This window comes from Arenimonas sp., from assembly GCF_044348765.1.
Lineage (GTDB): Bacteria > Pseudomonadota > Gammaproteobacteria > Xanthomonadales > Xanthomonadaceae > Arenimonas.
Genome location: NZ_JBIKSE010000005.1, coordinates 1 through 57,671, shown reverse-complemented (window position 1 = coordinate 57,671; position 57,671 = coordinate 1). Strand labels below are relative to the sequence as shown.

Sequence of the window (57,671 nt, the reverse complement as noted above, 5' to 3'; positions counted from 1 at the left end):
TGCGCCTGCTGCTACTGACCCTGCTGCTCGGCGCCTTCCTGAAACTGCCACCACGCACGCTCTGGCCGCGTCTGCTGGCCGTGGCCCTGTTCAATGGCGTTCTGCACTTCGCGCTCAGTTTCTGGTCGCTCAAGCTCTCGCACAATATCGCCTCGCCGGCAATCGTCATGCAAAGCTATGTGCCGATGGTCGCTCTACTCGCCTGGTGGCTGCTCGGCGAGAAGTTCCACTGGCGCACCGGCAGCGCCATCGCGGTCAGCTTTCTGGGTGTGCTGGTGCTCGGCTTCGATCCGGCCATCCTGTCCAATCCGCTGCCGCTGGGGCTGATGCTGGTGTCGGCGCTATTCATCGCGCTCGGTACCATCGCCATGCGTGGCCTGCAGATGGATCTGATCCAGCAGCAGGGTTGGACCGCCGCCATCGGTTTGATTCCGATCTGGCTGATGAGTGTTTTGGTGGAAGGCAATCCGATCGTACATATCCAAAACGCCGGCATGCAGGCTTGGATCGGCGTGCTGTATGCGGCGTTGATTGCGTCGCTGGTCGGGCACGGTCTGTTCTTCGTGCTGATCAAACGTCACCCGGTGGCGATGATCACGCCCTATCTGCTGACCGCACCGCTGCTGGCCGCCGTTCTTGGCGTGCTACTGCTCGACGACCACGTCAGTATCCGGGTCTGGATTGGCGGCGCCATGGTGCTGTCGGGAGTCCTCGGCGTGGCCCTGCGCAACCTGCAGAAAGCCAAACCGGAACCGCCGGTGGCGGCAGATCTGGTTTGACTGCATAAAGTAAGGGCCCTTGCGGGCCCTTTCGATTACAGATGCGCGACCCAGTTGTCCTGCTCTTTGGGGCGCAGCAGCCAGCGGCACAGCGCCGGCAGGAAAATAATCGCGGCGATCATGTTGACCACGAACATGAAGGTCAGCATCACGCCCATGTCGGCCTGGAACTTCAGATCGGAGAAGATCCACATGGCCACACCCACCGCCAGCGTCAGCGCGGTGTAGAAAATGGCGATGCCGGTGGTCTTCAGTGCGATGAAATAGCTTTCCGAGAGCGTCTTGCCTTGGTTCATGGCCTCACGCATGCGCGCGAAGATGTAGATGCCGTAGTCGACGCCGATGCCGACGCCGAGCGCAACCACGGTCAACGTATTCACTTTCATGCCGATGCCAAGCTCGACCATCAGGCTGTGGCCGAGTTCGGTCACCAGCATCAGCGGCAGCGTCACGCACAGGGCCGAACGCCAGCTCTTGAAGCTGATCCAGCACATCACGAACACCGCACCGTAAAGAAGCCATAGAATCAGATGCTCTTTCTCGCGAACGGTGTCATTGGTCGCGGCCTGCACGCCCAGCGGGCCGGTGGCCAGACGGAAATTGACCTGATCGGTGGTGTATTCCTCGCCGTTTTCCTGGGCCTTGGCCACGGCGGCATCGCGCTTCTTGGCGAAGCCTTCCTCGTAAGCCTTGTTCTCGATGCGGAACTTCTTGGTTTCGGAGACCAAGCGATCGATGGTGGTCGACTTGTGGTCTTTGGTGAACACGGTCACCGGAATCGCCGAGCAGTCGGCATTGAGCAGACCGGAATCGGTTTCGAAGCTCTGCGTCGACTGGCGCAGGGTGTCCGGATCACGCGGCAGCACTTTCCAACGCGGCGAACCGTCATTCCAGCCGGCATTGACCTGTTTGGCCGCCATCGGCAGGGTGATGACCTGTTCGACGCCTTCAACGTTGGCCATGTGCCAAGCGAAACGGTCGATGGTTTCCATCGCCTTGTAGCTGGTGGTACAGGCCGACGGGCCGGCTTCCACGATGATGTTCATGGTATCCACACCAAGCGCGAAGCGCGAACTGATCAGGCGTGCATCCTGGTTGTAACGGGCTTCTGGGCGCAGTTCGGCCACGCCCTGCTGGGCATCGCCGATCATGACCTTGTTACCCTGCCACCAGGCAGCGGCCCAGACCACGGCGCCGATAGCGAGGACAATCGCCGCAGCTTTCGGGCGCGACAGCTTGGACAGTGCCGCCCAGATCTTGTCGAATTGAGTCAGCTGGCGCAGGCGGAACTCGCGTTTCTTGTCAAGATTGCGCAATTTGGTGTAGCTGAGCAAGATGGGCAGCAGCACCAGATCGGTCAGGATGGTCAGCGCCACGCCGACGGTGGCGGTGATGGCCAGCTCTCGGATCATCTGGATCGGAATCACCATGATGGCGCCGAAGCCGATGCAGCCGGCCAGCAGCGCCACGGTGCCCGGAATCAGCAGCGCCTTGAAGCTGCGGTGCGCCGCGGTCAGCGGATCGGCAGCATGCGCCGCACGCGCGCGCAATTCCTCGACGGTGCCTTCTTCCAGACCGCCGAAGAAAATCTCGCCACGGAAGCGATTGATCATCTGCTCGCCGTGGCTGACCGCGATGGCGAAAATCAAGAACGGCGTCAGCATGTTCATCGGGTCGATGCCGAAACCCATCAACTTGAGCGCACCCAGCATCCAGACCACCGACACCAGAGCAGCCAGAACAGTCAGCGAGGCCAGCTTGGCGGAACTGGAATACAGGAACAGCAGAATCCAGGTGAACGCGATGGTGATCAGGAAGAATTTGATGACGCTCATCGCGCCGTCGGAGATGTCGCCGACCATTTTGGCGAAGCCGATGATGTGCACACTGGTGTTATCGTTTTCGTACTTGGTTCGGATTGCTTCCAGCTGCTTGGCGACTTTCTGGTAATCAAGTTTGTTGACATCGCTTTCCGGAATCAGGTCGGCCCAGACCATCGCGCCGGAATAGTCCTTGGCGACCAGACGGCCGGTGATGCCGGCCTTGACGATGTTGCCCTTGATCGTGTCGAATTGTTCCGGAGTAGCTTCGAAGCCTTCCAGGTTCGGGGTGAAGTCCTGCGGAATGACGTTGCCACCGGACAGCCCGTCTTCGACCACTTCGATGAAGCGCACGTTCGGGGTGAACAGCGAACGCGCCTTGGCATCATCGGTGGCGTCGAGATTGATGACATCGTTGGTGACGTTTTCCAGGGTGGCCATGTACTCCTTGGAGAACATGTTGCCGTCCTTAGCCATGACTGCGATCAGAACGCGGTTGGCACCGCCGAAATCGGCCTGATAATCGGTGAAGGTGCGCATGTATTCATGCTGTAGCGGCACCTGCTTGTTGAAGCCGGCATCCACCTTCAGCTGGCTGCCGAAGAAAGCCATGACCACGGTAATCAGCACGAATGCAGCCAGTACCAGCGCACGGTTACCGAAAATGATGCGTTCGGCGAGTTGATCGAATTTACTCATGACTGCAGCCTCACTGAACGTTGGTGTTGACGGCGCCCAGATCGGACGTCAGCAGATAACCGCCATCGGTGGCGACGGCCGCAGACAGCGCTGGCGTCTGGCCGGAGCCGAGCTGGATGTTTTTGGCACTGAAATTTTCCTCGCCGACACGGCGCGCCAGCAGGGTGCCGTTACTGCCGACCAGAACGACCGTGCCATCGGCACCGACCGTCCCGCCGATCAGACTGATTTCGGTACTGCTTTCGATTTTGCGCCAGCTGCCGCCGCCGTTATCGCTTTGATAGACGTTGCCGCGCAGGCCGAAGGCCAGTACGCGCTCACCACCGAGACTGAGCAGACCGAACATCGAACCGGCATAAGGCAGGCGCACTTTGCTCCAGCTGGCACCGCCATCGGCGGAACGGAAACCGGCACCACGCTCACCCATCACCAACAGCACGCCGGATTCGGTGCGGGTGATGGCATTCAGATGCGGATCGGACTCGGCGCCGAGTTCCAATGCGCTGTCATCGAAGGTGCCGCTATCACTGGCGGTCATGTCGACCACAGCGGCGGGCGCACTGCCGCCAACCGACATTGCGGTCCAGGTGGTGCCTGCATCCTCGGTTTTCAGCAACAGGCTGTAAGCACCGACGGCATAGCCCTCGGTTGGACTGATGAACAGAGTGTCGAGCACCGGCGAGCCGTTGGTCAGTTCCTGACTATCGGCCGACCACGGCTGCACGCGTTGGTGCTGCCAGCTTCGGCCAGAGTCTGCGGAGTACAGAATGACGCCGTCATGTCCGGCGGCCCACACCGATGCGCCCTGCGCGGAAACGGTAGTGAGCGTGGATCGAGTCGGCACGGCGGCCTGTTTCCAATTCTTACCATCGGCAGAAAGCAGTACATGACCGCGTTCACCGACGGCGACGAAGCCAGCATCCGTGCGCGCGATGTCGAGCAGCAGGCTACTGATGGCTTTCGGAAGAATTTCGGAATTACTGACCGACGGATCGTCTTTGGCGATATCCAGCGACATTGCGATGAACGGCGCCGTCAATAATACGGTGGCGCCAACGAGGCGCCAAGATGTTTTCGGCCAATTAGCCATGGAGATCTCCCGGATGGGAATGGGCACAAAGAAAGCCGCGCCCGAAGGCGCGGCTTGGTTGAATCAACGCACGCCTTCGTTGCGCAGATTCTGCGGGGTGTAATCGCCCGCAGCACTCTTGAAGCCGAAGTTGAATGGCTTGTCTTCGTTATCAAGCAGACCAGCGATGTAACGACCGGACTTCAGGTCGTGATGGGTCTCGACCGTGGCCCAGAACACCGGCACTTCGTAGTAGTTGATGCTGTCAGCCTGCGAGAAGCGCCACAGTTTGCCTTGGCCATCATAATGGTCAGCCAGCAGGATCTGCCAGCTGTCTTCGTCCACATAGAAGGTACGGCGCGAGTTGATATGGCGTTGACCGGCTTTCAGCGTGGCATCAACCACCCAGACGCGGTGCAATTCATAACGTAGATAATCCGGATTCAGATGATTCGGGCGGATCAGATCCTTGACCTTGGTGCTGCCGCTGTGTGCCTTGTAGGAGTTATACGGTACGTACATTTCCTGCTTGCCAACCAGTTTCCAGTTGAAACGGTCCATCGCGCCGTTGAACATATCGGTCATATCATTGGTGCGCAGGCCGTCAGTGGCCGTGCCCGGGTTGTCGTAGGCGACGTTAGGGGCCAGGCGGACGCGACGCTGCCCAGGGTTGTATACCCAGGCTTTACGCGGCGAAGCCACCGAGTTCAGGCTTTCGTGCACCAGCAACACCTGGCCGGCCAGACGCGCCGGACCCAGCACTTCCTGTTTGAAATACAACAGGATGCTGTTGATGTTTTCAGTGGTGTTGCCCGGCTTGTAATACAGACCCAGACCATCTTCACGCAGACGGGTCAGGGTGAATGCACCGGAAGCCGAAGGGGCGGCCTGGTTGGCGAAGCGCGAGAATGACTCACCTTTGTATTTCAGCTTGTGATTCCAGATCACCTCGTAGCCGTTCTGCGGAATCGGGAACGGGATACCCTCGGCACAGTTCTTGACGCCTTCGCCACCGGCCACCAATTCGCATTGGGTAGCATTGCGTTTGGTGAAATCATAGGTGCGCTGCGGCGCGGAAGCCGAACGACGTGTCGGATAGACGTTCATCTTGAACGTTTTATACTTCGCGAACATCGCTTCCTGGCCCGGCGATAGTTTACCGGCGTACTGTTTGTAGTTGGCCGGGGTGATGCTGAACTCGACCTTGTCGCCCGCGAACGGATCCGGATGGAACATGCCGGCCTTGTAACCTGACGGCGGCTTAGTAATGCCGCCGGTCCAGGCCGGAATGGCGCCGCCGTTGCCGGCTTTTTCGCCACCCATTGGGGTCAGCGAACCGCCGAGCTGCTCAGCCTTGTCGGCACCGACTTTGGCGTTAGCCGCCGAGGTCAGGGCGAGACCGGCGCCGATCATTACGGCCAGCGCCAATTTGGTTTTATGTGTTGCAGTCATTCAGAATCCCTCCCAGGAGTGTTAGAACGAATATTTTACGGAGAACGAGTAGAAGTCACGATCGTAGATCTGGTTCAGCTGACCGGCGCCGTTGAAGCCGGTATAACTCAGATCAAACACCCACTGCTGCAGATAGTTGGCTTCCACGCCAACCGTGATGGATTTGCGACCTTCCAGGAAGTTGCCGCCAGGACCGGGGGTGATGCCCTTGACGTCATGGTTGAATGCGAGTCGCGGTGACAGGGTGATCGGCGTACCGAACACGCTGTTGTAATCGGCACGCGCCGCCAGGCGGTAACCCCACGAGAAGTTGGTCGGGAATCCATCGACCAGGGTCAGCGGATTGCGCAGGCAGCCGGGCTGCAACACGCTGCCCGGGAGACCGGCCATGACATCGCCGACATCGCAGCCGCCGGCGGTGTCGGTACCTTCACCTTCATAACGCAGGACCGACTTTTCAGGCAGATTCACTTGCGTACCACCCAGTTCACCGACCAGAGCAATCTGTTCGGCACCGAGCACCGAGCTGAAGGCCTTGGTAAAGGTCATTTGCAGCTGGGTCACTTCATGTTCGCGCCAGCCCTTGACATAGGCACCCGGGGCCACCGAGGTGCAGCCGGGCAGCAACTGGCTGCAGAAGAAGGCGGCTTTCGGCGCGCCACTGGCGGTCAGGGCCTGATTGATCGGGCTCAAGCCGGCAAACAGCACTTCCACGTCATCCACCTGCAAGGGCATGTTCGGACGGTAGCTGACCTCACCCTGCCAAGCCACACCGCCCGGAAGCGTGGTGTTGAAGCTGACGCCGAACAGATGAATGTCTTCCGGATATTCGACGATCAGCGCGGCTGAGTTGGCGGCCGGCGCCGGCAGAATCACATTGGCGGCGCGACCCGATAGCAGCGGCAGGCGGCTATGGTAGTTCATCGCGTAGAAACCGAACTCGGTCTGATTCAGAGCTTCAGCGTACCAACGCAGGGCCAAACCGAACTGACCCGAGTCACGGGCCTCGTTGTCTGCCAGGCGGGCACCGGCGGCACCACAGGCAGCCGCCAGCAAGGAAGTTGCGGTCGACGCGCCGTAAATGGCGGACAGTTCAGCGAAGCGGTCGGATTGGCCGACATTGGTCTGGCCCGCGGCCGGCTTGCCCAGAATACAGGTGCTGGCAAAGTTTTCCGGGTTGTTCACAGGCTGGGTCACGGTGCCGAAACCCAGCATGATATAGGTACCGCCCGGCGAGGCGAAGTCATTGGTGCTGAAGTAGGTGCCGGACGGATCGATTTCGGTCGGCTTCCAGTCGAACTGGTAATAGGCTTCCATCGACACTGATTCGCTGAACTTGGCCGAGGCGAATAACATGTTGGTCGGCAGGAAGGCTTCCTTCACCTCGGCGCCGGCCACGCGCAGACGCGAGACATCGACCGGATTGACCACGTTGATACCATTCTGGATGAAGGTGCTTTCACCCCAGCTAATCACTTGGTTACCGAAGCGGACCGTGCCGGACACTTCATCATTGGCACCGAGCGCATAGTTCTTCCAGATGAAGGCGTCATACAGGCGGAAGTCGCTGGCGACCTTTTCCTTGGCGGCCTGGGTGAAGTCGTCACGGTCGCTGTTTTCGAAATCGTAGAAGTAGCTGGCACGGGTGAAGAAACCCCAATCGCGGTAGGTCAGTTCCAGTTCGGAAGTGATCTTGAAGGCGTTCGAGAAGGCATCTCCTTTTTCGTACTTGATGTTGCCGTCGTCACGGTTTCCGGAGAAGCGACCCGGTGCGGCGATTTGCGCGGCGGAGCCCGGGAATGCGCCCAGCCCGGCCAGCGGGCCCGGCAGGGTCTGACCCTGCAGGGCAATCAATGGATTAATGGTGGCTTTACCAATCAGGCCTTCGGCCGGATCTTCAGTGCGGATGGAAATACCGTAAGAAACGGTGGTGTCCAGGCTGCCCTTCAGTTCGCCTTTCTCGAATTCAAAAGCCTGTGCCATCGGCGCGGCGAACAGGCCGAGGGCGACGGCCGCGGCGAGCGGCGAGCGTTGCACGAAACGTTGGATTTTCTTCATGGGTGTATTTCCAGTTGTTGTTGAATGTGGAGTCCGTATCTTTCGCAGCATCCGCGTTTCATTAAGCTATTTGGAAACGGCACGGCTGCTGCAAAACCATCCCGACGGCAAGCACTCCTCAGGCCTTTTTGGGCAATTAGAGTGTTTTGTCTAATGCAGTATTAAATATTCGTTAGAAAAGCGCAATACCCCCTCGTATGGAGGTCCCGCCGGCCCGAATCAGGTCGATGGATGCCCCCGCAAAACCCGGCGCAGGATGGCATAACCGACTAGGGCCGACAGCAAGGAACCGCTCAGGATGCCCAAACGATGGCTCAACTGGTAGTCCAGATGCTCCGGTCCAAAGGACAGCGAGCCGACAAACAGGCTCATGGTAAAGCCGATGCCGCACAGGGCAGCCATGCCGAATAGGGCCGGCCAGCCAATGGCGGGATCCAGTTTGGCGATGTTCAGGCGGACACAGGCCCAAATGAAGCCGAAAACCCCGATTTGCTTGCCAAAGAACAGGCCCGCGGCGATCCCCAAGGGGACTGGGGCCAGCAGGTCATTCAGACCCAGGCCGGCCAAGGGCACCCCGGCATTGGCAAAGGCAAAAATCGGCAGGATAGCAAAGGCCACCCAGGGGTGCAGGGCATGCATGAGGTCCTCGGAGGAGCCGTCCTTGCTGCCTTTGCCCAGGGGAATCATGAGCCCGAGAATGACCCCGGCGATGGTGGCGTGCACCCCGGAATTGAGCACGGCCAACCAAAGCAGGAGGCCGATGACCAGATAAAGGCCTGAGTTGACGACCTTGAAGCGGTTCATGGTCGCCAGAACGCCGATCAAGGCCAGCGCCGTCACCAGCCCGACCACCGATAGATGATCGGTATAGAACACCGCAATAATCATGATGGCGCCCAGATCATCGGCCACGGCGATAGCCAACAACAGCATTTTCAGCGCCATCGGCACCCGCGATCCCAGCAAAGACAGGATGCCGAGCGCGAACGCGATGTCGGTGGCGGCTGGAATGGCGACACCATGCAGCGCCGCCGGATCGCCGGCATTCAGGCCGGCATAGATCAGCATCGGCACGGCCATGCCGCCGATAGCCCCGATCACCGGTAGGGTAATGTTGGCTCGGTCGGAAAACTGACCTTCGACCAGTTCGCGCTTGAGCTCCATGCCGACCACCAGGAAAAAAACCACCATCAGGCCGTCATTGATCCAGTGCGAGACCGACTTATCCAGAGCGAGATGTCCGAAGCCGATTCGGAAGTGGGTCTGTAACCACGTCTGGTAGTCACCCGCCAGCGCCGAATTGGCCACCACCATCGCCACCACGGTGGCCAATACCAGCACAATGCCACCGGCGGCCTCCATTTTCATGAAGGCATTCAGGGCGGCCAGCGCGCGTCGGTGCATCGCCAGGGATTCCGGGGTTTCCGGTCGGGGACTGCGGGACGCATCGTGCATAGGAACTTCCTTATGGGGCAAGACGATTATAATCGCTAAAAATCACGGACGCCGCGATGACCCCGATTACCCGTTTTTTCCGCTGGTTTGGTCCTTTGGCGGCTCTGTTTGCCTATGGTCTGGCTACCGCGTCCGAAATGCCGTTCGCCTTCGCCGCCACACTGGCATTGACCGTGCTGTGTGCGGCGTGGTGGATGAGCGAGGCGGTCGATCCGGCATTCACCGCCCTGCTGCCTCTGGGGCTGTTGCCGGTGCTCGGCATTCTGGATGCCAAGCAAGTGGCGCAAAGCGTGGGCAATGAGCTCATCCTGCTTCTGATGGGCGGCTTCATGCTATCGCGGGCACTGGAACGTTCCGGCGCGCACCGGCGACTGGCCTATGCGCTGGTACGTTCGGTCGGCGGGCATTCCGGGCGCGGCCTGGTTTTCGGTTTTGTGCTGGCCACCGGCCTGATCAGCATGTGGATTTCCAATACCGCCACCACCTTGATCATGCTGCCGGTCGCCTACGCGGTGATCGAGCACTACAAGGATCCGCGTCTGGCCACACCCCTGGTGTTGGCCATCGCCTATGCCGCTAGCATCGGCGGCCTGGGTACGCCGATCGGATCGCCGCCCAATCTGGTGTTCATGCAGCAATACCAGCAAGCGACCGGCACCGCCTACAATTTCAGCGATTGGATGCAGGTCGGTGTGCCAATTCTGTTGATTCTGCTTCCGGTACTGGCGTTCGGCCTGTCACGTAAGCTGAAAAACAGCCCGGCGGCGGTGTTGCCGGAAATGGGGAGCTGGAGCACGGCCGAAAAACGGGTGTTGGGCATTTTCGGATTGACCGCATTGGCCTGGATCACCCGCGCGGCACCCTTCGGCGGCTGGAGCGCATGGCTGAACCTGCCCGGCGCCAATGATGCCAGCGTGGCGCTGCTGGCCGTGGCGCTGATGGCCATGGTACCTTCCGGCAACACCAAAAAAGAGCCCTTGCTGACCTGGGACGCTGCGGTTCGTATCCCCTGGGGTGCACTCCTACTGTTCGCCGGCGGCATTGCCCTGGCTACGGCGTTCCAGGAAAGTGGCATCAGCGATGCCATCAGCCGCTCGCTGGCATCGTACGGGCATCTGCCGGTGTTCGCGATGATGGTGATCATCATCGCCTGCGTGGTCTTGCTTTCCGAGATCGCCAGCAACACCGCGACCGCCGTACTGCTGATGCCGATTCTGGCCGCCGCCGCCAAAGGACTGAACATCGAACCCGCTCTGCTCATGCTACCGGCCGCGATGGCGGCCAGCATCGGCTTCATGTTGCCGGTGGCCACAGCGCCCAACGCCATCGCCTACGGCTCGGGCTTCGTGCGCAGCAAGGACATGCTGCGCGAAGGGCTCTGGCTGGATATCGTCAGCGTATTGGTGGTGTGTGCAGTGTGTTGGGTGGTGCTGATATGAGAAAAGGCGCCGAAACACCTTTTCGATTCCACTGGTAACCGCTTACTTCTTCCTGGGCATGTACAGATCAGTGATGCTGCCGTCGAAGACTTCCGCCGCCATCGCCACCGTTTCGCTGAGCGTCGGATGCGGATGGATGGTGTGGCCGATATCGGCCGCTTCACAGCCCATCTCAATCGCCAGCGCGATTTCGGCAATCAGATCACCGGCATGGGCGCCGACGATGCCGCCGCCGATGACACGGTGCGTGGCCGGATCGAACAGCAGCTTGGTGAAGCCTTCGGTCCGGCCAATGCCAATGGCGCGGCCCGAGGCCGCCCAAGGAAACTTGCCGACTTCATAGGCGATGCTCTTGGCTTTGGCCTCGGTTTCGGTCAATCCGACCCAGGCGATTTCCGGATCGGTATAGGCCACCGATGGGATGACCCGTGCCACCCATTCACGTTTGTGTCCGGCCGCGACTTCCGCCGCCACTTTGGCTTCATGCGTGGCTTTGTGCGCCAGCATCGGCTGACCGACCAGATCGCCGATGGCGAAGATGTGCGGCACATTGGTGCGCATCTGCTTGTCGACCGAGATGAAACCGCGCTCGCTCACCTGTACGCCGGCATTTTCCGCTTTCAGCTTGCCGCCGTTCGGGCTGCGGCCGACCGAAACCAATACGCGCTCGTAGTCCTTGTTTTCGGGAATAGCTGCACCCTCGAATTCGGCACTCAGCGCTTTCTTGCTGGCGATCACCTTCAACACTTTGCAGGAGGTATGAATCGCCACGCCGCGCTTTTTCAGCAAGGTCTGCAGCGGCTTGACCAGGTCCGGATCGGCACCCGGCATCAACTGTTCCATGAATTCAACCACGGTCACCGCACTACCCAGCGCGGAATACACGCAGGCCATTTCCAGACCGATGATGCCGCCGCCGACCACCAGCAGACGCTTGGGCACATCGGCTAGCATCAGCGCATCGGTCGAGTCCATGACCCGCGGATCTTCCCAGGGGAAGGCCGGCAGTTTCACCGGCTGCGAGCCGGCGGCAATGATGCATTGTGCGAAGTCGATAGTTTCGGTACCGCTGGCGGTTTTAACCGAAAGCCGGTTGGCGGAAGCAAACTCGGCAACACCGGTAACGGTGCGCACCTTGCGCTGCTTGGCCATGCCGGCAATGCCCAAGCTGAGCGTGCCGACGGTTTTTTCTTTGTGCGCGCGCAACTTATCCAGATCGATTTTTGCAGCGCCGAAGTCCAGGCCGATCTCGGCCACATGCTTGACCTCTTCGATGACATTGGCGGCATGCAGCAGCGCTTTCGAAGGGATGCACCCGACATTCAGGCAGACCCCGCCGAGCTGCACATAGCGCTCGACCAGAATCACGTCCATGCCCAGATCCGCGGCACGGAAAGCGGCCGTATAACCGCCCGGGCCGGAACCGACGACCACCAGCTGACAGCTGTGATCGGTATCGCCTTTCGGGGCCGGTGCGGCCTTGGCTCCGGGCACGGCGGGTGCTGGCGCGGCTTCTGGCGCGGGCGCAGCAGGCGTTGCCGTTGGCGCAGACACTGCGGCAGACTCACCCGCTGCTTCGAGCAGGGCAATGACATCGCCCTCGCTGAGGGTATCGCCGAGTTTTACTTTCCATTGCTTCAGCACACCGCCGGCACTGGCCGGCACTTCCATGGTGGCTTTGTCGGATTCCAGCGTGAGCAGGCCCTGATTGGTGGCGACGTTGTCGCCCTCTTTCACCAGGAACTCAATGACGACAGCACTGCCGCCGATATCGGGGACTTTCAGTTCAATGGCAGCCATGGCGTCAGACCAGCAGACGGCGCAGATCGGCGAGGACCTGCGCCATGTAGGCGGTGAAACGGGCAGCGGCCGCACCATCAATGACGCGATGGTCATAGGACAGCGACAGCGGCAGCATCAATTTCGGCGCGAATTCCGCGCCGTTCCAGACCGGCTTGGTCTGCGATTTCGACACGCCGAGGATGGCCACTTCCGGGGCATTGATGATCGGCGTGAAGGCGGTGCCGCCGATGCCGCCGAGCGAGGAAATGGTGAAGCAGCCACCCTGCATATCGGCGCCGGTGAGTTTCTTCTCGCGGGCCTTGACGCTGATGGCGGCCAGTTCGTGCGAGAGCTCAATCAATCCCTTTTTATCACAATCTCGGATGACCGGAACCACCAGGCCATCGGGCGTATCGACCGCGATGCCGATATGGAAATACTGCTTGAGCACCAGGTTGTCGCCATCGAGCGAGGCATTGAAGTTCGGAAATTTCTTCAGCCCTGCGACGGCGGCCTTGATCAGGAACACCAGCGGGGTCACTTTCACGTCTTTGTGTTCTTCACCGAGCTTCTTGCGGAAAACGTCCATCTCGGTGATATCGGCTTCATCGAATTGGGTGACGTGCGGAATCATCGCCCAGTTGCGCGCCAAGTTGGCGCCCGAGAGTTTCTTGATGCGCGACAGCGGTTCGCTGCTGACCGGACCGAACTTGCTGAAATCAACCTGCGGCCACGGAATCAGATTCAGACCGCTGCCGCCACCCGCTGAGGGCACGCCGCCGGCCAAGGTCGCTTTCACGAACTGTTGCACATCCTCTTTGCTGATGCGACCGCCGCGCTCACTGCCTTTGACCTGTGATAGATCGACGCCAAGCTCGCGGGCGAATACGCGTACGGCCGGACTGGCATAAGGCACTTTGCCCGGAACCAGTTCACTGTTATCGGGCGCATGCACAGCTGCCAATGGGGCAGGCGCCGAGGTCGTTGCGGGCGTTGATGCGGGGATCGGGGCTTGTGGCGCAGCTGCTGGCGCGGCTACGGACGCGGGCGCAAGTACCGGAGCGGCCACGGCAGCAGGTGCCGGTGCAGCGGCAGATGCCGAAACTTTAATGCGAGCAACCAGATCGCCAGCCGAGAGTTCATCACCGAGCTTGGCGATGATTTCGATGATTTCACCGGAAACCGGCGACGGCACTTCCATGGTGGCTTTATCGGATTCGAGGGTCAGCAGGCCCTGGTCCTTTTTCACGGTCTCGCCGACGTTCACCAGCAGCTCGATGACCGGTACCCCGGAATCGCTGCCGAGGTCGGGGACGCGCGCTTCGATCAATTCAGACATAACTCACCCAAAGGGAATATCCGAGCTATTGTCGCCCGAACCGGAGCCCTTGCCAATGGCTGTGGCGGTCAAAAAAATCCCGCCGGAGCGGGAGGGAGAGGAAATAAGGGATAACCGGCGTATCCGGATACTTATTTGGTGCTGAGAAAGTCAATCGGCTTGCCATTGGGCAGACGGACTTCCAGGGCATTGTCGAGGGCATCCATGCGCTGAATACGTTTGCACATGCCTTCGGCCAGCGGCTCGAGGGCCTTGCCATGCGCATCAGTTCTCTCTCAGGTAGATGATTGCAGTGTAGGGCACCGCAGGCCATCTGCCATGTGCCGAAAGTCAGCATGACTTTCGTCATGAACCCGGCCGGGCTTTGCATTAGAATGGAGTGACCTGAAGGCGGACCCCATGCGCGAATTCATCCGGAACCATACCCTGCTCTGTTTGATGCTGCTGGCCGGCATCTGGGCGCTGTCCTTCCAAGGTAGTCGCGGCTTGATGGAACCCGATGAAGGCCGTTATACCAACGTCGCTCTGCAGATACTACAGCACGATGACTGGATCTCCCTTTACCGCAATCAGGACAGCCTGCACTTCACCAAGCCGCCGCTCACCTACTGGACGGTGGCCGCATCGGTCAGCCTGTTCAGTCACAACGAGTGGGCTGTCCGGCTGCCGATGGCCCTGGCGTTTCTGCTGCTGGTTTTTCTGGGCTACCGTCTGGGCCGCCTGTTTGTGCCAACACGGCCCTGGCTGCCGGCAGTGTTCATTCCGGCATCGCCGCTGTTACTGCTGGCCGCCAGCTGGGTGAATACCGACACTGTGCTGGCCGCGATGACCACGCTGGCCATGACCTGCTATGCCCAGTACCGTTTCGGCGGCGGTAACCATCGCTGGCTGGATGCGATGTGGTGGGCTTTCGCTCTGGCATTCATGACCAAAGGGCCGCCTGGTCTGCTGCCTTTGCTCGCCATCGTGGCCTTCGCCCTCTGGCACCGCGACGGCCGCGTGCTGTGGCGTCCACTCGGCATCATCGGCTTCGCACTCATCGGATTGACTTGGTATGCCGCGGTTATCTACCGCCATCCGGGGCTGCTCGATTATTTCCTTGGCCATGAAGTGGTCGCCCGCATCGCCACCGATACCCACAACCGCAATAGCGAATGGTACGGCCCGTTCACGCAGTTCCTGCCGACGCTATTGCTTGGCACCCTGCCCGCGCTGATTGCCCTTGCGGTTTTCCGCAAAAAAACACCGGCACCGACACGGTCCCAAGAACAAACTCGCTTTCTCTGGCTGTGGTTCGCCTTACCGCTATTGGTGTTCAGCCTGGCGCAGTCGCGGCTGCCCTTGTATGTGCTGGGCCTGACCATGCCGGCCTTGTTGCTGCTGAGCCGCAGGCTGGAAAATGCGCCCTTCGGTCGTGGTGCCGCCATCGCCATGGCGGTTTGGCTTGCTGCGATTCTGGCTATCAAGGGTTTGTTACCGGTTGCCCTGGACGATCACGACAAAGACTCCCGTGCTTTTGCCCAAGACATCCGGCCGATGCTTCCGGGTAAACCGGAACAGATCATCTTCGTAGAAGACATGTCGCGCAACGGCCTGAATCTTTATTTCGATGCCGATATCAAAAAGGTGTCGTTTACTGCGCGCGTGAAACCGATTTCCGATTCTTCCTACGATTCCAGTCTGGCCGAAGAGTTGGCGCTTCCCCCGGACCGCCGCGTGTTCATCCTAAAGCGCGAAATCGAAGAGCGCTTTGTGGGCGAAGTGGCCCAGGCCGGAATCACCCCGGAAAAGCGTGGCGAATGGATTGAGGGCAAGAAGCCCAGCCCGCGCGACCGCATGCTGTATGTGTTGCCCGGGGAGTTTGATCAACCGGAATAAAAAACGGCCCGTGAAGGGCCGTTTTTCATGGGCATAGAGGAACGCCTTACTGGGCTGGTGCGGCTGTGCGCGCAGCTACCGGATAGCGGGTGTAGATCTGCGTTACCGCATACTGGATGGCGGCTCCCGGATTTTCCATGGCTTTCTTGCTTAGGGTGCCTTCCAGCACGCCTTCCCAGATCAGCTCCTTGCGCTTGCTGTCGACGACGTCAACGCTGACGGTACCGACTTTATAATTGCGGGTTTCGACATCAGAGCCGTAGACCGGAATGCCCAAACCGTAACCGAAGCCACCGCGGTAACCGTAGTAGCCCATGGTCATGGTCGGGCTGCTGTAGGTTTCGCTGCGGTTTTCAATATTGGAGTAGAAATTGACCTGCAGGTCAGGATTGTTGGCATCGTAAACATAGCCACGTGCAGCCATTTCATTCTGGACCGCACTTTTGAAATGTCCGGTGATCATGGTGGAATAACCGGCCTTATCGGTCGCCAGCGGCGTGACCCAACCATAGGTTTTGTAGGAGGTGAAATCTACATTCGGACGCGACTGACTGCTGATGCTGGGCTGGCTGGCGCAGCCGGCCAAGCTTAGGGCGGATCCGAACAGCACGGCGTTGAGGACTAGGGACTTCATAAACACCTCGATCAATTCTGGGAAGTTTCCGCACGGATGCGGCACATCCGGCATCCTTATTTTATCGGATAGTACCTAAAATTACCACGGTCCTCGACCGTTCCAGAATCCGCTTCTAGGGCCGCTCTGATTCCGGCAGACCGGCTTCATGACGAGCCAAATAAATCCCGCTGGCAACGATGATGGCGGCACCGATGAACACCCGCGACTCCGGCACCACCTGCCAAATCAACACATCCAAACCCAAGGCCCAGGCCAAAGCCGAATACTCAAAAGGGGTGACCGTAGCTGCCGGCGCAATGCGAAAGGCTTCGGTGATAGTAATCTGGCCGAAAAAGCCAGTCACCGCCAGTGCCACCAACGGAAACAGATGATGGCGCTGCACCGGCAGCCACTCCGGCAGGGCCAGCAATCCGGCCACAACGGCAATCCCCGCCATCGACCACCAAACCATGCTTTCGGCGCTGTCGGTTCGGCTGAGTAGGCGCACACTGATGGCCGAGACCGCGTAGCACAGCGCCGCGGCCAGTATGGCCAGTCCGGCCAGACTGACTAAGCCCTCACCGGTCGGCTTGAGCACCACCAGTACGCCGAGCAGGCCGACAGCGATGGCGATCCAACTGGCGCGCGCGACCTTTTCGCCGAGCAGCGGGATGGACAATGCCGCAATAGCGAATGGCGAAATGTAAAATATGGCGTAAGCCTCGGTCAGAGGAAGGCGCTTGATGGCGTAGATGAACAGCGTCAGCATCAGTACCCCGAGACCGATGCGCAACAAATGCAGGGGCCAGCGTACCCGCCAAAGCGATTTCCAAGCCCGGCGCCAATGGACATAGACCAATATCAAGGGCAGCGAGCTCATGGCACGCAGCGCCGTCACCTGCATCGGCGCAAAGTCGGCGGCCAGCCCCTTCATCACCGCATCCATCAGACTGAAGAACAGGCAGGCCAGCAGCATCATCAGGATGCCTCGGCGTTTATTATCATTTTGGCTAACGTGGGACATGCTCCATGATTGCACATCATCGGCCGCCGAGGCACACTAGCGTCATTCATTTCAGGAGAATTTATGCCCTCGTTCGACATCGTTTCGGAAGTGGACGGCCACGAGCTGACCAATGCCATCGACATCGCCAACCGCGAGCTGAAGAACCGTTTCGACTTCAAGAACGTCGATGCTTCCTTCACGCTCGAGAAATTCGTGGTGACCCTGCAGGCACCCAGTGACTTTCAGGTCCAGCAGATGCTCGATATCCTGAAGGCGCGCCTGATCGCACGCGGCATCGACGCCCGCTGTATGGACATCGGCGAGCCGGAAGTAAATCTGGCCATAGCCAAGCAGAAAGTCACACTGAAATCCGGCATCGAGCAGAAAACTAGCAAGAAAATCGCGGCTGCCCTGAAAGAAGCCAAGCTCAAGGTCGATTCGCAGATCAACGGCGAAAAACTGAAAGTGATGGGCAAGAAACGGGATGACCTGCAGGAGGCCATCGCCCTGCTGAAATCCAAGGATTTCGAACTGCCGCTGCAGTTCGAGAATTTCCGCGACTGACCGCTGGCGCGCTGTGAGTGACGTCTATTACATGCTAGTGGTTGCAGGAACGCTGCAGTCTGCGGTTCCGGTGATTTCCCTGATCGCCTATCTGCCACAATGGAAGAAACTGATCGACACTAAGTCCAGTCGCGATTTGTCACTGCGGTCCTGGTCGATCTGGATCGTATCTTCCTCGATTTCGCTATTTTATGCGGTGGCGCTTTATCGTTACACCGGCAAGGGCGTTCCACTGGTATTCGCTTCCGCCGCCGGGCTGTTGTTCGTGCTGATTACCGTTTATCTGACCGCCCGCTACCGCAGCAGAAGCGAGCCACCCTCGATTTGAGCCCAAAAAAAAGCGGCCCGAAGGCCGCTTTTCTGCATAGCAAGAAATTACGGAATCAGCACGCTGTCAATCACGTGAATCACGCCGTTACTGGCTTTGATGTCGGTTGCGGTGACGGTGGCGTCGTTGACCTTGACGCCCTGATGGCCGGCAGTGATTTTGACGGCTTTGCCATTCACGGTATCGGCGCTTTTCAGTTTGACCACATCGGCTGCGGTGACTTTTCCGGCAACCACGTGGTAGGTCAGGATGGCGGTCAGCTTGGCCTTATTTTCAGGTTTCAACAAGCTTTCCACGGTGCCTGCGGGTAGCTTGGCGAAGGCCGCGTTGGTCGGCGCGAACACGGTGAACGGACCGGCGGAGTTGAGCGTGTCGACGAGGCCGGCGGCCTTCACGGCAGCAACCAGAGTGGAGAAGTCGGGATTGCCGGCGGCAACGGCAACGATGGTGCCGGCTTCTTTCTTTTCATGATTATGCGCCAGTGTGGCGGAGCTCGCGCCGGCAAGCGCGATGGCGAAAATGGCATACTTGAATATGTTCATGGGGTTTCCTTTAGCGGTTCATGGGAGATGTGCATCGGCACAGCACCACTATGCCGATAGATGCGTGCAGACCATGTCAGATTTATGTGAGCATATTGTGTTGAAAATGTGCTCGTGGCGTGAATGCGCCGGCATCCTTTGATTACCTTACCGATGGTTGTGCATTACTATAAGAGATTCCCAGCCGAAGATTATTCCATGACCGGGCTTCTTTTCGAAACCATTCAATGCCCGTATTGCGGGGAGTCAATCGACATCGCCATCGACTGCTCAGTCGGACATCAGCAGTACATCGAGGACTGCAGTGCATGCTGTCGGCCGATCACGATTACAGCCACGGCATCCGAAAGCGGCATCGATGCACTATCCGTGCACAGCGAGGATGAGTGAATGCGAAATTCGCAGAGCAGCGCCGCCCTAAAAAAAGGACACACATGCGAACCTTCGTATTAAGAGCGCGGGCGGCCTCCACGGATAGCCAAAAACTGTTGGCATCCGTCGGCAAAGAGGCGCATCCCGAAATCCTCGCACACATACTGATGAACTCGATCTTCGTGGCCCAGTCACATCGCACAGATGTGGAGATCTATCTGGTATTAGAAAGTACCCAGGATTTCTCCCGTACGATTCACTTTGAGGTCAATGCGATGCACGAGATCGGCGGCTTCGATGAGCGTGCGCTGCTGGGCAAGCTTGCAAAGGCGCTAGATGCTTCCAGAGGCATGGGTAAGGAAGAAGCGCGGCCGGTGGAATCGGGTGTGACCGTTCGTACCGTGAGCTTCGAGCGGCTGGTGCAGGAGCTGGCTGACGACCACCAGCTATTCATGATGGACAGGAAAGGCACCCCGATTCGCCAGCAATCGTTCGAGGGCAATCCGTGCTTCCTGCTGACCGACCATATTCCGATGCCGAAGAAGTCCTTTCACAGCCTCGAGCGACTGGGTGCGAAGAAGATTGCACTCGGTCCGAAAATGCTGTTTGCATCGCAATGCGTCGTGTTGATCCACCACGAGCTGGACCAACGCTAAGCAGGGCCGCTACCGCCATGGATGGCAGGCGCGAGTGAATAAACGGCGCATTCCGGTTTCTTTGCAGAAGGGTGAAGCCCAAGCATAAGTCTCGTCCAAGGCCGTGGACAATGGCCGGAAGTCATGCCGGTCAGGCGAACAACTTCGCTTCCGCTTCGTCACGCGGCACGATACGCCAGTGACCGGGCTCAAGTCCATCCAGATCGAGCTGGCCGGTGCGACTACGATGCAGACTGAGCACACGATTGCCGGTGGCTGCGAACATGCGCCGCACCTGATGGTAGCGTCCCTCAATCAAAGTCAGGCGAGCATGACGGGCGTCAATGATATCCATAACTGCAGGCGCCAAAGGCGTAGTTTCGCTCTCCAACAGCAGAGTGCCGGCAGCGAATAGGGAGACTTCATCGCCGCGCAGATCTTCGGCCAACTGCACCTCATAGACTTTCGGCAATTCAGCTTTCGGTGAAATGATGCGGTGCAGCAGCTGGCCATCATCGGTCAGCATCAACAGTCCGGAGGTGTCGCGATCGAGCCGGCCGACGGTACTCAATACCGGATTTCGGTAGCGGAAGCGTTCCGGCAACAAATCGTAAACCACACGGCCGGGATCCTTGGTCGAACAGGTGTAACCAACCGGTTTGTTGAGCAGAATCAGAACGCCCTGAGCAGGATCGATAGGCTCGTCATCGACCAGCAGATCGTGGTGCCTGTAGTCGTCATCCAGTGCCACGGTACTGCCGTCACGTCGGGTCAGCCAGCCGTTGCGGATCAGCCGGGTCACGTCCTTGCGTGACCCATAACCGAGGTTGGCCAGCAGTTTGACCAACTTCATGCGCGATATCCGGAAAACTCAGTCACCCTTGCGCTCGGACGCGCTCCGGTCTCGGGCTCCGCGGAACTCGGAATCCAACGACCAGTTCGGCCACTCGTTCGAGTCGGCCAGCTCGCGGCCGAGCATGTAAAGTACCTGCATGTCGCGTTTGAGCGACTCAAAGGTCCAAGACGGATCGAACTCATCGGCCGGCTGATGGTACTTCCTGGCGGTATACTCGGCACGCGCCGCCTGGCCTGCGGCCAGGCCGCCGACGATCCAGTCACTACCGGAACCGAACGAAATCGCCGGCACACCGCGCTTGGCTAGCGGGAAATGGTCGGAGCGGAAGAAGTAACCGGCCTCCGGCTTGCTGTCCGGCACGTAGATCAGATTCCAGCGCTTGCCGGTATCAATCAGGCGGTCAAGCAGCTCCAGCTTGGCATTGCCGGAAATAGTGAAATCACGGGTCAACGGGCCCGGACTGAAGCCGTCCATGTTGATTGCGCCCGCGGTAGTGGCCAGTGGATACAGCGGGTTGCTGGCATAGAACTCGGAACCCAGCAGACCTTTCTCCTCAGCGGTGACGGCCAAGAGCACCACCGAACGCGCCGGCTTGGGCGCCTTGCCGTATGCGGATGCGATTTCCAGCATGGCTGCCAGACCAAGCGCATTGTCGTTGGCGCCGTTGTAGATGGTGTCGCCTTTGGCGTCCGCTGCTCCGATGCCCAGATGATCCCAATGCGCGGTATACAGCACCGTCTCATCCGGACGCACGGCGCCCTCAATGCGGGCCACTACGTTCTGAGACACCACGGTCTGGGCAGCCACGGCATAATCAGCGGTGAAAGTGACCCCTTTGAGCGTGACCGGCTTGAAGGCCGGGGTCTGCGCCTGCTTCTTGAGGGTATCGAAGTTCAGACCAGCCTGCTTGAACCAGGTCACGGCGGTATCACGCTGGATCCAGGATTCGAGCGGAGCATGCGATTTCTGGGGTTCCTGACGCACGATATCGAACATCACGTTGGTGTTGGAATTCTTCACGGTCGGCCATCCGTAGGAGGCCGGCGCGGTTTCATGCACGATCATGGTACCGATGGCACCTTGACGTGCCATTTCCTCGAACTTGTAGGTCCAGCGGCCGTAGTAGGTCATGGCCTTGCCGCCGAAGGCGCCTTGGCCGCTTTCGAAGTCCGGATCGTTGATGAGTACCACGGCGATCTTTCCTTTCAGATCGACGCCTTTGAAGTCGTCCCAGTTGCGTTCCGGGGCTTTCACGCCATAACCAACGAATACCAGCGGTGCATCCTTTATAACCACCGAGGTCTGTCCATTCATGGCTGCTCGGATGGCGATCTCATTGCCTTGTTGCAGGGACCTGACTTTACCGCCGAGCGATACCGAGGCCACTACGGGGCCTTTGATTTCGAAGCGACCGAGCGGCACAGCCTGGGTCCAGAGGCGATTGCCGTTCTTGCTATCACCACCCGGTTGTAAACCTGCGGCTTTGAACTGTTCGATGAGATAGGCGATGGTTTTTTCTTCGCCGGCGGTATTCGGTCCACGCCCTTCGAAGGCATCCGAAGACAGGGTCTTCACATGTTGGGCAAGACGCTGTGCATCAAAGTATGGAGCATCGGCTGCGTTAGCAGTACCGGCGGCGAGTAGTGCAATCAGGACTACGGGTTGTTTCATGGAAACCTCACGGTTGGGCCGGCGTCACATGCCGATGGGGTTAGCTTTCTCAGGATCGATATTATAGGTTTTGATGGCGCGTGCCACATCCTTGGCATTCATCTTGCCCTCGGCCGCCAGTGCCGCAATGGCGGCATGGGCGATGTAGTAGCGATCGACTTCGAAGAAACGGCGCAGATTGCCGCGCGTATCCGAGCGGCCGAAACCGTCGGTGCCGAGCACGGTGTAATGCATCGGTACGAAGGCGCGGATCTGGTCGGCGAAAGCACGCACGTAGTCGGTAGCGGCAATGGCCGGACCACTACGGCCGCTAAGGCAACGCTCAACATGGCCGGTACGTTTTTCGCTTTCCGGATGCAGGCGGTTCCAGCGTTCGGCATCGAATCCGTCACGACGCAGCTCGTTGAAGCTCGGGCAGGACCAGATATCGGCGGTGACACCGAAATCCTTGTCGAGCAGTTCCGCGGCGGCAATGGCTTCCCGCAGAATAGTGCCTGAACCGAGCAGCTGAACCCGCAATTCGCCCTTCTTGGTTTTTCCGGCATCCTTGAACAGGTACATGCCCTTGAGGATGCCCTCGCGGCTACCTTCCGGCATTTCCGGCATCGGGTAGTTCTCGTTCATCAGGGTGATGTAGTAGTACTCATCGCGCTGCTCTGCAAGCATACGTTGCATGCCTTCCTGCACGATGACGGTCACTTCGTAGCCGAAGCTCGGATCATAGGATTTGCAGTTCGGCACGGCACCGGCCAGCAGGTGTGAATGGCCATCTTCGTGTTGCAGACCTTCGCCATTGAGCGTGGTACGGCCGGCGGTGGCACCGAGCAGGAAGCCACGGGCACGCATATCGGCGGCCTGCCAGGCCGAATCGCCGATGCGCTGGAAGCCGAACATCGAATAGAAGATGTAGAACGGCAGCATCGGCTGATTATTGGTGGAATAACTGGTAGCGGCAGCCAGCCAGCTGGAGAATGCACCGGCTTCGGTGATGCCCTCTTCCAGGACCTGGCCAGCGGTATCCTCCCGGTAATACATCAGCTGGTCGGCATCGACCGGTTTGTATTTCTGGCCGAACGGCGCATAGATACCGATCTGGCGGAACAGGCCTTCCATCCCGAAGGTGCGCGCCTCATCGGCCACGATTGGCACCACGCGTGGACCTACTTCCTTGTCACGCAGGATGATGTTGAGGGTCTGCACGAAGGCCATGGTGGTGGAGATCTCGCGGTCGCCGGAGGATTTCAGCAGACGTTCAAAAGTGTCGAGCGTCGGCACCGGCAGGGTGAGGTCGGACTTCTGACGGCGCTGTGGTAGATAGCCGCCCATGGCCTGGCGACGCGCCTTCATGTACTGCACTTCCGGCGAGTCCTCGCCCGGATGGTAGAAGCCGAGGTTCTCGATCTGCGCGTCGCTGACCGGAATATTGAAACGGTCACGGAAGGATTTGACCGATTCGGTATCCAGCTTTTTGGTCTGGTGAGTAGGGTTCAGCGACTCACCAGCCGAACCCATACCGTAACCCTTGACGGTTTTGGCCAGAATTACAGTCGGCTGGCCTTTGTGCGCGGTGGCAGCAGCATAGGCGGCATGCACTTTATGCGGATCGTGGCCGCCGCGGTTTAGTCGCGCGATGTCCTTGTCGCTGAGCTTGGAGACCATCTCGGCGGTTTCGGATGTTTTACCAAAGAAGTGTTCGCGCGTGTAGGCACCACCGAAAGCCTTGCAGTTCTGATACTCGCCGTCGACGGTATCCATCATGATCTTTCTCAGCTGCCCGCTGTTGTCGCGCGCCAATAGCGGATCCCAGTAGCTGCCCCAGACCACTTTCAGTACGTTCCAGCCGGCACCCCGGAAGCTGCCTTCGAGCTCCTGGATGATTTTGCCATTACCGCGAACCGGCCCGTCGAGACGTTGGAGATTACAGTTGATGACAAAGCACAGATTGTCGAGACCCTCTCGGCCGGCCAGTGCGATGGCTCCCAGGCTTTCGGGCTCATCGCATTCGCCATCGCCCATGAAACACCAGATCTTGCGGTCAGTCTTGGGCATCAGGCCGCGGCCTTCGAGATATTTCCAGAAACGCGCCTGGTAGATCGCGCTGATCGGACCCAGGCCCATCGATACCGTCGGCGTCTGCCAGAAGTCCGGCATCAACCAGGGATGCGGATACGAGGACACGCCGCGGCCGTCGACCTCCATGCGGAAATGATCGAGCTGGTCTTCGCTGATGCGACCCTCCAGGAAGGCACGGGCGTAGATGCCCGGCGAGGAATGGCCCTGGATGTAAAGCAGATCGCCCGGGTGGTTTTCGCTCGGCGCACGCCAGAAATAGTTGAAGCCGACATCATACAGGGTGGCACTGGAAGCGAAGCTGGCAATATGTCCGCCAAGCTCGCCCGGCTTGCGGTTGGCGCGTACCACCATCGTCATTGCGTTCCAGCGGATGATCGAGCGGATGCGCCACTCCATGGCCAGATCACCATCCATCGCCGGCTCGCTTTCGGCCGGGATGGTGTTGATGTATTCGGTCGTTGGATGAAATGGAAGATTGCCACCGGCGCGGCGGGTCAGTTCGACCATCCGTTCAAGCAGATGATGCGCACGCTCGGCACCGTCATGGTCGAGCACGGCCTTCATCGACTCCAGCCACTCCCGCGTCTCCTTCGGATCGTGGTCGTTATTCAGCACATCATTCATCCAGCTCATAGCATTTTCCAGGTTCTCTACGTTGTATTGTCTTCAAGCAGCCGATCAGGCCCCGCGTTGCTCACGGATCTGCGCTTCGACGGCAGCAATGGCGGTCATATTGACGACGCGCCGCACGGTCGCGGACGGGGTCAGCACATGCACCGGTTTGGCCATGCCCATCAGAATCGGACCGATGCCGATGCCGTCGGTCATCACTCGCGTCAGGTTATAGGCGGTATTGGCGGCATCCATATCCGGCATCACCAACAAGTTGGCGGCACCAGTCAGCCGCGAATCCGGAAACAGCCGGTCGCGGATATCCGGCCGCAACGCGGCATCCACGTGCATCTCGCCCTCGACTTCCAGACGTGGTGAGCGCGCCAGAATCAACTGCAGGGCTTCACGCATTTTCTTCGCGCTGGCCGCTTCCGATGATCCGAAATTGGAATGGCAGACCAGCGCTACTTTCGGATTGATACCGAACAGACGAAGTCGGAAAGCCGCCTGTATTGCCGCTTCGGCGATCTGCTCGGCACTGGGAGAATGCTGGACATGGGTGTCGGTGAAGAACAGCGGGCCTTTGTCGCTGATTACCACCGACATCGCAGAGACCGCGTTGACCGCCGGATTGATGCCGATGACGTCAATGACATGCTTGAGCTTTCCGGAAAACTTGCCAACGATGCCGCACAGCATGGCATCGGCTTCGCCGCGCTTGACCATCAGGGCCGCAACAACAGTACTACGCGAGCGCACGATGGCTTTCGCCGCAGGCGGACTGACACCCTTGCGCGCCATGATCTGCAGATAATGCTGCCAGTAGTCATTGAAACGCGGATCGTCATCAAGATTGGTCAAATCGAAATCAACGCCCTGCTTCAGACGCAGACCGAGTTTTTCGATGCGGCGCTCGATCACCGCCGGCCGGCCAATCAGGATCGGGCGGGCCAACCCGTCATCAACCACGGTCTGCACGGCGCGCAGTACGGTTTCCTCTTCACCCTCGGCATACACCACACGCTTGAGGTCGGCACGGGCGCGCTCGAACATCGGCCGCATCAGCAGACCGGTGCGGTACACGAACTGCGACAGCTGCTCGCGGTAGGCGTGGATGTCGGCAATCGGCCGGGTCGCGACGCCAGAAAGCATTGCAGCCTGGGCCACAGCGGGCGCTAGCGAAATCAACAAGCGTGGATCGAACGGACGCGGAATCAGATAGTCAGCACCGAAGCGCGGAGTTTCACCGCTATAAGCCGAGCCGAGATCCGAAGCTTCCTTGCGTGCCAGTTCGGCAATGGCATACACACAGGCCCGTTTCATATCCTCGTTGATGCAGGTCGCACCGACATCAAGTGCTCCCCGGAAGATATATGGGAAGCACAGTGCATTGTTGATCTGGTTCGGATAGTCGGAACGACCGGTACCGATGATGGCGTCCGCACGTACCGCTTTGGCGGCGTCAGGCAGGATTTCTGGATAGGGATTGGCCAGGGCAAAGATGATCGGGCGCGTAGCCATGGCCGCGACCATTTCCGGTTTGAGCACACCGCCGGCTGATAGGCCGAGAAAAATATCAGCACCTTCGATGATTTCCGTCAATGTGCGTTTGTCGGTTTTGCGGGCGTAGCGTGCCTTGTCGGCGTCCAGACCCTCGCGGCCTTCGAACAGCACGCCGTCGCGGTCGATGGCGAGGATGTTTTCCGGCTTCAGGCCGAGTGCGACCAGCATGTCGAGGCAGGCAATTCCGGCAGCACCGGCACCGCTGGTGGCCAGCTTGACGTCTTCGATATTTTTACCGGCCACATGCAGTGCATTGATGACGGCGGCGCCGACGATGATGGCGGTGCCATGCTGGTCATCATGAAACACCGGGATTTTCATGCGTTCGCGCAGCTTGCGCTCGACTTCGAAACATTCCGGGGCTTTGATGTCCTCGAGATTGATGCCACCGAAGGTCGGCTCCATGCTGGCGATGATATCGACCAGCTTATCCGGATCATTTTCATCGATTTCGATGTCGAACACATCGATTCCGGCGAATTTCTGGAACAACACGCCCTTGCCTTCCATAACCGGCTTGCCAGCCAACGGGCCGATGTTGCCCAGACCGAGCACGGCCGTACCATTAGTCACTACCGCTACCAGGTTGGCGCGGGCCGTGAGCGAAGACGCCTGCCCAGGATCGGCCGCGATGGCTTCGCAGGCGTGCGCCACCCCCGGCGAATAAGCCAAAGCGAGATCGCGCTGGGTCACCATCGGCTTGGTGGCGCTGACCCTGATTTTGCCGTAGGGCGCCGTCCGGTGATAATCGAGTGCCGCTTGCTTGAAATCTTCTTCAGACATTTCCGCTTCCAGAATCGAGCACCATTAGTGCTAACGCTCTATTGTACCCAATGACGGGCGGAACCGGCTTAATCAGGGCCTAACCGCTTATTTGCGTCCGTATTTATCCTTGACATGACGCTTGACCCGCGCACTCAAGGCCATGTCCGAGGCGCGCCGGTCGGCCAGGGTCATGGCCGCTGCGTCCCGCTCGTCCTTGAGCTTGCAGTAATGCTGATAACGCTCCAGCGTTAAGCGCCCTTCAGCAATAGCCGCCTGCACCGCACATCCATGCTCGTTGCTGTGACTGCAGTCACTAAACCGGCACTGGCCGGCCAAGGTAGCGAATTCGGCGAACATGCCTTCATCGAAGCGCTCGTCACCGCTCAGCTTCAGCTCACGCATGCCCGGCGTATCGATCAGACATCCACCTTGCGGCAATGCTATGAGGGCCCGATGCGTGGTGGTGTGACGGCCTTTGGCATCGGCTTCACGTACGCTGCGGGTCTTCATCTTCTCGATTCCGAGCAGGGTGTTGGTCAGTGTGGATTTTCCGGCACCCGATGAGCCTACCAACACCGCCGATTTGCCCGCGGATAAATACGTATGCAGCACGACAGCTTCGGCGGCACTCTTGGCATTCAGGGCATGCACTGGAATGCCGCCTTCAGCAAGGGTCTGCAACTGAGTGATGTAGAATGCAGGGTCACCGCACTTATCGAGCTTGGTCAGCACCAGGACCGGCTTGGCACCCGATGCGGCAATCAGCAGTAGATAACGCTCGATGCGCTTGGCATTGAAGTCGGCATCCATGCCGCTGACCAACAGTACATGGTCGATGTTGGCGGCGATGAGCTGTTGTTGGAAATGCTCGCCGGCGGCGGCACGTTTGAGCAAGGCATGACGTGGCAGCAGGCCGATAATCTGCTTGCCGCTGGCATCCAGCGCGACCCAGTCGCCAACCACGGCCCGCAATTCCGGATCGGTGCGCGGCCGCAACCAGCCGGCCGGCGCCTGGGCACGGAAGCTATGTTCGGGATGTCGGGCCAGTTCATAGCCGCTGCGATGCTGGGCAACCACACGCGCCAGTTGCGCCCCGGGCCAAGGCACCAAGGCTTCGGCAATGGACTGGGTCGGCGGCCAGCCGATGGCACCGAAATCGACACGCGGATCGGTCACGCGTCCAACGCCTTCCAGGCCATCGGCAACGCATCCAACACATCGCCGGCGGTCATGCCCGGCGCCGTCAGTGCTTCGCAGGCCAGTTCACCGGCCACGCCGTGCAGCCAGACACCGAAGCGGGCGGCGTCATAAGCTGCAATCCCTTGCGCAGCAACCGCACCGATCAAGCCGGAAAGTACATCGCCGGTGCCGGCGGTAGCCAGACCCGGCCCGCCGCTGAGATTGAGGTCATGGCGGGTACCGTCCGTGATACGGCTCCGATGCCCTTTCAACACGAGGACGGCATGCCGGCTCCGGGCAAACACCTCGATCGAAGCATCGAACTCGGGACCCATATTCGGTATGCCAGCATGCAAACGATGCATTTCGCCCGCATGCGGGGTCAGGATTCGGGGACCGGCCGGATTCTTCAAATAATCTTCCGGTAAATCGGCCAAAGCATTCAGGCCATCGGCATCCAGCAGCAGCGTACGCGGGAAGTCCCGCCACAACGCCAGCACCAGATCCAGTAATGCCGGCGAACGCCCCATACCCGGACCGCAGACCACCACATCCGCACGCTGAACCAGGGCCGAGAGGCCCGCATGCGCAGACCCATCGAAGCAGCCGCCATCCGCTTCAGGCAGTCCATGCACGATCAGGGCCGGATCAAATCCGGCGACCGTGACCGCCACAGATTGCGGCACACCCACTTCCACCACGCCGGCACCACCGCGCAATGCCGCCATGCCGGCCAAGGCCGGCGCACCGGCCATGGAACGGCTACCGCCGATGATCAGCACTCGGCCGAAGTCATACTTTTGGCAATCGGCCGGGCGATGCAGCAGACGCTGGGCGATAGCAGACAGCTCGGGCGGTAGGGGATTCGTGTCATGGAACATGTTCCTATGGTAACGGCATTCGCGGCCCGTGTTCATCCTGATACGATTCCCGTTATCATCGGCGGAACACCTGACTACCAAGGTTCCTGAATGCAGCGCCTCCTCGCCCTCGGCGATTCCTACACCATCGGTGAAGCGGTCCCGCCCGAACAACGGTGGGTCGAACAATGGGCTGGGCTGATGCAGGCCGAGGGTCACGCCATCGCCCGCCCGGTCCGCGTCATCGCTCAAACCGGCTGGACCACCGATGAACTCTCCCTGGCCATCACCGCGGCGGAGCCCATCGGATCCTGGGATCTGGTGACGCTGATGATCGGCGTCAATAATCAGTACCGTGGTCGTGATTTGATCAATTTCCGCAAGGAATTTAGTGCCCTGCTGGATACGGCCAGCGCCGCCGTGGCGTATCGTCCAGACCGTGTACAAGTGCTGTCGATTCCAGATTGGGGACAAACACCGTTTGGCGCGGCCTCCGGCCGAGATCTGAACCATATCCGCACCGAAATCGATGCCTACAATCAGGTTATCGCCGAAGTCTGCAGCGAACGCTGTATTGCCATGCTCGACATCACCGGCCTAACGCGAAGGCTCAGTGCCAATCCCCACATGCATGCGGAGGATGGCCTGCACCCCTCAGCTGCCATGTATCGGTTATGGGCAGAGACTTTGCTTTGCAGTGAAAAGTTCGGTGAATTGTAGCTCCGCTACAGAGCGGTAAGCCGGATAATCGGTCTAGATTTCGGCACCGAACACCTCAATCAAAGCGCAGATGCTTGACCGATTTGCCATGCCGGCGGATCAGTTTGAGGGCCTCGATGCCAATGGTGATGTGACGCTCGACGAAATTCTCGGTGACTTTGCGATCCGACGCCTCGGTCTTGACGCCCTCCGGCACCATCGGCTGGTCGGAGACCAGCAGCAGGGCACCGCAGGGAATCGAATTGGCGAAACCGGCGGCGAAGATGGTGGCGGTTTCCATGTCGATGGCCATGCAACGCAATTTACGCAGATAGCTCTTGAATTCCTCGTCATGCTCCCAGACCCTGCGGTTGGTGGTGTAGACGGTGCCGGTCCAGTAGTCATGGTCCAGGTCTCGGATCATGGTAGAGATTACGCGCTGCATGGCGAAGGCCGGCAGGGCTGGAACTTCGGGCGGCAGATAATCGTTCGAGGTGCCCTCGCCGCGGATGGCGGCGATCGGCAGGATCAGATCGCCGAGCTGGTTTTTCTTTTTCAGGCCGCCGCATTTGCCCAGGAACAGCACGGCTTTTGGCGGCAATGCACTGAGCAAATCCATCATGGTGGCGGCATTGGCCGAACCCATGCCGAAATTGATCATGGTGATGCCGTCAAAAGTAGCGCTGGGCATCGGCTTGTCACGGCCGACCACCTCAGCACCGGTCAGCCGGGAGAAAGCATCGAGATAGCCGCTGAAGTTGGTGAGCAGGATGTGCCCGCCGAAGTCCTCCAGGGCTAGACCGGTATAGCGCGGCAGCCAATTGCTAACGATTTCCTGTTTGTCTTTCATCGGTTTTCCTTTTAGGTATTGTGCCATGCTCCCGGCTTTTGGTAAAAATTCTTGGCAGATGGCGCCATCTGCTATACGGTATCCGTTCAACTGGAGATTCCCATGTCAAAAACCCCTTTGTGCCTGGCCATGGCCATCGCCTTGTGTGCCAGCCCCCTGCAGGCAAAAAAATCGAAAGCGCCGGCCGAAGTCGCCAAGCCTGCACCCTACGCCAGCACCTACCGGCCCATCGCCTCACCGCCCGTGTTGCTGCGCAATGCCACCGTGCTGACCGGTACCGGCGAACGCTTCGACAACACCGATGTGCTGATGCAGGACGGCAAAATCCAAGCTGTTGGCAAAAGCCTGACCGCCCCCGGGGGGGCGCTGAGCGTGGATGCCAGCGGCAAATGGATCACCCCGGGCATCATCGATGTGCACTCGCATCTGGGCGTCTATCCGAGCCCGGGAATCGACTCCACCGGCGATGGCAATGAGATGACCAGTCCGGTCACCGCCGAGGTCTGGGCCGAGCACTCGGTATGGCCGCAGGATGCAGGTTTCGCAAAGGCCTTGGCCGGTGGCGTCACCAGTCTACAGATCCTGCCCGGCTCCGCCAATTTGATCGGTGGCCGCACCGTAATCCTGAAAAACGTCGCATCCACCACTGTGCAGGGCATGAAATTTCCGGATGCACCGCACGGCATCAAAATGGCCTGCGGCGAGAATCCGAAGCGGGTTTACGGCAACAAAGGCGGTCCGGCCACGCGCATGGGCAACATGGCGGGTTTCCGCGAAGCTTTCCAGGGTGCGGAAGGCCATCGGCGCCAGCTCGACCGCGGTGAAACCCCTGAACCCAATCTTCGCAATGAAACGCTGGCCGGCGTCATGCGCGGCGACATCACCGTCAACATCCACTGCTACCGAGCCGATGAAATGGCGCAGATGATCGATCTTTCGAGGGAGTTCGGCTTCAAGATCGCTTCGTTCCACCATGCCGTGGAAGCCTACAAGGTGGCCGACCTGCTCGCCGGTGAAAACATCTGCGGCGCGCTCTGGGCCGACTGGTGGGGCTTCAAGCTGGAGGCCTATGACGGCATCGAGGAAAACATCGCGCTGGTCGACCGCGCACCGGGCGGCTGCGCCATCGTGCACTCGGACTCTTCGGAAGGCATCCAACGCCTGAATCAGGAGGCCGCGAAAGTCATTGCGTCATCCAAACGCGTCAATATCGACATCAGCCCCGAACATGCCATCCGCTGGCTGACCTCGAATGCCGCCAAGGCCCTGCGCATCGACGACCGCACCGGCAGTCTGCAGGCGGGAAAAATGGCCGATGTGGTGGTCTGGAGCGGTATGCCGTTCTCGACTTATGCGAAAGCGGAGAAGGTCTATATCGACGGCGCATTATTGTATGACCGCGGTAACCGGGCGCTGCAGCCACGGGTCGACTTCATTCTCGGACAGGAGGGCCAGCCATGAGCCGCCGAATCGTATTCCTCGGCCTGATGGCCTTTGCATTCAGCGCGCAGGCGCAGAATATCCTTATCCGCAACGCTACTGTTCACACCGCCGCCGCGCAGGGGACCCTGCAAAACGCCGACGTACTGGTACAGGGCGGCATCATCCGCGCGGTCGGCCGCAATCTGGCCAATCCCGGCAACGCACCGGTCATCAACGCCGAGGGCAAACCGCTGACGCCGGGACTGTTCGGCGGCATTACCGACATCGGTTTGGAAGAAATCAGCGCGGAAGACAGCACTGTTGATGCCAACCTGAATCTGAAGGCCGGAGAGTCCGGCCTGATTGAAACCCTGCGACCGGAATTCGATGCCACCCGCGCCTACAACCCACGATCGACATTGCTGGCGGTCGCCCGCGTGGGCGGCATGAGTTTCACCGCGCTCGGCACCGGTGGCAGCCTGCTGCCCGGCCAGGGCGGGGTGATGCGTCTGGACGGTGGTTATGAACCACTACGCAGGACACCTTACATCCGTATCGGCAGCAGCCAGCTGAATGACAGCGGCTCCAGCCGCGCAGGCCAGTTCATGCTGCTGGAACAGGCCTTCGCCGAGGCCAAAATGCCGACTGCCGGTGATCCGCGTCTGTTGACCGCCGCAGGACGCAATGCATTGAATGCGGCATCAGTCGGCAACCGCTTTCTGGTCACGGTAAACCGCGAAGCGGATATCCGGCAGGTACTGAAGATGGCTGCCAAAACCGGCATCCGCATCGCCATCGTCGGTGGTGCGGAAGCCTGGCGTGTCGGCGATGCACTGGCAGCGGCAAAGGTGCCGGTATTCATTGATGCCATGGACAATTTGCCCGGAAATTTCGAGCAGATCGGCGCACATGAGGAAAATGCCTTTCGTCTTCACCGCGCCGGCGTCAGCGTGAGTTTTATCAATGGCAATGATGCCTCGCACAACGCACGTAAGGTCCGTCAAATCGCCGGCGTGGCAGTAGCCAATGGTCTGCCCTGGGAAGCCGGCCTTGCCGGCATCACCTCGGCGCCGGCAAAAGCGCTTGGGGTGGATACCAAAATCGGCAGCATCGAAATCGGCAAAACCGCCGATCTGGTGCTGTGGACCGGCGACCCGCTGGATGTCGCTTCGACGGCCTCGGTGATGTGGCTGGCCGGAAAAAATACGCCGTTGGTTTCGCGCCAGACCCTGCTGCGCGACCGCTATCTGGCGCCGGAAAGCAATCTGCCCCGCGCCTATGAACCCTGAGGAGTTCTGCATGAGCATCAAACCATTGGCACTGATCTGCAGCATCCTGTTGCTGAACCCCTCGGTAGCCGCCGACAAACCGGCCTGGGATGTATCGGCCGACCACGGCAAAACCAAAAGCGTGCGCTTCACCACCGATGAAGGCACCTGGCTGGACCTCGATGTCAGTCCGGACGGCAAACGCATCGTGTTTTCGATGATGGGCGACATCTACCTGCTACCGATTTCAGGCGGCATGGCCCAGCGCATCAGTTCCGGACCGGCATGGGATGTGCAGCCGCGGTTTTCACCGGACGGTCGCGAAATCGCATTCACCTCCGATCGCGGTGGTGGCAACAATCTCTGGCGCATGGCGGCCGATGGCAGCAATGCCGTGCAGGTAACCAAAGAGAATTTCCGACTGTTCAACAATCCGGTCTGGACGCCCGACGGCCAATACCTGATTGGCCGCAAACATTTCACCTCGGGTCGTTCGCTTGGCGCCGGTGAACTGTGGATGACCCATCGCAATGGCGGCGAAGGCCTGCAGCTGACCAAACGCCGCAACGATCAGATGGATCTGGGCGAGCCGGCGGTCAGCCCCGATGGCCGCTATGTGTATTACTCGGAAGACGTCAGCCCGGGCAGCTCCTTCGAATACAACAAGAACGTGCACGGGGTAATCTACGCCATCAAGCGGCTCGATCGCGAAACCGGCGACACCGAAACGCTGGTGAATACGCCCGGCGGCGCCATCCGGCCGCAACCCTCGCCCGACGGAAAACGTCTGGCCTTCATCAAACGTGTGCGCGACAAAACCGTGCTGCATGTGCTCGATCTCAAATCCGGCAAAGTCACTCCGGTCTGGGACGGCCTTTCGCATGACATGCAGGAAGTCTGGGCGATTTTCGGCCCGTACGCCAATTTCAACTGGACGCCGGATTCGCAGTCGGTGGTGATCTGGGCCCAGGGCAAACTCTGGCGGGTTGACATGGCGAATAGCAAGCCAAGTCCGATTGTGTTCAGCGCCGAAGTGCAACAGAAGTTGACCGCGCCGATCCGCTTCAGCCAAAGCTTGGAAGGCGACAGCTTCACCCCGAAAATGCTGCGGGACGTGGCGACTTCGCCGGACGGCAAGACCGTAGTTTTCCATGCGGTTGGACAGCTCTGGAAACGCAATCTACCGAACGGCGTGATCAGTCGCTTGACCCCTGAAAACGCCGCCTTTGAATACCAGCCCCATTTCAGCCGTGATGGCCGCAAACTTCTGTACACGACTTGGAGTGACAAAGCCCAGGGCAGTATCCGCGAAATCGATCTGGCTAGCGGCAGCATCCGCACAGTCTCTGACGAAGCAGGTTTTTACTACCAGCCGAAGTGGTCGCCGGATGGCAAGTATCTGGTGTTCGTCAAGGATGGCGGCGGTGGTTTGACCGGCAGCCTGAACACCGGTACCCCCGGCATCTACATCACCCCAACCGCTACCTGGGCACCCCAGAAGATCGCCGACGGCGGCGAGCCGCAGTTCACCCCGGATTCGAAATCGCTGCTGTACATGAGCGGCGGTGGGCTTTCCAAAAAGGTGAACCGCATCGGCCTTCATGGCCAGGATAAACGTGAAATCCTGAGCCTGAAATACGCCGACTCGGTGCAGCTCAGCCCGGACGGCAAGCATGTCGCATTCACCGAATTGTTCAATGCGTATGTCGCGCCGCTGCCGGCCTATGGCGGCAGCATCGAATTGAGCAAGGACACCAGCGCGGTGCCGGTCACCAAACTGACCAGCAGCGCCGGTCCCTACCTGCACTGGTCGGACGCCGATAGCGTGCATTGGATGCTGGGCAACCAGTATTTCAGCCGGGACATCAAACCCGGCACTTCGAATGCATCAACCTCGATGGCCTTCAGTGTGCCGAGCGACCGCCCTACCGAGACTGTGGCCTTCACCGGCGCCCGCATCATCACGATGAAGCATGCCGAACGTCAGCAGGAAGTGATCGAAAACGGTACCGTGCTGGTCCGCGGCAATACCATCACCGCGGTCGGCGCTAACATCACGGTGCCGGCCGGCGCCCGAATCATCGATGCCCGTGGCAAGACCATTTTCCCGGGCATCGTGGATGCACACGCGCATGCCGCCCATTTCGGTGGCGGCGTGGTACCCCAGCAGAACTGGTCCTACTACGCTAATCTTGCATTCGGTATCACCACCATGCATGATCCTTCGGCGACATCTGAGACAGTGTTCTCGCAGGCCGAGTTACAGAAGGCCGGAACACTGGTCGGACCGCGTGTGATGTCAACCGGCACCATCGTGTACGGTGCCGATGGCGACTTTAAAACAGTAATCAATTCCATCGATGATGCCCGAAATACCATTGCACGGATGAAAGCGCTCGGAGCCTTCAGCATCAAGAGCTACAATCAGCCGCGTCGTGACCAACGCCAACAGATTAATCAGGCGGCCCGCGAACAGGGCGTTCTGGTGGTCGAGGAAGGCGGCTCTACGTTCAACCACAACATGACCATGATACTTGACGGCGTTACCGGCATCGAGCACAACATCCCGGTCGCCCCGCTTTACAAGGATGTGGTCGATACTTGGAAGGCTACCGATGTCCGTAACACGCCGACGCTGGTAGTCAACTACGGCGGCCTGAATGCCGAGTACTGGTGGTATGACAAGATGAATATCTGGGAAAACCAGCGTTTCCTGAATTTCTATCCGCGTGAAGCACTGGATGCTCGGTCCATTCGCAGGGAAACGGCACCTGACTGGGACTACTACCACATCAAGGTGGCGCAACAGGCCAAACGCCTGCGCGATGCCGGCATCCGCATCCAGGTCGGCGGTCATGGCCAGATGCAGGGATTGTCGCCGAACTGGGAAATCTGGTCCTTGGTTCAGGGCGGCTTCTCGCCCTGGGAAGCGCTGCGTGCCGCCACCATTGATGGTGCCGATTATCTCGGCTTCGGTGCCGAAATTGGTTCACTGGAAGCGGGTAAACGTGCCGATCTGGTCATCACCAATAGCAACCCGCTGGACAAGATCGAGAACACCATCGATACCGCTTATGTCATGGTCAACGGACGTCTGTTCGATGCCGCCACCATGGCCGAAATCGGAGGCAAGCAGCGGCCGGCGCCGGAGTTCTATTTCAATCGCCAGCAAAGCGGATTGAGCGTTGGTCAGGAATATGGGCCGACCATGGAAGCCCAGGGCGATTGACTCCCTCACTTTGCTACACTGAAAGGCGCCGGCAACGGCGCTTTCCTTTTTCGGGAGTCTGCCATGAAGTTCTACATCGCCCTGCCCAATCCGGAAAGCGCACGCGGGGACAATCCTGCGCTCAGCTTCAGCGCCAACGGCCACGACACGTTCGCCGAACAATTACAGCATGCACTGGCCAATCGCCGCTACATCGAAGAATGGCTGGCTGGCATGGACGAGGATGAGGCCGACCAGGTCGATCCGGCCCTCATGGCCATCGATACCAAGGCCAAGGTTTCCGGGAAACAGCGCGGCCTTGGCATCATGTTGGTCGCCGACACCGCGCTCAATGGCACCGCCTTCAAACACCGTATGCGACTACTGGCCGGCAGTCACTGGCAGCTGGTCGACGTCAAGTAGTCCGATGTCGGCCACCGATACCCCGCAATCCATCATTGCCCGAACACGGCAGTGGATTGAAACCGTGGTCATTGGCATGAATCTCTGCCCCTTCGCCAAGCGCGAACTGCGGCGCGGAACGGTGCGCTTCATCGTCAGCCCGGAGTCAGACATGGAATCCGTGCTCTTGCAGCTGATTGACGAGTGCACGCATCTGGATGTCGATGACGGTACGCAAACTACGCTGCTGATTCTGCCGGAAGGCTTCGCCGATTTTGACGACTATCTGGATCTTGTCGGTTTGGCTGAAGAACTGCTGGCCGATCGCGGCTATGAGGGCGTGTATCAGGTCGCCAGCTTCCACCCGGATTACCGCTTTGCCGACGCTGACGCCGATGACCCGGCCAATTACACCAACCGAAGTCCCTATCCGATGCTGCATCTGCTCCGGGAAGACGGACTGGAAGCCGCCATCGCCAGCCATCCCGATCCGGATTCCATCCCGGAAAACAATATCGCCAAGGCCCGTGCATTCGGTACGGATTACTGGCTTAAACTGATGGACGAGCTGCACGCTACGGATATTCCAACCTCCTAAGTCCAGCACCTGCCGCCGGAGCCCGCCATGAAATCATTCACCGCATTGCTGTTTCTTCTCGCCCTGCCGGCGCAGGCCGCGCTGCCGCCGCAGTACCAGAACCGGAGAGATCTGGATGTGATGCTGGCTTTCATCCAACAGTATCCGCGCGTCGAAGCCGGCCTGAACGGCATTGACCTTGACGCCTATACGGTGCGTTATGAAGGCGAATGCATCGCCTCCTTCATCCGTGATGTGCAACCGAAACCGCCTGGATGGATCGGCCCGATGGATCCGATTGTTTTTAAAAGCAGCAGCTGCGATTTGGATTACCATTATTAGGCGTTGCCCACTATCGGCACAGTGCTTATCATAGTCGGACGGCTTTTCGGTCCGCACTTGACTCACCAGCGGTCATCCCATCACCTTTCCAGGAGTTCGCAGTGAGTCCGACCAATACCGTAAGCACCCGCACCGAAATTCTGCTCCGGAAATTATCGGAGTTCATGCAGGAACATGTTTATCCTGCCGAAGCCGAGGTCGCCGCATGGCAAAGCGATCCGCAAACGCGCTGGCTTCTCTGCCCGCGCATCGAAACCCTGAAAACACAGGCCCGTGAGGCTGGCCTATGGAATCTGTTCCTGCCCGATGCCGAATACGGTGCCGGCTTGAGCAACCGGGATTATGCGCCGATGGCCGAGCAGATGGGGCGCGTGCTGTGGGCATCGGAGGTGTTCAACTGCAATGCGCCGGATACCGGGAATATGGAAGTACTTGCGCATTTCGGCAATGACTCCCAGAAAGCCGAGTGGCTGGTACCGCTGCTGCGCGGCGAGATCCGTTCCGCCTTTGCCATGACCGAACCGGAGGTGGCCTCCTCGGACGCAACCAATATCGGGCTGAGTATCCGCGCGGATGGAAACGACTATGTCCTGAATGGCCGCAAATGGTGGATTACCGGCGCCGGCGATCCGCGCTGCGCCATCCTAATCGTGATGGGCGTGACCAATCCGGATGCCGATAAACATGCACGGCACTCGATGGTATTGGTACCGATGAACACACCGGGAGTTGGCATTGTGCGTGCACTGGAAGCGTTCGGCTTCGATGACGCGCCCAGTGGTCATATGGAGCTCGTTTTCGAGAATGTCCGTGTCCCGAAATCGAATCTGATCGGCGCCGAAGGCAGCGGCTTCGCCCTGGCGCAGGCGCGGCTCGGTCCAGGCCGCATCCACCACTGCATGCGCCTGATCGGTCTGGCGCAACGCGCGCAGGAACTAATGATCGAGCGCGCGAAGTCACGCATCGCCTTCGGCAAGCCCCTCGGCGCACTGGGCATGGCGCAGGAAATGATCGCCCTGTCCCACTGTGAAATTGCACAGGCGCGACTGCTCACGCTCAACGCCGCCGCCATGCTTGACGCCGGCGGCAACAAGGCCGCTAGAAACGAAATCGGGATGATCAAAATCGTCGCACCCCGCATGGCGCTGCTGGTCATCGACCGTGCCATCCAGCTGTTCGGTGCCGAAGGTCTGCAGCATCCGTTCCTGCCGCATGCCTGGGCCGGCGCGCGGTGTCTGCGTTTGGTCGATGGTCCGGACGAAGTACACATCACCTCCCTGGCGCGTGGGCTGCTGAAGTAATTCGATGGGCGACTCCCGCGTTTCTCTGCAACTCCCGGATGCGGCACTGGCCGAATACCTGGAATCCCACATTCCCGGTTTCCGGGGTCCGCTGCAGTCGACCAAATTCAATGGCGGCCAGAGCAACCCCACCTATCTGCTGGAAGCCGCCAGCGGGCGCTATGTGCTTCGGCGCAAACCGCCGGGAACGCTGCTCGGTTCGGCGCATGCGGTGGACCGGGAGTTCCGCGTTCTCGACGCGCTTTACGGCTCCGGCGTCGCGGTCGCGCAACCCCTGCACCTGTGCACCGATGACACGGTCATTGGCTCGATTTTCTATGTCATGTCCTACATCGACGGTCGGGTGTTCTGGGATCCGTCCCTGCCGGAACTGCAGCCGGAACAGCGAAGTGCGCTTTATCAGGTTCTATTGCAAACACTGGCGGCCATCCACGCCGTGGATGTCGACAAAGCCGGTCTGGCTGATTACGGCAAACCGGGCAATTATTTCGCACGCCAGCTGGCCCGCTGGAGCCGGCAATACCGAGATTCGGAAACCCAGGCCATACCGGCCATGGAAGCGCTGATTACGCAGCTCCCCCCGCGCTGTCCGGATGACGATGGCAGCATTGCCCTGGTGCACGGGGATTTCCGCATCGACAATCTCATGTTCACGCCGGACGGCAGCGAGGTGCTGGCTGTGGTCGACTGGGAGCTGTCCACGCTCGGCCACCCGCTCGCCGATCTGGGTTATCTGTGCATGGCGCTGCGTCTGCCGCGCAATCCGGCCCTGCCGGGTCTGGCCGGCATGGACCGCGAAGCACTCGGCATTCCCGACGAGCCGGCGCTGCTGGTCCGTTATGCCGAGTTGACCGGGCGCAGCATTCCCGCCGACTGGCCGTTCGTTCTGGCCTTCAGCTTTTTTCGCCTCGCCGCCATCGCCCAAGGCGTGGCCAAACGCGCACAGCTGGGCAATGCCTCGAGCGAACAGGCCCAGCAAGCCGGTCGTATGGTGCAGATGCTTGCGGAATTGGGGCTGCGGGAACTGCAGGATAACTCCAGCATATAAGGAAGGACATTGACTCCATAATGGCAGGCCCATTATCGAACTCACCCTTCATATGCCGATGCTTTGCATATGGACATTTCCGGTTAGGTCATCTATCCGAATTTATATCCGCTGTTCACCGATACCGGTAGCCTTCAGAGAAACGAATCCTTCGCCACCAATGGCGTGCACCCGAATGCTGCCGGATGCCGGATCTGGGGAACGGAGCTGCTGTCCTTCCTCCACCGACAACGACAACCCTGAAACGCCAAGCCGAATAGGTCTTTGGAAGCAATGTGACAAATTTACAGCACCGCCTTTCTGCCAACGTCATGCTCACCCCAACCGACATTGCGACCATCAGTAAGGCCCAACACGCGCGTTACAAGAATCGTCCAAGCTAGACGGTGGCGGGGACCGCATCGCGGTCAGATTTTACCTATCCTGCTGCGTTCCAGCCACCACAGCAGGCCACTGGCCACCAACCAGCCAATGAACCAGGGCCAGGGCGAGCCCGGTACCGGCATGCGTGATGCCATCGCCGCATCCTGAGCGGACGCAGAAAGTTTCAAGGTAGCGGCACGGGTCATACTCCGGCGCAGCGCTTCGCCTTCTTTCGGCGCGTGGACATAAAACGGCAATTGGTTTTCGCCGCTGTTCAGTGTGTACCACCCTGCGGCCTCTGGCCAGAATCCGGCGCAACTACGGTTTGTTCCTCGGGTTTCAACCATCAGCGGCTGCCATTCGCCCTCGGACTGAATGCTGGCATCCGGCTGCAACTGACAGAACACCATGCGTTCATGCGGCCAGGCCAAATTACCCTGTCGCACCGGTGGCGCTTCCGGCTGCGGACGCGCCAACACTGAAATCAGATTGCTCCAGATTCTGCTGTGCGCATCGCCATATCCGGCCAGAGCCAGCCGGAAGCTGTCCGACAGGAGAAGCACACCAACACGGCCGTCACCGTGTGCACGCCAGACTGCCAATGGCTCACCTTGCTGGCCGGACAGTGCAATCCGGGCATCGGTCCCGCTGACGCGCACCGGTTGGCGACTCAATGTCGGCCATTCGCCAGTTCTGACATCCGGAGTCAATTGCACACTTTGCGTCAACGTTGCTGTCTCGATGCGAAGGCCCATCTGCTGGAAATCTGCCATGGTCTGCAAAGACAACGGCCCGGATACACGCAATAACAAACCAAGACCATTACCGACCGCCTCACGGATCATTCGTCGTTGACCGGCATCAAAACCCTGCCATGCGCGTTCATCGACAATCAGCATGTCCTGTTCGGCCAACGTGGTCGGTGTGATTCCGGCACTAACGGTGCGTACGGCCATACCCGGCCCGAGATCGATGTGGCTTTGCAGCTGCAGACCGGCATCCAATGCCCAGCGCCGGAGCGCTTTCAGGTCGGGGCCGGGGCCACCGGAGCGGCTGAGCAGTTTCAATGCCGGCGGTTGACTGACGGCAACCGGCACCGTGAAGCTCTCCCTGACCTTTCCGGCGGAATCCAAAACCCGCAATTGATAATTCACCCGGCCAGCCGCACGCGCGATGTCGGACAGCGCAGCATCTCCGGATACGTTGATGGTGACAGCATCGACCAAGGCCCCGGAAGGATCGCGCAATTCAACGCGCGCGCCGGCAATGCCGGAGACACGCACACTCAGTTGCCAGCGATTGCCGATCACGATAGGTTCCTGCATCCAGAAATCGACCAGACCGACTGGCGCTGCGCCAGACAGAAACTGGATACTGCGGCCCGCTACTGCATCCCGGTCGCGGGCAGTGAGGCCATCTCCGACAATCAATAAACGCCCGATATCCGGCGATTGCCGCAACAGCGTAGCCAGATCCGGAACGCGGGGCATATCTCGTCTTGTCGGCGCCTCCGGCAAAGCCACGCGCTGGCCATCAGGAAGATTACCGACGGTATCAGAATCAGCGCTCATCACCACACGCTCGCTCGCAGGCACCTGCCGTGACGGCGGTAACAATGTGAAATAAAGCATCAGCGCAGAAAGCGCGCTCAACACGGTCAATGCCATACCACGCCAAGGACGAGACGCATGGCGGCGTGCCGAAAGCTGGATCAGAACCGCGCTGATCAGCACAGCCGTCATGAGCAGAGCCGCAAGCAGTGTTGGTGACATCATGGCTGTCGCTCTCTTTGCAATTCACGCTGATAGGGGCTCTCAACCGGTTGCGGACGCCGTGCCTTCGGCATGGCCGGCGGCTTGGCCAACACCGGCCAAAGCAGCGCTTTGACGGCCTCGCGGCAACTGCGGCAATCCGGTCGGCTCTCCATTTCGGCCAACGCCACTTTCAGACCCAGAGCATCAGGGAGACGATCGCCATGATCGGCCATCCAGCGTTTCAGATCGGCCGTCTCCAGCCGATCCGCGGCATCCAGGCTTTGCCAGAACACCAGCAAGGGAGCGTCCTCGCGCTCTGCAGCACGCAGCATGTCTTCGGGCGCCTTGAAGCCGCTGCGGTCGCCGCTGAGTCGACGGCTTTCATCAATCGGCGGCAATTCGGGACCAACACGTGCCAAATAAATCCGCTCGGCCTGTTGAACCTTCTTGATGAAGGCCAATGCCCGGTATTCAAAAGGCAGTGCCTTGGCCGGCTCAGCCTGGCGCAGGTGCAATTCGGCTTGCCACATTTCGTTCAATGCCGAACGCAGCAGCGATTTGGTTTCGGCATCGAGCAAGGTAGCGGCTTCCGGGATGTCATGCGTGTGACCGAACTGCTCGAGGATGCTCTGATCGGAAACCGTTGCGGATTTTTCAGGTGCTTTGCCGCCGCCATGGTCGTGGTCGTGGCCATCATCCGCGCTGTGCTGGCCATCTTCCGGTAGCGGTTCCGGGGTTTCGGTTTCTTCGCCGAGGAACTGTCCGTAGCGCAGCCTGAGGATGCGTTGATCGACACCGATGGTATCGGAACGGATTCCGAATTGCTCCTGGCTGGCTTTCTTCTTTTCCGCCAGCAACTTTTCGGTGTCGATGATGATTTGGCGCTGGCTGCGGAAATAAGCCGGCATTACCTTCTTCAACATGCCCTCGACGCCACTGGCTTCATAGGCATCTTCCGCCGACCAGCGCAGGATATAGGCAGCACTGATGGCACTGTTAGCCTGCGGCCTGCGCCGGTCAGCAACGCGGAACTGCACGATCAGGTCATCACCGATCTGCATACCGAGGGCGGCCAAATCGAGCGTTGCGGCATAACGCCGTCGTGTCGCCGTGCCCTGGCCGTTCAACGGGCGTTCGCTACTTTTGAATTGGATGTTCTCACCACTGCCCTGTGCGAGTTGTATTTCCATGACCGCGTCAGCCAAGCCGTAGTCATCTTCCGCTTCCAGCTGCAGCGACCAGGTACGCTGTCCAGGTACCACTAGGCTCAGGCTTCGGTCAGGCAGACTAACCCGCCACTGCGGCACCCGATCGGGAATGGCATCCAGCCGCTGCCAAGGTTTGGTCTGGGCCTGGCCGTCGATGATAATCCGATACACATCCGAGGACGCCATGACGGTATCCGCTGTCCAGATATCGCCTTCGCGGCGAAGGGGCAATCTGCGGCCGCTGAAAAACTGCAACTGCACCTGCTCGGGTTGCGGCGCGAAACGCAATTGCCAGGCGATCCGGCTGCCCTCCGGAAACTTCGCCGGCAGCCCGGTTTCGTTACGCAGCGGAAGTCCCGTATACGTCGGCGGGGTTATCCGAAGGTGCGCATCAAGCAGTTTTACCGGAGCACGCACAACCGAACTCGGCGGGTTCTTTGTGACCCGGGTTCCTGCGTCCTGTGACGCAGGCCAGAATTGCGTAGCAGCCAGAGCCAAGGACAGCAACAGCAGTCCGGAAATCCATGCCACTGGATACGGCCTGCGCAGATCCTGCTCCGGCAAACCCGCGAGCCGTTGTTGCACCCGCTGACGCTGCAAGGCCACCAGATACGGTTCGTCTCCCGGATTGCTGAATAGTAGATCGGTACTGTTTTCCATGACAGCCAGTGCATCCAGACGCTTGACTAGCCAACCCTTGTCCATCTGCCGGAGTCGGCGCTGAACTATGAACCCCGACAGTAATATCGCCAACGCCAGCAACGTACCGGCGGCAGCGCTTCCGAAGCTACGCCAAAGGATGACGCCTGTCGCCGCCAAGAGTGGAAGGCCGGCGGCAAGGACGATGCCGGCCTCACGTTGCCGGGCCTGCCTGAGCCAGCGCATTGGACGCACCAAGACCGTCATGCCGGCAGACTCCGACTTGGTCGGGTAGCCAGAACTCTCTCGGCTAAAAACAGCAAAGCAACGGCAATCATCAGCCACGGTTGCAGCGGCTGCGGTTCGGGTACGCCAGGCACGGCACCGGTACGTGGCTGTTGCATTGATGCCAGCGCGGCATCCGGCTGGGGCGTTGGAATCAGCAATGCCTGTAAACGCTGCGGAAAAGCGGCATCAAGCAGGCTTGGGGTTTGCGTTCCATTCAAGGGTTGTCGCCATTGAAGCACGCGTCCTTTGCCAAAAACCTGCTGCACAAGCAGGATATTGCCGTCCTCCGTGCGCCAAAGCACGTCTGACTCTCCGGTATCAATCACCGCATCCGACCCGAGCATGAGCGTACCGCCAGCCTGAACCCACCGGCGCGCTGTTTCCGGAATTTGACCGGAGGGCAGATAGACCCATATGCGTGCCGATGCCGGTGGCGTGGCATCCGCGGCAACCAGCGGCACATCGCGTTGCTGCGCTTCCGGCAAATGCGCTTGCCACACCCGGTAGGCGGCACGGAAATACCGTGCGCGCTCGACGTTTACCGGACTGGGTGTCAGCACCAGGGCTGGAAGTTCAAGCACCGACAGCGTTGTTGGCGCGACCATCTGGCCTTTTACGATCTGCCAATTCACTGGACGCTGCAATCGCGGCCGTTCGGCATCCCAGCCGTGCAGACGTTCCGGTACCAGTACGGTTAGCTGGGAACCTGCAGGAAGCTTTGCATCCAGTTCGCGCAGTAGACTCGCCATCGGAACCGACAGAGGTGGCGCGGGACGGTCAGCCTTGGGAAATCCCGGAGCCAACCAATGCCGGCTGATTGATTCCTCCGTAGACAGCTCGGCATCGGGTGGCCAGATTACGCCCGGAACCGCCACCAACCAATGCACCGGAGCCGGCGTATGTTGACGCACCGGAATTGCCAGAAAAAGCACAAGCAAGGTCAGCAGAAGCAAGCGGATCAGCAACAACAGCCATTCCTGCACGATCGGCTGACGGCGGGGACGGAAGCGGGCCTGCAGCCAGCGCAAGGCGGCAAAATCAGTCCGCTGCTGTTGCAAGCGCCGGCTCAGATGAATCAATACCGGCAGCGCAAGTGCCAGCAATGCCAGAAATGCGTAGGGCTGCAGGAAATTCATGTGCTTTCCTGAAAGTGCGCTTTGCCCTGCGCGAACAGACGTTGCAAGGGCGAGTCCAGATCTTCATCGAGAACATAGGGCACATGACGGATGCCGGCCGAGGTCAGACGCAGATTCAATTGCTTGCAGGCAGCGGCAAACGCACGCAGATAGTCCTCGTGGGCGGCAGCGGCATCAGTCAACACCGCCGCACCGGACTCGACATCGATGAAACGCCGACCGTCCCGAAACGGAAAGTCGCGCTCCTCAACGGTCAGGATCTGGACATTCAGCACCTCACGCCGGGCCACGGCAAGCCGCTCAATCAGGACCAATGCACATTCGTCGAAGTCATCGCTGAGCAGCAGTACCAGATCATTGGCATGGATGCGCTCCCAGATCGGCCGGCAACCGGCTTCATCCGGCCAGCTTCCCTCGGCAGACAAACCGCTCAACACCTGCAGGCAACGATCCCGATGACGAGTGCCATTGCCGGCATTGATGACCTGCAGGCGGTCACCGCTAACGGCAATCAGACCGAAACGATCACCCTGACGGCAGGCCAGTTCGAACACGCAGGCAGCCTGAACTTTTGCCGCCTGCAAACGACTCCAGCCCGGCCGCGTGGCATCAGACTGCGCCATCGAGGCGCTTGCATCAAGCAGTACCCAGGCCGTCAACGGACTGTCGCGCTCGGATTCCCGCACGAAAAATTTATCGGAGCGTGCATACAGCTTCCAGTCGATCTGGCGCGGCTCATCGCCGGGTTCATAGGCGCGATATTGGGCGAACTCCATGCCGGCGCCACGCGAACGGCTGTGATGCTGGCCGATTCCGAGTGCGCCGGACACCCGCCGTGACACCAGACGCAAGCCTTTCAGGCGCGCCCGGACATCGGCGGGAATCAAATCGGGTCCGGCCATGGCGATGCGACTCAGTACGGGTAAGGCACCGCAGCCAACAGCAGGGCGACCACATCGTCGGCGCTTTTCTGTTCGGCTTCGGCCATGAAGGTCAACAGCAGGCGATGGCGCAGCACCGGCGGCGCCAATGCACGCACATCGTCTTCGGTGACGGCGAAGCGGCCGTGAATCAGCGCACGCGCCTTGGCACTGAGTACCAGTGCCTGTCCGGCACGCGGACCGGCACCCCATTTGACCCATTGCCCGATGCCCGGCGTTTGGGATTGCGGGCGGCTGGCGCGGACCAGACGATTGATCCAGGCCAGCATATCGGCGCTGATATGGACCTCGCGTACCAGTTTTTGCAATTCGAGCACAGCCTCGCCGGCCATCACGGTCGGAACCCGCGAAGAACCGCTGCCCGTGGTCTGTATTAGGATGTCACGTTCTTCGTTTTCACTCGGATAATCGACACGGATATGCAGCAGGAAACGGTCGAGCTGGGCTTCCGGTAGCGGATAGGTACCGGCCTGCTCGAGCGGGTTCTGCGTCGCCAGCACGAAGAACGGTTCCGGCAGTGCATGCGTCACACCGGCATAGCTGACGGTATGTTCCTGCATGGCCTCCAGCAGGGCGGCCTGGGTTTTCGGCGGGGTGCGGTTGAGTTCATCCGCAAGCAGCAAGTGGGTGAATACCGGACCGGGCTGGAATTTGAAATGACGCTTACCGGTACCGTGATCTTCTTCCAGGATTTCAGTACCAAGGATATCGCTCGGCATCAGATCCGGGGTGAACTGGATGCGGCGGAACGACAGCGCCAGTGCCTGTCCAAGCGAACGTACCAGCAGGGTCTTGCCCAGTCCCGGAACGCCTTCAAGCAGACAGTGGCCGCCGGCCAGCAGACCGATCAGCAACTGCTCGACCACCGCATCCTGGCCGACAATGGCCTTGGCAATCGCAGCGCGCAACTCGCCGAGCTGGTTGAGGGTGGCTTGGATATCGGCTTCAGTACGGGTCATGGCAGGCGTTTCCGGTTGGGGTTTTATGTCATCAGGCGTTGAGAGCATACATCACGATGTTGACCGCGAACTTGGTGTTGTCTTCGGCCAAAAATCGCTTGTTGCGCCAGTCGTAATCCCACTCACAGCCGTAGTCCTTGTTGCTGTAGAGCAGGCCGAGGCGGCCGTCGAATGCGATGCCTTTAAGGTAATCGTGCACGATGTCGTCGCCCCAGCCGTTCAATTCGAAACTGGTGGTCGGCGGCTCGCTGAAACGGAAAAAACTGGAGTACAGCGGATGGGTGTTTGGAATCTTGCGCAGAGCCTTAGGGCCGAAGATGGAAGTCATCTGCGCTTCAAAGGATTTTGCGAACAGGCCGTCGATATCATGGTTGCAGTCATCCACGAAAACAAAGCCCCCGCTGCGCAGATAGGCTTCGAAATTACGGCGCTCGGCCGGACTGAACTGGACTAGTTTGTGGCCGGCCAGATAACAGAAGGGTGCCAGCCGCATTTTCGGATCCGATAGGGCGATGACATGTTCTTTCGGGTCGATCCGCAGGCTGGTGTAATCGATCAGCGCAGTGATGACGTTGGACGGCATGCGTGCGTCCACGTCCCAGTCTCCGGACTCGTACATCAGCCGGGTGAATCGGAAATCATATTCAGGACCTGCGGCGGCCATGCGCGGCAGTGCGGCCATGGCCGCACCGCCGAACATCAAACGCAGGAAGTCGGCACGGTCCATGCCGGCTCCCGGGGCATCACACGGCGTCCGACAACGACGTGAAGGTGAAGTCGCGGATCTTCATCGGCGGAATCATCATCACGAACGGTGATTCGTCGTCGCCCAGACGGATCGGCTTGCCGAGCTCTTCGATGTTGTTGAGCATGATCACCGGCGACTCATTGAAACGGAAGTTCTTGATCGGGTATTTGATTTCGCCGTTCTCGATGTAGAAGGTGCCGTCGCGGGTCAGGCCGGTCAACAGCACGGTCTGCGGATCGACCATGCGGATGTACCAGGTGCGGGTGACCAGAATGCCTTTCGCGGTGCCCTTGACCAGATCCATGGTGGACTTGGTGCCGCCGGCCATGATCAGGTTGCCGGGCGAGCCCTTGGCTTGCTTGCCCTTGAGCTTGGCCCAGTAACGGGAATACTCGAGATAGGACACCTTGCCCTTGTCGATGATAGTCATCTTCTCGCGCGGCAGACCCTCGCCGTCCCAGGGCATGACCGGCACATCCGGATTCCAGGGATCGGTATGCAGGCTGACGCGCGGATCGAACACCTGCTCGCCGAGCTTGTTGCCGCCGCCCTTCTTGGTCAGGAAGCTGCGGCCTTCATCGGACTGGCGGGCATCGAAGCCGTTTATCATGAAGGAAATCAAGCCGGCCGAAGCCGCTGGTTCCAGAATGACGGTGTACTTGCCCGGCTCCAGTGCTTTCGCGCCGCGCGAGCCCTTGGCTTTCTGGATGGCCGTCTGGATTTCGCGCGAGGCCTTGAAGTCGTCGAGGCTGCCGGCATTGCGGGCGACCCAGCCGGAGCCGGTGCCGTCCTCGGTGCGCACGGTGCAGGTGTAATCCAGACCGGTCGACTGCTGGTAGGCAAAATTGCCATTGCTGTTGGCCGACGCAAAGAAACCGACGCTGTCGGACAGGAAGCCGGCGGCGATCAGGCCGTCGTTCTTGCAGGGATTGATCGAATCGGCAGCGACCTGCGCGCGGTATTCCGGGGTAATGGCGGCGATGCCGGCGTTGTAGGTCGGCGTCGGCTTATAGCTCTGTTTAGCGATGGCCGGAACGAACTCCTCGTTCTCGGGCGCCAGGCGCGCCAGTTCCTCGGCACGGCGGACCACGCGCGCCAGTGATTCGTCATCGAACTCGTTGATGGTAGCGACGCCGACACGCTTGCCGAAGGCGACCTGCACCGCCAGTTCGGCATTGGTGACGATGCCGCTGGTGGACACGTTGTTCAGCGCGAAGCGGATGTTGCCGTTGATGCCGCCGCCGAGGGTGGCGGTGCATTCGTCGGCCTTGCTCAGCGCGATGACCTTGTCGAGGATCGCTTTGGCCTGTTGTTCCGTATACATGCTCATGGATGCTTGCTCCTGTAGTGAGGTCGGTTAGCCCAGGGACCGGGCCGTGCTGATGACGTTGATGCCGTCGAAGCGCGCGGTACTGGAACCGTGCGAGACCGCGGAAACCTGGCCGGGCTGGCCCTTGCCGTCAAAGAACGAACCACCGAAACGGTAGTCGCGCTCGTCGCAGATGGCCGAGCAGGCGCTCCAGAATTCCGGGGTGCGGATCTGGTAGGCGACGTCTTCGACCATGCCCTTGATTTTGCCGTTCTCGATTTCATAGAACAGCTGGCCGCCGAACTGGGCGTTGTAGCGCTGCTGATCAATCGAGAACGAACCGTCGCCGATGATGTAGATGCCCTTCTCGACATTTTTGATCATGTCGGCCACCGACAGCGGTGATTTACCCGGTTCAAGCGACACGTTGGCCATGCGCTGGAACTGCACACTCGACCAGGAATCGGCGTAACAGCAGCCATGCGATTCGGTTTCACCGATGATATGGGCCTGATCGCGGATGGCCTGGTAATTAACCAGCGTACCGTCCTTGACCAGATCCCAGCGCTTGGCCTTGACCCCTTCATCGTCAAAACCAACGGCACCGAGGGTATTCGGCTGGACTTTATCGGCAAACAGAGTGACTCGGTCGCTGCCGTACTTGAACTTGTCTTTCAATTTATCGATGGTAGCGAAGCTGGTGCCGGCATAGTTGGCTTCATAACCGAGAACGCGGTCGAGTTCGAGCGGATGCCCGACGTTTTCATGGATGGTCAACCACAGATGGGAGGGATCCAATACCAGATCATACTTACCAGGCTTGACCGAAGGCGCTTTCAGTTTCAGTTGCGCCTGCTTGGCAGCAGCAACGGCATCTTGCTTCATGTCAAAGCGGTCATTGTAGGCGATCAGACCGTTCGGCAAGGCGACGTGGCGGTCACCGTCGAGGTATTCATAACCCATACCCATCGGCGAAGACAGGCTGTCGCGGCTGCGGAACTTTCCGGTAGCCTTGTCGATGGCGGTGACCGTGAAGGTCGGCCAGATCCGGTGCACGTCCTGATCGATGTAGGAACCGTCGGTGGAGGCGAAATATTTCTGTTCGTTGACCAGAAACAGCATCGAGTTCACGAAATTGGCGCCGGCGGCCATGGCCGCGCTGTTGGCGGAAAGCAGAAGATCAACTTTTTCCTTGACCGGCACTTCCATCGCATTTTTCTTAATCGGCGTGGCCCAGGACACCTCGCCGACGCCCTTGACCGGCGCCAACTGCACCGGCTTGGTCTGTGACTTGGCATTGGCTTTGGCGATGGCGACCGCCTGCTGGGCGGCTTTAGCGATAGCGGCATTGCTGAGGTCGCTGGTAGCCGCGAAGCCCCATGTGCCATTGGCGATGACGCGCACCCCGGCACCGATGGACTCGGTGTTGACCACGTTCTGCACCTTGTCTTCGCGGGTAATCACGAATTGGCGCATATAGCGGCCGATGCGGACGTCACAGTAGCTGGCACCAGCAGCCGTTGCGGCGTTCAGGGCGATATCGGCCAGCACTTTCTTGCGGGCCGGATCCATTTTGGTCAGCAATGCCTCGGCCGCCACGGCATTGCCGAAGCCGGGAATCATGAAGCCGCTCAGGCCAATGCCCGATGCCGCCAAGAAATGTCGTCTATCCATCGCAGAACTCCTGGGTTATAGAGGGGGTCGCGCCGCCGGACGGCGGCGTGCGAATCTCCATCATACTGAAGGCCGCACGGCATTGGCATAGCCCATTAGTCATGGCAACAGGGCTCATCCAAGCGAGCGAGCGGTGTTGATGATATTGATGCCGTCGAAACGGGCGGTGGCTGCGCCGTGGGAGACCGCCGACACTTGGGATGGCTGGCCTTTACCATCGAAGAAGGAACCGCCATGACGGAAATCGCTTTCATCGCAGATGGCGGTGCAGGCGTTCCAAAACTCCGGGGTCCGAATCTGATAAGCCACATCTTCAATCATGCCGGTGATTTTACCGTTCTCGATCTCGTAGAACAGCTGGCCGCCGAACTGGGCGTTGTAACGCTGCTGGTCGATCGAGAATGAGCCGCGGCCGAGGATGTAGATACCCTTTTCAACGTTCTTGATCATGTCCGCGGGTTTCAGGGGCTTTTTACCGGAAGCCAGCGAGACATTGGCCATACGCTGGAATTGTACGTCCGACCAACTCTGCGCATAGCAACAACCCTGTGATTCGGCCTCGCCGATGATATGCGCCTGGTCACGGATGGCTTGGTAATTGACCAGAATGCCATCCTTGACCAGATCCCAGCGCTTGGTGCGGACGCCTTCATCGTCATAGCCGACGGCGCCGAGCGTCCCCGGTACGATCTTGTCAGCGAACAGGGTGACGATGTCACTCCCGTAACGGAAACCCTGCTCACGCTTGTCGAGCGTAGCGAAACTAGTACCAGCAAAGTTGGCCTCGTAGCCGAGCACGCGATCGAGCTCCAGCGGGTGACCGACATTCTCATGAATGGTCAGGAACAGATTGCTCGGATCAAGCACCAGGTCGTACTTGCCCGGTTTGACCGAGGGCGCCTTGAGTTTCTGCACGGCATGCCGTGCCGCCTGCTCGGCATCCTCGCGCATGTCATAGCGGTCTTTGTAAGCAGTCAGGCCGTTTGGCAGAGCGATACTGCGACCGCCCTCGAGGTATTCGTAGCCCATGCCCATCGGCGATGACAGCGCGTTGCGGCTGCGGAACTTGCCACTGGCCTTGTCGATAGCAGTGACATTGAAATTTGGCCAGATCCGGTGTACGTCCTGATCAATGTAGGAGCCATCAGTGGAGGCGAAATATTTCTGTTCGTTGACGATGAACAGTTGGGAATTGATGAAATTAGCGCCGGCGGCCATCGCGGCGGCGTTCACGCCGAGCAGCAACTCAACCTTGTCCTTGACCGGCACGGCCATGGCATTGCGGCCGATCGGCGTGGCCCAGGACACCTGCCCGACACCCTTGACCGGTGCCAGACGCACAGGCTCGGTCTGTGCCACGCTATTGGCCCGTGCAATAGCAACCGCCTGTCGGGCGGCGCGGGCGATGCCGTCATTGCTCAGATCACTACTGGCGGCAAAACCCCAGGTGCCATTGACGATGACGCGGATGCCGGCACCGGTGGATTCGCTGTTGAGGACATTCTGAACGCGTTTTTCCCGGGTGGTGATGGACTGCCGCAGATAGCGGCCGATGCGGACGTCGCAGTAACTGGCGCCAGCGCCGGTGGCAGCGCCAAGGGCGATATCAGCCAGCACTTTCTTGCGGGCCGGATCCATCGTTTCCAGAAGGGCCTCAGCAGCCACTGCCCGGCCGAATCCGGGAATCATCAGACCGCCGAGCGATGCGCCCGAAGCCGCCAGGAAATCACGTCTGTCCATCAAAGCTTCTCCATCCCGCGAAATGCGTCAACCAACTCTCATCATAACTGAAATCGGGGTCCGGACAGGGCGTTACAGGCTAAGGTCGTTGAATATTTCAGAAAGATGAATTCAATCAACGCAGCCTCAACGAAGTCATCATCATGTTGACCGTAGTCCTTTCCCAGATCCAGAGTCTCTGAATTCAAAAACGTAGCTCTGACGATAACATCAGCGCAAGGCCTTCGTTGTAGATATCACCCTCATACACAGTGCGACGCCAGGTCGCTTCGAGTCCGAGCGTAGTCATCGGGCTCGGATCCCAGAAAAGGTTGGCAAATGTTGTCTCGTTGGAGCGCACTTCCGGCTGCACGCCATCCTTGGACCATGCACGATCTCGACCGTAGCCGAAGTGCGTATGCAGAGTCGGACGCCACCACCAAGCAATCTCGGCCCATCCGCCCTGGCTGCGCACAGCCGCCCGATCTGTAGTCACGGTCTGGAAGATGCCGCCAAGATAGGGTGCGAATGCGCGCCCGCGGTAGAGCTCGCCCTGCAATCCCAGTCTTTGACCGATACGCACCGCGCCCTCGATTGCGATTCCTGAGAGATTCGTGTCGTAGGCGGGGAAGGCGTTGGACAGCGAGAAGCTGCGGAACGATCCGTTGGCACCAGATAGACCTACTTCCCACTGCGGATAGGGCACGAGAGACGCTTCGGAATCCGCCGTGCCGCGGGAAAAAGAGATACGCGCCTCGTAGTTCGGCTGGCCGGTGTTCTCGGTAGAGGCAAGCGACGGTGGCTGGATGTTGGAGGGCTGCGCATCTGCAAGCGCCCCCTGGAACGTCCACTTTCCAGTGTCTGTGTTGATAAAGCGCTCAGCACGCAACTGTGGCTTCATCGAATTACCCGGATTGCCGGACCCAGCCATGCCCGACATGCTGTCGACCATCCGCGGGATTTTTGGACTGAAGACGTCAGGTTGCAGACCCGCGGCAAAACGCCAGCGATCGTTAACCGCCTCGACGTAGGCCACCCCCGGGTATACACCATACTTGCCCGATAGCAGATCGCCGTCGAACAGCTGCGCCTGAATCACACCCCCAAGCTGGAAGCCACCAAGCTCACGGCCGCGGATGGCGATAAGAAGCGTCGAGAGGCGTGCATCAATCTTGGTGGTACCTTCGCGCACCCCCGGCACCGAGGGTAGTACGAGGAACGGTGCGGCGTCGGGCAGCATACGCGCGCTGGTGGTGTTGACCGTAGTGCGTAGCGAACCACCGATGACGACACTGACGCCGTCATAGCGGGTGGTAACGAGCGGCGGCGGCATCGCCGCCGGCTCGGCCACAGCGATCGCGGCCTGGGCGGGCTCAACATTCATTGCAGCCTCTGCAGCGGCGATTGGAGCGGACACGGTGCTGCCGAGTCGCCGCTCGAGCTCATCGATCTGCGACTGCTGCTCGCGCAGTTGGTGCAATTGCGACTCGAGCAGGTTCTGCTGCGCCACTAGCTTGGCTTTGAGCACGGCGAGCTCTTCAGCAGAAGGCGCGGACGCGGGTGTCGTCGCCTGCGCCATGCCGCCCCCGAACACCAGCACCGTGCCGAGTAGCACGCCCCGCACGGCGACGCGCGATCTGCAGCTCATCAGGGCTTGGCCTCATAGACCGTGACCCCTTCCTTAAAGGTCCGCACCACCTGGATGTCTTTGATGGTGGCCGGGTCGACCTTCAGCGGGTTGGCCGACAGCACCACCATGTCGGCGAGTTTGCCGACCTCCAGCGTACCTTTACTCTTGTCCTCCTTAATCTGATACGCAGCTGAGCGTGTCACCGCACCGAGTGCGGCGTAAGGAGTCACGCGCTCGTCAGGGCCGATAACGCTGCCACTCGCCGTGCGGCGGTTCACCGCGGCGTCCACGAGAGCCAGCACGGAGGGCGAGGGCGTAACCGGCGCATCATGCGACAGCGTCCAGGGCAAACCCAACTTCTCGAGGGTGTTCGCGGCGGCCGCCTTGTTAGCACGCTCGGCGCCCCAGAGCCGCAATACGCCATCGCCCGCCGTCACGATACCGGCGGAGAGGAAGGTTGGAATTGCGCCCACCTCCTTCATGCGCTCGATCTGGTCAGGGCGCATGTAGGTGCCATGGATGAACACGGGCCGGTGATCGCGCATGCCGTGTTTCTCGATGGCCTTCTCGATGGCGCGTAGCGCCTGCTCGACGGCTGCGTCGCCGTTCATATGCATGTTGATCTGGATGTCGCTGGTCCAGAAGCGGTCGAACGCGGCCTGTAGCACCTCGTCGGGAATCTGTTGGAACCCAGAGTAGATGCCGGTCTTGCCCGGCGGGTTGTTGGTGTATGGCTGGGTGAACCAGGCTGTGTCAAGGCTGCCATCGAGCCAGTACTTCACACCACCCATGCGCACGCGGTTGATGTAGCTCTTGTTGAGGTCGGGGCGTTTGTCGAGTAGCTTCTGGGCGACACCCGCCTCGTCCGTCGCGTAGGCGCGCGACACGCCATAAGCGGCGTCGAGCACCTGATCGGTGATCGAGTCCTTGGCGCAGATATAGAGGTCGATGGGCAGTAGTTTCTTCTCGATCGCGTTAAGCACAAGATCGATGTCGTCGTTGCCAAGGCCGAGCCCACAATCCTGCGCCGTAGTTTGGCCATGCTTCGCCCACTCGGCAGCGCCGGCTTTCATCGCACGGTCGGCGAGCTCGCCGGTGAACGCAGGGCGCTGTGCGCGCACGGCATTGAGCGCCGTCTCTTCCATGGGGCCGAGCGGCTCGCGGCTGCCTTCCTTGCGGGTGAAGTTGCCGCCCTCGGGGTCCGGCGTATCCGCCGTGACGCCCGCGAGCTTCAGCAGCGCCGAGTTGGCGGAGCCGAGATGGCCGGATGAATCGACGATCATCACCGGACGGTTGGCGCTCACCTGATCGAGTTCGGCAGCGGTCGGCGTGCGGTTCTCGGCGAGACCTGCGGCCTTGTAGCCGAAGCCGACGATCCACGCGCCCTCGGGCACCGTCTCGGCGTGCTTCTTGAGACGCGTGAGTAGTTCTGCGAGTTTGGCGGATCCCACGAGGTCGGCGTCCATCAGGTTCTTGCCGAAGTAGACCATGTGGCCGTGGGTGTCGATGAAACCCGGCACCAGCGTCTTGCCAGCAAGGTCAACCTGCGTCGCGCCGGCGCCCGCGGCTTCATCCACCTCGGCACGTGTGCCGACGGCGAGGATCTTGCCCTCGCGCACCGCGAGCGCCTCGGCGTAAGCCGGCTCACGGCCCGCCATGGTGAGGATATCGCCGCCCGCATATACGGTAGTGATGGCCGCATTCGCCACTGCAACAGCGTCGGTTGATGCTGTGTCGGCATCCTTACGCGAACAGGCTACAGCCAGCAGTAAGGCCATAGTGGTGATCAGCACGATAGCGCGCCGTGAAATACTTGTCAGCGGCATTAATTCACGGACAGTCTGATTCTGGGTCATGAGCTTCTCCTTTTCTAGTTGAACAGCGTCAGTGTTCGGCGGCCGGGATGGCTGACCCCGGCCGATACTATTTGGGTTGTAAATCTGCAGGGACGACCAGATGATCGAGCATAAGCTGGTGCAGCGATGGATTAAGCATCGCTGTCGGCAAATAATTAAGCTTATATTTCAGAGGCAGGATTATGTTAATTAAATTGTTACTAGCGGTCATTTTTTCGCTGTTAGCGAAAAGCAGAAAATCGGCTATGAAATATCGTGTATCCATCACAACACTTTTGGGTAATATCAGTTATTAATAGGCCAAATTAATGATGTCACTTCCCCAAAGAGGTAGCGTGATATTCCGCATATTAGCGATTGGCTCAGGCAATTTCAACCCACTGCCGAGGGATCCTGCCATGCTATGGTTGCTGGAACGCTGCTAGTGGCAAGGACCGGGCGCATTGACGATGAAAAGGCATTCTCCATCCCGCGAAATGCGTCAACCAACTCTCATCATAACTGAAATCGGGGTCCGGACAGGGCGTTACAGGCTGCGGTTGTTGAGGATATCTGATATCGGGGAGTCCATCACGTGCGCTAACGCTCAGGGGTCTGGTCGGCCAGGCTTCCCTGGATGGCCTCGAGCTGGTCGAAGACGCGCTCGAACGCACACACCAGCTCAGGGTCAAAATGGGTGCCCGAGCGCGAACGGAAAAACGCTAGGGTGTCTTCAGCGGACCATGCGGTTTTGTACGGGCGCGCTGAACGCAGAGCATCATAAACATCGCAGATGGCGGCAATCCGCCCTGATAATGGAATTTCGTCACCCTTCAGCCCTTGCGGATAGCCGTTGCCATCCCAATGTTCGTGATGGCAAAGCGCAATTTCCGCTGTCAAGCGGGTCAATGGCGTTGCCGCACGATCATTCAGGATATG

Annotated in this window: 45 protein-coding genes and 1 pseudogene (1 of these 46 running past the window's edge); 17 read left to right on the top strand and 29 right to left on the bottom strand. The window is 59.7% G+C overall.

All coding sequences use genetic code 11. The features are described from left to right. Positions 1–779, top strand: the 3' portion of a protein-coding gene (locus tag ACIQ0Q_RS01910; protein WP_395771252.1) for a DMT family transporter. It extends 133 nt beyond the left edge of the window; 779 of the gene's 912 nt are visible here — the last part of the coding sequence; its start codon lies beyond the left edge, outside the window; it ends in the stop codon at positions 777–779. A gap of 35 nt (positions 780–814) precedes the next feature. Here the strand turns inward: ACIQ0Q_RS01910 and ACIQ0Q_RS01905 are convergent, their stop codons facing one another. From ACIQ0Q_RS01905 to nhaA, 5 genes are all read right to left on the bottom strand, one after another. Then, on the bottom strand, positions 815–3,298 hold the full coding sequence (locus ACIQ0Q_RS01905; protein WP_395771251.1) for an RND family transporter: 2,484 nt from the start codon (positions 3,296–3,298) through the stop codon (positions 815–817). Positions 3,299–3,308: 10 nt separating this feature from the next. Continuing rightward, complete coding sequence (locus ACIQ0Q_RS01900) at positions 3,309–4,388, bottom strand: YCF48-related protein (protein ID WP_395771250.1); 1,080 nt, start codon at positions 4,386–4,388, stop codon at positions 3,309–3,311. Between the two features lie 63 nt (positions 4,389–4,451). After that, a complete protein-coding gene (locus ACIQ0Q_RS01895) occupies positions 4,452–5,819 on the bottom strand; it encodes a DUF1329 domain-containing protein (protein ID WP_395771249.1) in 1,368 nt (455 codons plus the stop codon). Positions 5,820–5,840: 21 nt separating this feature from the next. Then, the gene (locus tag ACIQ0Q_RS01890) at positions 5,841–7,877 is read right to left on the bottom strand and encodes a DUF1302 domain-containing protein (protein ID WP_395771248.1); all 2,037 of its coding nucleotides are present in this window, start codon (positions 7,875–7,877) and stop codon (positions 5,841–5,843) included. A 219-nt stretch (positions 7,878–8,096) separates the two neighbouring features. Further along, positions 8,097–9,332: a Na+/H+ antiporter NhaA gene (gene nhaA / locus ACIQ0Q_RS01885; RefSeq protein ID WP_395771247.1), complete on the bottom strand. Its 1,236-nt coding sequence runs from the start codon at positions 9,330–9,332 to the stop codon at positions 8,097–8,099. A gap of 56 nt (positions 9,333–9,388) precedes the next feature. Between nhaA and ACIQ0Q_RS01880 the strand changes: the two genes are divergently transcribed. Further along, complete coding sequence (locus ACIQ0Q_RS01880) at positions 9,389–10,771, top strand: SLC13 family permease (protein WP_395771246.1); 1,383 nt, start codon at positions 9,389–9,391, stop codon at positions 10,769–10,771. Between the two features lie 42 nt (positions 10,772–10,813). Here ACIQ0Q_RS01880 and lpdA read toward each other — a convergent pair whose 3' ends face one another. Both lpdA and aceF read right to left on the bottom strand, forming a co-directional pair. Further along, on the bottom strand, positions 10,814–12,571 hold the full coding sequence (gene lpdA / locus ACIQ0Q_RS01875; RefSeq protein ID WP_395771245.1) for a dihydrolipoyl dehydrogenase: 1,758 nt from the start codon (positions 12,569–12,571) through the stop codon (positions 10,814–10,816). A gap of 4 nt (positions 12,572–12,575) precedes the next feature. Then, on the bottom strand, positions 12,576–13,892 hold the full coding sequence (aceF, locus tag ACIQ0Q_RS01870; protein WP_395771244.1) for a dihydrolipoyllysine-residue acetyltransferase: 1,317 nt from the start codon (positions 13,890–13,892) through the stop codon (positions 12,576–12,578). Positions 13,893–14,291: 399 nt separating this feature from the next. Here aceF and ACIQ0Q_RS01865 point away from each other — a divergent pair, with 399 nt between their 5' ends. Next, the gene (locus tag ACIQ0Q_RS01865; RefSeq protein WP_395771243.1) at positions 14,292–15,770 is read left to right on the top strand and encodes an ArnT family glycosyltransferase; all 1,479 of its coding nucleotides are present in this window, start codon (positions 14,292–14,294) and stop codon (positions 15,768–15,770) included. 46 nt (positions 15,771–15,816) lie between these two features. Here the strand turns inward: ACIQ0Q_RS01865 and ACIQ0Q_RS01860 are convergent, their stop codons facing one another. Both ACIQ0Q_RS01860 and ACIQ0Q_RS01855 read right to left on the bottom strand, forming a co-directional pair. Further along, the gene (locus ACIQ0Q_RS01860) at positions 15,817–16,404 is read right to left on the bottom strand and encodes a DUF4136 domain-containing protein (RefSeq protein WP_395771242.1); all 588 of its coding nucleotides are present in this window, start codon (positions 16,402–16,404) and stop codon (positions 15,817–15,819) included. A gap of 115 nt (positions 16,405–16,519) precedes the next feature. Continuing rightward, positions 16,520–17,365, bottom strand: coding sequence for a DMT family transporter (locus ACIQ0Q_RS01855; RefSeq protein ID WP_395771241.1), 846 nt, complete (start codon positions 17,363–17,365; stop codon positions 16,520–16,522). A gap of 108 nt (positions 17,366–17,473) precedes the next feature. On the opposite strand from ACIQ0Q_RS01855, the gene ACIQ0Q_RS01850 reads away from it, so the two are divergent. Continuing rightward, positions 17,474–17,956, top strand: a complete 483-nt coding sequence (locus tag ACIQ0Q_RS01850; RefSeq protein WP_395771240.1) for a YajQ family cyclic di-GMP-binding protein — start codon at positions 17,474–17,476, stop codon at positions 17,954–17,956. Between the two features lie 13 nt (positions 17,957–17,969). Beyond that, positions 17,970–18,284, top strand: a complete 315-nt coding sequence (locus ACIQ0Q_RS01845; protein ID WP_395771239.1) for a PQ-loop domain-containing transporter — start codon at positions 17,970–17,972, stop codon at positions 18,282–18,284. A 47-nt stretch (positions 18,285–18,331) separates the two neighbouring features. Here the strand turns inward: ACIQ0Q_RS01845 and ACIQ0Q_RS01840 are convergent, their stop codons facing one another. After that, on the bottom strand, positions 18,332–18,826 hold the full coding sequence (locus ACIQ0Q_RS01840) for a fasciclin domain-containing protein (RefSeq protein ID WP_395771238.1): 495 nt from the start codon (positions 18,824–18,826) through the stop codon (positions 18,332–18,334). Positions 18,827–19,024: 198 nt separating this feature from the next. Between ACIQ0Q_RS01840 and ACIQ0Q_RS01835 the strand changes: the two genes are divergently transcribed. Together ACIQ0Q_RS01835 and trmY are read left to right on the top strand one after the other, a co-directional pair. Beyond that, the gene (locus ACIQ0Q_RS01835; RefSeq protein ID WP_395771237.1) at positions 19,025–19,216 is read left to right on the top strand and encodes a CPXCG motif-containing cysteine-rich protein; all 192 of its coding nucleotides are present in this window, start codon (positions 19,025–19,027) and stop codon (positions 19,214–19,216) included. 44 nt (positions 19,217–19,260) lie between these two features. Next, positions 19,261–19,854 carry a tRNA (pseudouridine(54)-N(1))-methyltransferase TrmY gene (gene trmY, locus ACIQ0Q_RS01830; RefSeq protein ID WP_395771236.1) on the top strand — a complete coding sequence of 198 codons (594 nt, stop codon included), beginning with the start codon at positions 19,261–19,263 and terminating at the stop codon, positions 19,852–19,854. Between the two features lie 130 nt (positions 19,855–19,984). Here the strand turns inward: trmY and ACIQ0Q_RS01825 are convergent, their stop codons facing one another. The 6 genes from ACIQ0Q_RS01825 to ACIQ0Q_RS01800 all read right to left on the bottom strand — a co-directional run bounded on the left by ACIQ0Q_RS01825 (position 19,985) and on the right by ACIQ0Q_RS01800 (position 29,433). Continuing rightward, a complete protein-coding gene (locus tag ACIQ0Q_RS01825; RefSeq protein WP_395771235.1) occupies positions 19,985–20,686 on the bottom strand; it encodes a pseudouridine synthase in 702 nt (233 codons plus the stop codon). Between the two features lie 18 nt (positions 20,687–20,704). Further along, positions 20,705–22,360, bottom strand: a complete 1,656-nt coding sequence (locus tag ACIQ0Q_RS01820) for a M28 family metallopeptidase (protein ID WP_395771234.1) — start codon at positions 22,358–22,360, stop codon at positions 20,705–20,707. A 24-nt stretch (positions 22,361–22,384) separates the two neighbouring features. Continuing rightward, a complete protein-coding gene (gene aceE, locus ACIQ0Q_RS01815) occupies positions 22,385–25,066 on the bottom strand; it encodes a pyruvate dehydrogenase (acetyl-transferring), homodimeric type (protein ID WP_395771233.1) in 2,682 nt (893 codons plus the stop codon). Positions 25,067–25,111: 45 nt separating this feature from the next. Beyond that, positions 25,112–27,391 (bottom strand): NADP-dependent malic enzyme, encoded by a 2,280-nt coding sequence (locus tag ACIQ0Q_RS01810; RefSeq protein ID WP_395771232.1) that lies wholly within the window; start codon positions 27,389–27,391, stop codon positions 25,112–25,114. An 87-nt stretch (positions 27,392–27,478) separates the two neighbouring features. Beyond that, positions 27,479–28,549 (bottom strand): ribosome small subunit-dependent GTPase A, encoded by a 1,071-nt coding sequence (rsgA, locus tag ACIQ0Q_RS01805; protein ID WP_395771231.1) that lies wholly within the window; start codon positions 28,547–28,549, stop codon positions 27,479–27,481. Further along, the gene (locus ACIQ0Q_RS01800) at positions 28,546–29,433 is read right to left on the bottom strand and encodes an NAD(P)H-hydrate dehydratase (protein ID WP_395771230.1); all 888 of its coding nucleotides are present in this window, start codon (positions 29,431–29,433) and stop codon (positions 28,546–28,548) included. Before ACIQ0Q_RS01800 ends, rsgA begins: the two co-directional genes overlap by 4 nt. 90 nt (positions 29,434–29,523) lie before the next feature. On the opposite strand from ACIQ0Q_RS01800, the gene ACIQ0Q_RS01795 reads away from it, so the two are divergent. Beyond that, the gene (locus ACIQ0Q_RS01795; protein WP_395771229.1) at positions 29,524–30,132 is read left to right on the top strand and encodes an SGNH/GDSL hydrolase family protein; all 609 of its coding nucleotides are present in this window, start codon (positions 29,524–29,526) and stop codon (positions 30,130–30,132) included. Between the two features lie 55 nt (positions 30,133–30,187). On the opposite strand, the gene ACIQ0Q_RS01790 is transcribed toward ACIQ0Q_RS01795, so the two are convergent. Beyond that, on the bottom strand, positions 30,188–30,961 hold the full coding sequence (locus ACIQ0Q_RS01790; protein WP_395771228.1) for an AMP nucleosidase: 774 nt from the start codon (positions 30,959–30,961) through the stop codon (positions 30,188–30,190). 129 nt (positions 30,962–31,090) lie between these two features. Here ACIQ0Q_RS01790 and ACIQ0Q_RS01785 point away from each other — a divergent pair. From ACIQ0Q_RS01785 to ACIQ0Q_RS01745, 9 genes and pseudogenes are all read left to right on the top strand, one after another. Beyond that, a pseudogene (locus ACIQ0Q_RS01785) lies at positions 31,091–31,744 on the top strand (amidohydrolase); the annotation flags it as partial. Further along, positions 31,721–32,422 carry an amidohydrolase family protein gene (locus ACIQ0Q_RS01780; protein ID WP_395771264.1) on the top strand — a complete coding sequence of 234 codons (702 nt, stop codon included), beginning with the start codon at positions 31,721–31,723 and terminating at the stop codon, positions 32,420–32,422. The pseudogene ACIQ0Q_RS01785 and the gene ACIQ0Q_RS01780, both read left to right, overlap by 24 nt. Beyond that, a complete protein-coding gene (locus ACIQ0Q_RS01775) occupies positions 32,419–33,672 on the top strand; it encodes an amidohydrolase family protein (RefSeq protein WP_395771227.1) in 1,254 nt (417 codons plus the stop codon). The genes ACIQ0Q_RS01780 and ACIQ0Q_RS01775 overlap by 4 nt, the downstream gene beginning before the upstream one ends. 10 nt (positions 33,673–33,682) lie before the next feature. After that, positions 33,683–36,880 (top strand): amidohydrolase family protein, encoded by a 3,198-nt coding sequence (locus ACIQ0Q_RS01770; RefSeq protein WP_395771226.1) that lies wholly within the window; start codon positions 33,683–33,685, stop codon positions 36,878–36,880. A gap of 63 nt (positions 36,881–36,943) precedes the next feature. Then, entirely contained in the window at positions 36,944–37,282 is a 339-nt protein-coding gene (locus ACIQ0Q_RS01765) for a hypothetical protein (protein WP_395771225.1), read from the top strand. A gap of 4 nt (positions 37,283–37,286) precedes the next feature. Then, positions 37,287–37,859 (top strand): DUF1415 domain-containing protein, encoded by a 573-nt coding sequence (locus ACIQ0Q_RS01760; RefSeq protein WP_395771224.1) that lies wholly within the window; start codon positions 37,287–37,289, stop codon positions 37,857–37,859. Positions 37,860–37,886: 27 nt separating this feature from the next. Beyond that, positions 37,887–38,180: a hypothetical protein gene (locus tag ACIQ0Q_RS01755; protein WP_395771223.1), complete on the top strand. Its 294-nt coding sequence runs from the start codon at positions 37,887–37,889 to the stop codon at positions 38,178–38,180. Between the two features lie 101 nt (positions 38,181–38,281). Beyond that, positions 38,282–39,481, top strand: a complete 1,200-nt coding sequence (locus ACIQ0Q_RS01750; protein WP_395771222.1) for an acyl-CoA dehydrogenase family protein — start codon at positions 38,282–38,284, stop codon at positions 39,479–39,481. A 4-nt stretch (positions 39,482–39,485) separates the two neighbouring features. Beyond that, on the top strand, positions 39,486–40,529 hold the full coding sequence (locus ACIQ0Q_RS01745; RefSeq protein WP_395771221.1) for a phosphotransferase family protein: 1,044 nt from the start codon (positions 39,486–39,488) through the stop codon (positions 40,527–40,529). Between the two features lie 407 nt (positions 40,530–40,936). Here ACIQ0Q_RS01745 and ACIQ0Q_RS01740 read toward each other — a convergent pair whose 3' ends face one another. The 12 genes from ACIQ0Q_RS01740 to ACIQ0Q_RS01685 all read right to left on the bottom strand — a co-directional run. After that, on the bottom strand, positions 40,937–42,667 hold the full coding sequence (locus tag ACIQ0Q_RS01740; RefSeq protein WP_395771220.1) for a hypothetical protein: 1,731 nt from the start codon (positions 42,665–42,667) through the stop codon (positions 40,937–40,939). Then, entirely contained in the window at positions 42,664–44,760 is a 2,097-nt protein-coding gene (locus tag ACIQ0Q_RS01735) for a hypothetical protein (RefSeq protein ID WP_395771219.1), read from the bottom strand. The genes ACIQ0Q_RS01740 and ACIQ0Q_RS01735 overlap by 4 nt, the downstream gene beginning before the upstream one ends. Then, a complete protein-coding gene (locus ACIQ0Q_RS01730) occupies positions 44,757–45,917 on the bottom strand; it encodes a BatA domain-containing protein (RefSeq protein ID WP_395771218.1) in 1,161 nt (386 codons plus the stop codon). The genes ACIQ0Q_RS01735 and ACIQ0Q_RS01730 overlap by 4 nt, the downstream gene beginning before the upstream one ends. Further along, a complete protein-coding gene (locus tag ACIQ0Q_RS01725) occupies positions 45,914–46,819 on the bottom strand; it encodes a DUF58 domain-containing protein (RefSeq protein WP_395771217.1) in 906 nt (301 codons plus the stop codon). The genes ACIQ0Q_RS01730 and ACIQ0Q_RS01725 overlap by 4 nt, the downstream gene beginning before the upstream one ends. 11 nt (positions 46,820–46,830) lie before the next feature. Further along, positions 46,831–47,817 carry an AAA family ATPase gene (locus ACIQ0Q_RS01720; RefSeq protein WP_395771216.1) on the bottom strand — a complete coding sequence of 329 codons (987 nt, stop codon included), beginning with the start codon at positions 47,815–47,817 and terminating at the stop codon, positions 46,831–46,833. Between the two features lie 31 nt (positions 47,818–47,848). Next, entirely contained in the window at positions 47,849–48,544 is a 696-nt protein-coding gene (locus ACIQ0Q_RS01715; RefSeq protein WP_395771215.1) for a DUF4159 domain-containing protein, read from the bottom strand. A 16-nt stretch (positions 48,545–48,560) separates the two neighbouring features. Further along, on the bottom strand, positions 48,561–49,895 hold the full coding sequence (locus ACIQ0Q_RS01710; protein WP_395771214.1) for a TldD/PmbA family protein: 1,335 nt from the start codon (positions 49,893–49,895) through the stop codon (positions 48,561–48,563). Positions 49,896–49,922: 27 nt separating this feature from the next. Next, complete coding sequence (locus ACIQ0Q_RS01705; RefSeq protein ID WP_395771213.1) at positions 49,923–51,548, bottom strand: TldD/PmbA family protein; 1,626 nt, start codon at positions 51,546–51,548, stop codon at positions 49,923–49,925. Positions 51,549–51,662: 114 nt separating this feature from the next. Further along, positions 51,663–53,288, bottom strand: a complete 1,626-nt coding sequence (locus ACIQ0Q_RS01700; protein ID WP_395771212.1) for a metallopeptidase TldD-related protein — start codon at positions 53,286–53,288, stop codon at positions 51,663–51,665. Between the two features lie 184 nt (positions 53,289–53,472). Further along, a complete protein-coding gene (locus ACIQ0Q_RS01695) occupies positions 53,473–54,915 on the bottom strand; it encodes a hypothetical protein (protein ID WP_395771211.1) in 1,443 nt (480 codons plus the stop codon). Further along, complete coding sequence (locus ACIQ0Q_RS01690; RefSeq protein WP_395771210.1) at positions 54,915–56,753, bottom strand: amidohydrolase; 1,839 nt, start codon at positions 56,751–56,753, stop codon at positions 54,915–54,917. Before ACIQ0Q_RS01690 ends, ACIQ0Q_RS01695 begins: the two co-directional genes overlap by 1 nt. Before the next feature lie 579 nt (positions 56,754–57,332). Further along, a partial coding sequence (locus tag ACIQ0Q_RS01685; protein WP_395771209.1) for an HD-GYP domain-containing protein occupies positions 57,333–57,671 on the bottom strand: 339 nt, incomplete at its 5' end.

Excerpts from the sequence above, each read along its gene's own strand:
- ACIQ0Q_RS01715 (WP_395771215.1), bottom strand. The coding sequence starts at position 48,544 with ATGGACCGTGCCGACTTCCTGCGTTTGATGTTCGGCGGTGCGGCCATG.
- ACIQ0Q_RS01700 (WP_395771212.1), bottom strand. The coding sequence starts at position 53,288 with ATGGACAGACGTGATTTCCTGGCGGCTTCGGGCGCATCGCTCGGCGGT.
- ACIQ0Q_RS01720 (WP_395771216.1), bottom strand. The coding sequence starts at position 47,817 with ATGACCCGTACTGAAGCCGATATCCAAGCCACCCTCAACCAGCTCGGC.
- aceE (WP_395771233.1), bottom strand. The coding sequence starts at position 25,066 with ATGAGCTGGATGAATGATGTGCTGAATAACGACCACGATCCGAAGGAG.
- ACIQ0Q_RS01895 (WP_395771249.1), bottom strand. The coding sequence starts at position 5,819 with ATGACTGCAACACATAAAACCAAATTGGCGCTGGCCGTAATGATCGGC.
- ACIQ0Q_RS01790 (WP_395771228.1), bottom strand. The coding sequence starts at position 30,961 with ATGAAAGACAAACAGGAAATCGTTAGCAATTGGCTGCCGCGCTATACC.
- ACIQ0Q_RS01690 (WP_395771210.1), bottom strand. The coding sequence starts at position 56,753 with ATGACCCAGAATCAGACTGTCCGTGAATTAATGCCGCTGACAAGTATT.
- ACIQ0Q_RS01730 (WP_395771218.1), bottom strand. The coding sequence starts at position 45,917 with ATGAATTTCCTGCAGCCCTACGCATTTCTGGCATTGCTGGCACTTGCG.
- ACIQ0Q_RS01810 (WP_395771232.1), bottom strand. The coding sequence starts at position 27,391 with ATGTCTGAAGAAGATTTCAAGCAAGCGGCACTCGATTATCACCGGACG.
- ACIQ0Q_RS01745 (WP_395771221.1), top strand. The coding sequence starts at position 39,486 with ATGGGCGACTCCCGCGTTTCTCTGCAACTCCCGGATGCGGCACTGGCC.
- ACIQ0Q_RS01825 (WP_395771235.1), bottom strand. The coding sequence starts at position 20,686 with ATGAAGTTGGTCAAACTGCTGGCCAACCTCGGTTATGGGTCACGCAAG.
- aceF (WP_395771244.1), bottom strand. The coding sequence starts at position 13,892 with ATGTCTGAATTGATCGAAGCGCGCGTCCCCGACCTCGGCAGCGATTCC.
- ACIQ0Q_RS01905 (WP_395771251.1), bottom strand. The coding sequence starts at position 3,298 with ATGAGTAAATTCGATCAACTCGCCGAACGCATCATTTTCGGTAACCGT.
- ACIQ0Q_RS01835 (WP_395771237.1), top strand. The coding sequence starts at position 19,025 with ATGACCGGGCTTCTTTTCGAAACCATTCAATGCCCGTATTGCGGGGAG.
- ACIQ0Q_RS01770 (WP_395771226.1), top strand. The coding sequence starts at position 33,683 with ATGAGCATCAAACCATTGGCACTGATCTGCAGCATCCTGTTGCTGAAC.
- ACIQ0Q_RS01710 (WP_395771214.1), bottom strand. The coding sequence starts at position 49,895 with ATGAGCATGTATACGGAACAACAGGCCAAAGCGATCCTCGACAAGGTC.
- lpdA (WP_395771245.1), bottom strand. The coding sequence starts at position 12,571 with ATGGCTGCCATTGAACTGAAAGTCCCCGATATCGGCGGCAGTGCTGTC.
- ACIQ0Q_RS01695 (WP_395771211.1), bottom strand. The coding sequence starts at position 54,915 with ATGAGCTGCAGATCGCGCGTCGCCGTGCGGGGCGTGCTACTCGGCACG.
- ACIQ0Q_RS01820 (WP_395771234.1), bottom strand. The coding sequence starts at position 22,360 with ATGAAACAACCCGTAGTCCTGATTGCACTACTCGCCGCCGGTACTGCT.
- ACIQ0Q_RS01705 (WP_395771213.1), bottom strand. The coding sequence starts at position 51,548 with ATGGATAGACGACATTTCTTGGCGGCATCGGGCATTGGCCTGAGCGGC.
- ACIQ0Q_RS01880 (WP_395771246.1), top strand. The coding sequence starts at position 9,389 with ATGACCCCGATTACCCGTTTTTTCCGCTGGTTTGGTCCTTTGGCGGCT.
- ACIQ0Q_RS01735 (WP_395771219.1), bottom strand. The coding sequence starts at position 44,760 with ATGACGGTCTTGGTGCGTCCAATGCGCTGGCTCAGGCAGGCCCGGCAA.
- trmY (WP_395771236.1), top strand. The coding sequence starts at position 19,261 with ATGCGAACCTTCGTATTAAGAGCGCGGGCGGCCTCCACGGATAGCCAA.
- ACIQ0Q_RS01765 (WP_395771225.1), top strand. The coding sequence starts at position 36,944 with ATGAAGTTCTACATCGCCCTGCCCAATCCGGAAAGCGCACGCGGGGAC.
- ACIQ0Q_RS01855 (WP_395771241.1), bottom strand. The coding sequence starts at position 17,365 with ATGATGCTGCTGGCCTGCCTGTTCTTCAGTCTGATGGATGCGGTGATG.
- ACIQ0Q_RS01760 (WP_395771224.1), top strand. The coding sequence starts at position 37,287 with ATGTCGGCCACCGATACCCCGCAATCCATCATTGCCCGAACACGGCAG.
- ACIQ0Q_RS01755 (WP_395771223.1), top strand. The coding sequence starts at position 37,887 with ATGAAATCATTCACCGCATTGCTGTTTCTTCTCGCCCTGCCGGCGCAG.
- ACIQ0Q_RS01850 (WP_395771240.1), top strand. The coding sequence starts at position 17,474 with ATGCCCTCGTTCGACATCGTTTCGGAAGTGGACGGCCACGAGCTGACC.
- ACIQ0Q_RS01890 (WP_395771248.1), bottom strand. The coding sequence starts at position 7,877 with ATGAAGAAAATCCAACGTTTCGTGCAACGCTCGCCGCTCGCCGCGGCC.
- ACIQ0Q_RS01795 (WP_395771229.1), top strand. The coding sequence starts at position 29,524 with ATGCAGCGCCTCCTCGCCCTCGGCGATTCCTACACCATCGGTGAAGCG.
- ACIQ0Q_RS01775 (WP_395771227.1), top strand. The coding sequence starts at position 32,419 with ATGAGCCGCCGAATCGTATTCCTCGGCCTGATGGCCTTTGCATTCAGC.
- ACIQ0Q_RS01840 (WP_395771238.1), bottom strand. The coding sequence starts at position 18,826 with ATGAACATATTCAAGTATGCCATTTTCGCCATCGCGCTTGCCGGCGCG.
- ACIQ0Q_RS01860 (WP_395771242.1), bottom strand. The coding sequence starts at position 16,404 with ATGAAGTCCCTAGTCCTCAACGCCGTGCTGTTCGGATCCGCCCTAAGC.
- ACIQ0Q_RS01865 (WP_395771243.1), top strand. The coding sequence starts at position 14,292 with ATGCGCGAATTCATCCGGAACCATACCCTGCTCTGTTTGATGCTGCTG.
- nhaA (WP_395771247.1), bottom strand. The coding sequence starts at position 9,332 with ATGCACGATGCGTCCCGCAGTCCCCGACCGGAAACCCCGGAATCCCTG.
- ACIQ0Q_RS01725 (WP_395771217.1), bottom strand. The coding sequence starts at position 46,819 with ATGGCCGGACCCGATTTGATTCCCGCCGATGTCCGGGCGCGCCTGAAA.
- ACIQ0Q_RS01800 (WP_395771230.1), bottom strand. The coding sequence starts at position 29,433 with ATGTTCCATGACACGAATCCCCTACCGCCCGAGCTGTCTGCTATCGCC.
- ACIQ0Q_RS01900 (WP_395771250.1), bottom strand. The coding sequence starts at position 4,388 with ATGGCTAATTGGCCGAAAACATCTTGGCGCCTCGTTGGCGCCACCGTA.
- ACIQ0Q_RS01780 (WP_395771264.1), top strand. The coding sequence starts at position 31,721 with ATGGCGGGTTTCCGCGAAGCTTTCCAGGGTGCGGAAGGCCATCGGCGC.
- ACIQ0Q_RS01740 (WP_395771220.1), bottom strand. The coding sequence starts at position 42,667 with ATGATGTCACCAACACTGCTTGCGGCTCTGCTCATGACGGCTGTGCTG.